Source organism: Streptococcus infantis (assembly GCF_047464715.1).
GTDB classification, from domain to species: Bacteria; Bacillota; Bacilli; order Lactobacillales; family Streptococcaceae; genus Streptococcus; species Streptococcus infantis_S.
Window position 1 is genome coordinate 115,343 of record NZ_JASHBJ010000002.1, and the last position, 56,941, is coordinate 172,283.

The following is a 56,941-nucleotide window of genomic DNA, read 5'->3' on the forward strand; positions in this document are numbered from 1 at the left end:
CGTCCACGTGAGTATGCATCTGGAAGACCAGTTACAGTGTGAGCGTGACGAGCACGACGGATGTTTGAAGTGTAAGCACGGAAGATACCATCGTTAACAGTTGTTACGTATTTAGTGAAAATTTCGTGAACAGCTGGATCTGGTTCGTATCCATTTTCTTTCAAAGTAGTTTCAGCCATACGGATACCACCTTTTGGCATGAAGTTCAATTTGAAGAGTTCATCGTTTTGGATACCATAAATCAATTCGTTTTCTTTGTCGATAAATCCAGCAGGAATATCAGCAATAGAAGTTGGACGAGTGTCCATTGGGAAACGAGTTTCTTCGTAGTGTGCTTTAGTTTCTTCTACGATTTTTTTAATGTGAAGTGAACGCTCTGTTGGTCCTGCAAGGAAGCTTTCATCTCCATCATAAGGTGTGTAGTTAGCTTGTACAAAGCGTGATACACTTGCTTTTTCTTTCCAGTCAACACCTTTAAAGCCTTCCCAGGCTTTGTCAAAAATGTCCTGTGCTTCAACAACTGTTTTAACAACCATGTTAATGTCCTCTTTTATCTTTCTAGTAACAGTCATCTGTTACATTCATGTATTCAGTATACCACACAGTAAACGATTTCAACAAGTGAAATCACCTTTTTTTAACACTTTCTTTTATAATACAGTTGTTGTTTTCGCGATAACTGTATTATAGTTTTGAAAAAGATTTACTTATTTTCTATTTTTTCTGAAAAAGGTTATAATATAGCTAGTAATTCTATCAAAGAAAGGTCATTACATGCTCATATTTCCACTGATGAATGATTTATCTCGTAAAATTATCCATATTGACATGGATGCCTTTTTTGCTGCGGTAGAAATTCGAGACAATCCTAAACTAAAAGGGAAACCCGTTGTTATTGGTAGCGACCCAAGAAAAACAGGAGGTCGCGGAGTTGTTTCGACTTGTAGTTATGAAGCGAGAACCTTTGGCATCCACTCAGCTATGACTTCCAAAGAGGCCTATGAACGTTGTCCACAAGCCGTTTTCATTTCCGGAAACTACGAAAAATATACTGCTGTTGGTCAACAGATTCGAGCTATTTTTAAACGTTATACGGATAGGATTGAACCTATGAGTATCGACGAAGCCTATCTAGATGTGACTGAAAATAAGCTCGGTATCAAGTCTGCTGTCAAGATTGCTCGCTTAATTCAGCAGGATATTTGGCAAGAACTCCATCTGACCGCTTCTGCCGGTGTATCATACAATAAATTTTTGGCTAAAATGGCCAGTGACTTTCAAAAGCCTCGTGGTTTGACAGTCATTCTTCCTGATGAAGCTGAAAATTTCCTCAAGCAAATGGATGTCGCTAAATTCCACGGTGTGGGTAAGAAAACAGTTGAAAAACTTCATCAAATGAGTGTATTTACGGGAGCTGATCTCCTAGAAATCTCTGAAATTACTCTTATTGATCGTTTCGGTCGCCTCGGCTTTGACCTATACCGTAAAGCTCGTGGCATCGATAATTCTCCAGTCAAAGTAAATCGTATCCGTAAGTCCATCGGTAAAGAAAAAACCTACAGCAAAATTCTCAATATTGAAGAAGACATCAAAAAAGAGCTAACTCTCCTTTCGGAAAAAGTCGCCCTTAATCTTCAAAAACACGAGAAATCTGGAAAGATTGTCATTTTAAAAATTCGCTACTCTGATTTTTCCACCTTGACGAAACGAAAAACTTTGGAGCAGCAAACGCAAGACCCTCAACAAATTTCTCAAAGCATTATTCAACTCTACGAAGCACTGAGTGATAAAGACAAGGGGGTTCGCTTATTGGGGGTCATTGTGACTGGATTTTAAAAACCTTGAAGGAATCTCCCCTCAAGGTTTTTTCTTATACAAACAATCGAACGAAGCTATAAAGTAGTAAGACACTACCAAGGACGATACGGTATTTACCAAACACTGTAAAGTCGTGTTTTTTGACATAGCTGGTTAAGAAACGAATAGCAACCATGCTGACTGCAAAAGCTACTACCATGGCTACCAAGAGTAAGAAGAATTGGCCAAAAGTCAAGACTTCTCCAGCCTTGATGAATTTAAAAATCTTCAAAGCGCTGGCTCCAAACATAACTGGAATTCCTAGATAGAAGGTAAATTCTGTTACCACTGAACGACTAGTCCCGTTCAACAAACCACCGACGATAGTTGCCCCGGAACGGCTAGTCCCTGGTAGAAGGGCCAAGACTTGGAAAAGACCGATATACAATGCTGTTTTATAAGGTAATTTATCTAACTCAGTAACTGTTGGCTCAATCGCTTGCGCTTTGTTACGTTTTTCAAGATAGATAAAGGCAACCCCATAAACAATCAGCATAATGGCTACTGAAACCATATTATGGAAGTGAGTATCAAACCAATCATCAAACTTAAAGACTAGTAGAAGAGGTAAGGTCGCAACAAAAACTTTGGACCATAATTGCCATGTTCTACGAACTTGAACTTTATCCTTACCTGGTTTGAAGGGATTAAGCTTGTTAAAGTAGATAACCATTACGGCTAGGATCGCACCCAGTTGAATGACTACGTTAAACATAGACATGAAGGCTTCATTTTGATCTTTATACTGGATAAACTCTTCTGCTAAAATCAAGTGACCAGTACTTGAAATCGGCAACCATTCCGTAATTCCTTCAACAATACCAAAAAAGATTGATTTTAAAATTTCAAAAAAATACATAGATTACTCCTTTTTCTATCCTCCATTATATCATACTTTTAAAAGCTGTGTTGAGTTTTCTTTAGAAAGCCCCAACACTTCCACCACCGCCACCGCCTGAGAAACCACCACCAGAGCTACCGCTTCCGGATGATACAGAAAAGGTACTTGCTGTATTTGCGACTGAGGTGTATAGATTGATTTGAGTAGCAGATGTGTGAAATTGTCTATCCCACCCACAAGATACATAAAGATTCATAGCAACATTTTCAAGTTGAATATTGTGAAGTTTCATGATTTTATTCACCTTTTTAGCGTATCCATAGAGAGTTGCATAGACCAAAAGGCGATTCCAAACAACAATGCTCTCTAGTTCAGCCTTATCTAAATGGGCAATATCCCGAAGCATATTTTCAAAACTTGTCCAGAGATAAACAACTTCTGCCCCTTCTTCATTTAAGACTCCGTCACGAGAAGGCCCTCGAGTTACAAAATGAATCAAAGCACTCGCTAGTAAACCAATTAAACTTAAGGAAAGTAACAGAAGTGAGAAATAACCATGTGTTTGTAAGCTATAGTAGAAGATGAGAAGGCCGAGAATACCCGTTACAGCCGAACAGACTTTCATTTTTTTCACAAGATTATTTTCTTTTTCCGTCAAAGGACGATAATAACTTGGAATTCGTAAAATGTTCACCTTGTCTCGAACACAACTTTGCATACGTTCAAGTCGTCTCTCGAAAGAACGCTTGAGGTGTAAGCCGAATTCTCGAATATGCTTCTCATCAGCTTCCTTAGCTCCATGGAACAAAACTGAAGAAACTTGATACTCAGGGAAAAGATCTGAAAGAGCCAGTTCTTTATTTGTAGAGAGAGTCATCCGTAGGCATTCCTTCTCAAAATTAGACAAACCTTTTTCACTGTTAATTTTGATCCATGGCTCTTCTTCACCTTGAAAAATGGATAAATGTCTGCGATCGACTAAATCTAACAAAGTTGCCTGGATTAGTTGTTCAAAGCTGAACTTACCAAACTTCTGCTTATTTAGAGGGCTAACTTCCTCTAAGGATGTTGAATAGATTGCTTCTGCCAAAACCATTGGAGGCAGGTCCATTGGGGGTTCGTAGAGACGATGATTCTTTGGATATACCTTTTTAAGAGTCGTATGCTGACGAAATTCTCTATAATAGTGGATTGTTACTAGCAACAGAGCCGTAAAGAAGATTGGAAAAATCCATTTTATCATGACATTGGCCTGGACTTTTTCAGCCTTTATTTCTACCTCAACTCTTTTAAAGTTACTTAGATTATCTTCGTCCAGTCCTTGGCTTGGAGCACTTGAGAAAGCTTCTCTCGGCCAATAGGCATGTAGCTCAACTTGATGGTTTCTAGGAAGATTTTTCATCTTCACTCGATAAATATCGTTTACTTTTTCGACACTACCCTCATTGAGGAGTTTACCAGTATGGAAAAAGAGTTTCTCGGCTGGTTTGTCCGATGTTACTCGAAATTCTAAATCTTTAATATCCCCTGAACTATCTGTCAGTGGTTGCCAATTCAGCTCAGCAATATCCTGATATAAGAAAAGAAGATTTTTCAATTGCCAAGTAACAGTTACCCGAACAGTATCTCCTGCATTTCCCGGATTAAAAATGGTGACCTTGTAGCCTTCCTCTTCTTCCTTAGTATATGAGAGGACATCTTGAACAAGTTGGCCATTTTTGGATACTAAGACAGTTGGTTCATCGTCAATTTCAAATCCGTTGGGCATTTTCCCTGCTTTTCCGAGTCCAATCAATTGACCATTAAAGTCATCTTTAAATTTGTAGGTGATTGTTTGTTGGAAAACTGCTGTATTATCTGCATGAATATTCAAATCACCCTTATAGGATAGAATGTCGAAGTCTACTGCAAAAACAAGGCTCGGGATAAATAGTAAAAAAGTAAATACCAGGGCAAGTAACCATCTCTTTTTCATCTTACATTCCCTTTCACGTTTTTTCACTATTATATCATTTTTTAGAACTTAAGGTTTACTTGTATTGAAAATCTCATCATTTTTAGATACAATAGAGGGAGCCATTTTTAGACTAGAAATAGGAGAAAACATGAAAAAATTATGCTTAACTATCCTTGCTAGCCTAGCCCTGACCCTAGGACTAGTTAGCCAGGTCCAAGCCGATGAATATTTACGCATCGGGATGGAAGCAGCTTATGCACCCTTCAACTGGACTCAAGACGACGATAGCAACGGTGCTGTCAAGATTGACGGGACCAACCAGTACGCCAATGGTTATGATGTTCAAATTGCAAAAAAAATCGCTAAAGACCTCGGTAAAGAACCCCTCATTGTTAAGACAAAATGGGAAGGACTTGTTCCAGCTCTGACTTCCGGTAAAATCGATATGATTATCGCTGGTATGAGCCCAACCGCTGAACGCAAGCAAGAAATTGCCTTCTCAAGTAGTTACTACACTAGTGAGCCTGTTCTCGTAGTGAAGAAAGACTCGAGCTACGCTAATGCTACTAGCTTAAATGACTTTGAAGGTGCTAAAATCACTTCTCAACAAGGTGTTTACCTTTATGATTTGATTTCTCAAATTCCAGGCGCTCAGAAGGAAACTGCCATGGGAGATTTCGCTCAAATGCGTCAAGCCCTTGAAGCTGGTGTCATTGATGCCTATGTTTCTGAACGTCCAGAAGCCTTAACTGCTGAATCAGCAAATGCTAAGTTCAAAATGATTCAACCTGAACCTGGTTTTAAAACTGGAGAAGAAGATACATCTATCGCTATCGGTCTACGTAAAGATGACGACCGTATCAGTCAAATCAACGCTAGCATTGAAACCATTTCTAAAGATGAGCAAGTTGCGCTCATGGACCGTATGATAAAGGAGCAACCTGCCGAATCTACAACGACAGAAGAAAACAGTAGTAATTTCTTTAGCCAAGTTGCTAAAATTCTAACTGAAAACTGGCAACAACTCTTGCGTGGTGCTGGTATTACCCTTCTCATTTCAATTATCGGTACCATCGTTGGTCTCGTTATTGGTCTGGCTATCGGTGTCTTCCGTACGGCACCTCTATCTGAAAATCAATTTATTTTCGGTATTCAAAAACTAATCGGTTGGATTCTCAATATCTATATTGAAATTTTCCGTGGAACTCCTATGATTGTACAATCTATGGTAATCTACTATGGAACCGCCCAAGCATTCGGAATCAACCTAGATCGTACTCTCGCTGCTATCTTTATCGTTTCGATCAATACCGGTGCCTACATGACCGAAATCGTTCGTGGTGGTATTTTGGCTGTCGACAAGGGACAATTTGAAGCGGCAACTGCACTTGGTATGACTCACAATCAAACCATGCGTAAGATTGTTTTACCTCAGGTAGTTCGAAACATTTTACCTGCGACTGGTAATGAGTTCGTCATCAACATCAAGGATACTTCTGTATTGAATGTTATCTCTGTTGTAGAACTTTACTTCTCAGGAAATACAGTAGCAACACAAACCTACCAATACTTCCAAACCTTTACTATTATCGCAGTTATCTACTTTGTCCTCACCTTTACAGTAACACGTATCCTACGCTATATCGAAAAACGAATGGATATGGATACCTACACAACAGGAGCTAACCAAATGCAAACGGAGGATTTGAAATAATGAATCAACCCATTCTTGAAATCAAACACCTCAAAAAATCCTATGGACAAAACGAGGTCCTAAAAGACATCTCTCTTACTATCCATAAAGGAGAAGTTATTTCTATCATCGGTAGTTCTGGTAGTGGTAAATCAACCTTCCTACGTTCAATCAACTTACTTGAAACACCCACTGAAGGTAAAATCCTTTATCACGGTGAAAACGTCCTCGAAAAAGGCTATAACCTCACTCACTATCGAGAAAAACTAGGAATGGTCTTCCAGTCCTTCAACCTCTTTGAAAATCTCAACGTTCTTGAAAATACGATTGTTGCACAGACTACTGTCCTCAAACGTGAACGATCAGAAGCAGAGAAAGTTGCTAAAGAGAATCTTGAAAAAGTCGGCATGGGAGAACGTTACTGGCAAGCAAAACCTAAACAACTTTCTGGTGGTCAAAAGCAACGTGTTGCCATTGCTCGTGCACTTTCTATGAATCCTGATGCCATTCTCTTTGATGAGCCTACATCAGCTCTTGACCCTGAAATGGTCGGTGAAGTTCTCAAAATCATGCAAGATTTGGCCCAAGAAGGCTTGACCATGATTGTCGTAACCCATGAAATGGAATTCGCTCGCGATGTATCAAACCGCGTCATCTTTATGGATAAAGGTGTCATTGCAGAAGAAGGCAAACCAGAAGATCTATTTACTAATCCCAAAGAAGAACGTACAAGAGAATTTTTACAACGCTATCTTCGATAAGAAAAAAGACTGCAATGGCAGTCTTTTTTTATTTCCAAAAATGAAAAGGCAGATTCTTTTCGAACCTGCCTATATCCAAAGACTAATCTTCAAATTTTTCATGATTTTTATTGTAGAAATCAATTAAGCCGAGGGCTGTTTCAAAGGAAATGTTTTTAACTTTTGCACGTCCTTGAGCCAAAGCAATGATAGACATCTCACGGGCATTCGTTTCCTTAGAAATACGATACCCTGTGATCTTCTTATCACGAACCCAGCTAACAACTGCTTCTACTTTTTCAAAGTTAGACTTAGCCATGTTATTCTCCTATTTTTTTCTTTACGCAACTTCATTCTATATGTTTTTATAATATTTGTCAATTAAAACACATATATTAACTAGATTATTGCGTTAAGATTGTAATTATTTAGCTTTCAAAGCTGATAATATATGGGTTCGAATATCTTCAACTCCATTAGGATTTGCTGGCAAGAATATTGTATTATTTCCTTGTTTATCTGCAAAATTATTCAATGTATCCAAATACTGATTGGTTAATAGGATTGACATAATTTGTTCTTCAGTTAATTCGACATTAGCTCCTTTTAACTCTTTAATAGAATCAGCAAGTCCATCAACAATTGCTTTCCGCTGCTCTGCGATCCCCACACCATGGAGGCGATCTTTTTCTGCCTCAGCTTCTGCCGCTGTAACGATCTTAATTTTATCTGCTTCAGCCAATTCTTGAGCTGCCACTCTCTTACGTTGGGCAGCATTAATCTCGTTCATTGATTGTTTGACTTCTGCATCCGGCTCAACTTTGGTAATGAGCGTCTTAACGATAATATACCCATACGTTGACATTTCTTCCGCTACTTGCTTTTGAACTTCTAATGCAATTTCATCTTTTTTCTCAAACAATTCATCCAAAGTTAACTTAGGAACAGATGAGCGCAATGCATCTTCAATATAAGATTTGATTTGAGCTTCAGGTCTCATCAATTTATAGTAAGCGTCTGTAACGTTTAACTCATTTACACGATACTGAGTTGCGACATTCATAGTCACAAAAACGTTATCTTGGGTTTTGGTTTCAACCACGATCTCACTTTGTAAAAGGCGTAGCTGCACACGAGCTGCAATTTTGTCAATGCCAAATGGTGCCCGTAGATGAATACCACTATTACTTAACTTTTGATACTTACCAAATCGTTCGATAATTGCAACAGATTGTTGACGAACGACATAAACAGAGCTCACTAACACAGCTCCTACAATAAGCATTAGAATCACTAGAACAAGTAAAACTTGTAAAACCATGGGAATCTCCCCCTTTCTTCACTTACATTATAGCACTCATATATAGGTTAGGCAAATGATATGATAAAAATTTTATAGGATATTAAACAAGCATATTATATAGAGTTTCATTCCCATTCAAGTTAATATAAGACGGATCAAATTTCTCCATTCGGTGAATCAAGCCCGCATAATCATGCTTGTTAGCAAGAGCAATCCCGATTAAGACAGGTCCTGTTCCCTTGCTGGCACGTTTAATATACTCAAAACGAGTGATATCATCATTTGGCCCCAAGATATCATTTACAAATTCTCGAAGAGCCCCTGGACGTTGTGGGAAGTTGACTACAAAGTAATGCTTGATACCATCGTAAATCAAGGCACGCTCTTCCATCTCTGGCATACGGTTGATATCGTTATTTCCTCCAGAGATAATGCAACAAATGGTCTTTCCTTTTATATAGTCTGACAGTACTTCCAGAGCCGCCACACTAGCAGCACCAGCAGGCTCAGCTACAATTCCTTGTTTAGAATAAAGATCAATCAAGGTCTCAGAGATTAAGCCTTCGTCCACTCCGATAAGCGTTTCAACATTTTTACGGGTTGCTTCATAGGTCAATTGTCCAACCTTCTGCACAGCGATCCCGTCTGCAAACTTATCAATTTCTTTGAGTTTAACGGGACCTCCAGCCTCAAATGCCGCCTTCATGGAACGAGCTCCGTTAGCTTCTACACCAAGAACTTCAATAGCAGGATTCGTTTCCTTTATATAAGTAGAAACTCCTGCAATGAGTCCTCCACCTCCTACAGGCACCAAGACAGTATCAAAATCAATGGATTCTTTTCGCGCTTCTTCTAAAATTTCATAGGCTACCGTACCCTGACCAGCTTGAACATAAGGATCATCAAAAGGATCAATAAAGGTACGATTTTCAGCGACTGTAAACTCTTGAGCAGCCTTGGCAGATGCATCAAAGGTATCTCCTACCAATTTGATAGTTACAAAATCTCCACCAAAAAAACGAACCTGACCAATTTTCTGTTGAGGCGTTGTAATTGGCATAAAGATTGTTGCAGGAATCTTCATCTCATTACAAGTGTAGGCAACACCTTGAGCGTGATTTCCCGCTGACGCACAGACAACTCCACGCTCACGTTCTTCCTTAGTCAATTGTGAGATGGCATAATAAGCTCCTCGAATCTTAAACGATCGAACTCGTTGAGCATTTTCTTTTTTGAGATAAATTTTAGCTCCGTATTTTTCTGATAAGTAATGATCATATTCTAGTGGTGTATTGACTACTACACCACTCAGAACCTTGTGGGCCTTCACCACATCTTTTGCACTAAGCATAATCTTCTCCTTGATTCTTTTTCAAGATAAAAAGCGGGTTAGGTACCCCCCAACTCGCCTTCTATTTTTATTCTCAAAAATTAGTTGTAGATTTTGAATGCGTCATCGTCGTTTTTACCAACAAATGGCATTGCTTTACGCAATTCTGCACCAACCTTTTCAATTTCAAGGTTAGCTGCTTGTTCACGGTAAGCAGTCAATTTTGGACGTCCAGCTTTGTAGTCGTTGACAAAGTCGTTAGCAAATGTACCATTTTGGATATCAGCAAGAACTGCTTTCATATTTTCTTTCACTTGTTCAGTAATCACACGTGGACCTGACACGTAGTCACCGTATTCAGCTGTGTTAGAAATTGATTGACGCATTTTCTTGAATCCACCCTCGTAGATCAAGTCAACGATGAGTTTCATTTCGTGAAGCACTTCAAAGTAAGCCAATTCTGGAGCATATCCAGCTTCAGTCAAGACTTCAAAACCAGCTTCAATAAGGGCAGTCAAACCACCACAAAGAACTGCTTGTTCACCAAACAAATCTTCTTCGGTTTCTTCTTTGTAAGTTGTTTCCAAAAGACCAACGCGTGCTGCACCAACACCTTTACACCAGTCCATAGCGATGTTTTTAGCATTTCCTGTTGCATCTTGGTAGACAGCGTAAAGAGCTGGAACACCAAATCCTTCTTCGTAAGTACGACGTACCAAGTGTCCTGGTCCTTTAGGAGCACACATGAAGACATCTACATCTGCAGGAACTTTGATGAATTCGAAGTGGATATTGAAACCATGCGCAAATCCAACTGCATTCCCAGCTTCCAAGTTTGGAGCAATTTCTGCTTCGTACAATTCTTGTTGGATTTCGTCTGGTGCCAAAATCATGATAACATCAGCCAATTTAGTTGCTTCTGCTACTGTATAAGTATCAAAACCATCTTCTTTTGCTTTATCAAAAGATTTACCTGGACGAACACCGATAATCACATCGTGACCTGAATCACGCAAGTTTTGAGCGTGAGCATGACCTTGTGAACCATAACCGATAACAGCGATTTTTTTACCATCAAGTGCTGCTACTTTTACATCTTTTTCGTATTCCATTTGAACTGCCATAGTTTTTCTCTCTTTTCTATATTTATTGCCTTTTAGGCTGGTTTAACAAATTTAAGTTATTTTTTACTCAATGAAAATCAAAGAGCAAATTAGGAAGCTAGGCGCAGGCTGTACTTGAGTACGGCAAGGCAAAGCTGACGTGATTTGAATTTGATTTTCGAAGAGTATTAATCGCGGGTAAAACCAGTTGCACCCGTACGAGCGATATTCTTGATACCGTATGGTCGAATAACCCGAATCAAAGCTTCACTCTTTTCTGCATTCCCAGTCATCTGAACGGTAATAGAGCTCGGAGCCACATCGACCACAGTTGCACGGAAAGGCTGGATAATAGCTAAAATTTCTGCTCGCTTCTCAGCTGGTGCTGCAACCTTTACCAAAATAACTTCGCGCTCGAGGTGCGGTTTATCTGTGATATCACGGACACGAATCACGTCGACCTGACGGTTGAGTTGTTTGATGATTTGCTCCACTTCATCGTGAGATGCAACATCAATGATAATGGTAATCCGTGACACATTAGGATTTTCTGTCGCCCCTACCGAGATACTCTCAATATTGACTTGGCGTCTAGACAAGACACCGGTAAAACGATTGAGAACTCCTGACCGGTTTTGAAGTTTGGCTGTTAACATTCTACGCATTAAACTTCACCCCCAACATCTCATGATTACTCTTACCAGCTGGTACCATCGGTAAAACATGCTCTTTACGAGAAATATCTACCTCGATAAACATTGGTACATCTTCCAAGATGACTTCCAAATCCTTTTCTAAGGTTTCAGGATTATCAAATTTATAATTTTTAATCCCGTAAGCCTGCGCCATTAATTGGAAATCAGGGAGGCTATCGAAGACCGACTCTGATGTTCGTCCTTCATAGAAGGCTTCTTGCCATTGACGAACCATCCCAAGCGAGTGGTTATTGAGCATGATGACCTTGATTGGAATCTTATAGATATTCAGGATTGCCAATTCCTGATTGGTCATTTGGAAACCACCATCACCGACAAAGAGCACGACCTCCTTATCTGGATTGGCAATTTTTGCTCCAATGGCTGCAGGAACTCCGAATCCCATGGTTCCTAGACCACCTGAAGTTACGAGTTGACGCTCGTTTTGGTATGGATAGTATTGAGCTGTCCACATTTGGTGTTGGCCGACGTCAGTTACGACAATAGCATCACCCTTAGTCAATTCGCCTATACGTTCAATAACTGCTTGTGGTTGGACAACACGCTCCTTCTTATCATAAGAACGAACACGATTCTTATCTTTGGTAACTTTTTCAATCCATTTTTCAGTATTGTTACGAACGATTGGCTCAGCTAGCAACTGCTGCAAGGCCTTTTTCGCATCTCCAACAACTGGGATATCAACAGCGATAATCTTACCAATCTCTGCTGGATCGATATCGATATGCGCTACTTTGGCATTCTTCGCAAATGTCTTAGGATTACCAGTCAAACGATCATCAAAACGACAACCAATCGAAATCATAAAATCAGCTTCTGTCATTGCGATATTAGCTGCAAAGGAACCATGCATTCCACCCATTCCCAAAAATAGTGGATGGCTAGTTGCAATTGTACCCTGTCCCAAAAGACTGGTAACAACAGGAATTTGATAGCGCTCTGCAAATTCATTTAACTCCGCAGCAGCTTCAGCATAACTAATACCACCACCAGCTAACAAAACAGGTTTTTTAGCCTTAGAGAGTTGCTTCAAGATCTTCTTGATTTGCATCTCATTAGGCTCAAGAGTTGGTTGATAACTTGGTAAATCTATTTCTGATGAATAGACAAAGTCCGTTTCAAGAGCCGAAACATCTTTTGGCAAGTCAATAACAACTGGACCTGGACGACCCGTAGTCGCAATGTGAACAGCTTCTGTAATTACACGTGGAATATCCGCTGTCTCACGAACCTGATAGTTGTACTTGGTAATCGGCATGGTAATTCCAACAATATCTGCCTCCTGGAAAGCATCCTTACCGATTCCCGCTCTTGCCACCTGACCAGTGAAGACCAAAAGGGGAACACTGTCACTCATAGCATCTGCAATACCAGTAATGGCATTGGTAGCTCCTGGTCCACTTGTGACGACTGCGACACCAAGTTTCCCTGTTGACTTAGCATAACCTTCTGCTTCATGAAGACAACCTTGTTCATGCCGACCTAGAATATGGCGAATGCCTTTAAAATTATAAATAGCATCATATAAAGGCAATACAGCCCCGCCTGGATAACCAAAAATCGTATCGATTCCTAGGTCACGGAGCGTTTCCAAAACAAGTTCTGATCCCGACTTTGGTGAATCTAAAATGATTTTCTCCATTGTTCCCCTTTCTGTTCTCTTAAAATGACTTGTTTCTATAATACCATTTTTTCAAAAATTTTCAAGACAAAAGAAGAAATTTTCTGAATTTTCTATCTAGATACTTTACAATATCAAATTGATTCGAAAAATTATACGTATTTTTAGTTTTTAATAGAAAAAGGTTGAGACATTTTGTCTCAACCTTTCGATTATTTACTGATTAAAGTGAGTTAACGTCAACCTTGATACCAACACCTTGAGTAGTTGTGATTGTCAAGCTTGTTACGTAAGTTCCTTTTGCTGTAGCTGGTTTAGATTTTTGGATTGTTTCGTTGAATGCTTTGAAGTTTTCAACTAACTTGTCAGCTTCAAATGAAACTTTACCGATGATAGCTTGTACGATACCAGCACGGTCAGCACGGTAAGTGATTTTACCACCTTTAGACTCTTCAACTGCTTTAGCAACATCCATTGTTACAGTACCAGTTTTAGGGTTTGGCATCAAGTTACGTGGTCCAAGGACACGTCCAAGACGTCCAACAAGAGCCATCATGTCAGGTGTAGCGATAACTACGTCAAAGTCCAACCAACCGTCGTTGATTTTAGCAACAAGGTCGTCTTCACCAACAAAGTCTGCACCAGCAGCTTTTGCTTCTTCAGCTTTTGCACCACGTGCAAATACAAGAACGCGAGCTGTTTTACCAGTACCGTTTGGCAATACCATTGCTCCACGGATTTGTTGATCAGCTTTTTTCACGTCGATGTTCAAGTTGTATGCAACTTCTACAGTTGCGTCAAATTTTGCAAAGTTAGTTTCTTTTGCAAGAGCTACAGCTTCTTCTACGCTGTATGCTTTTGTGCTGTCGATTTTCTCAAGAGCAGCACGAAGTTGTTTGCTTTTTTTAGCCATTTTCTATTCTCCTTGTAAGTGGTTCAATCGATTTTCATCTCCCACGTCACTTCTCGAAATGATGAAGTCTTGCGGGTTATATAGGGAAGTTATTGATTAGTCAACAACAGTGAATCCCATAGAACGAGCAGTACCTTCGATCATACGCATTGCAGACTCAATGTTTGCAGCGTTCAAATCTGGCATCTTAGTTTCTGCAATTTCTTGTACTTGTGCACGAGTAACTGTAGCAACTTTAGTTTTGTTAGGTGTACCTGATCCTTTTTCAACACCTGCAGCTTTTTTCAAAAGAACAGCAGCTGGTGGTGTTTTAGTAACGAAAGTAAATGATTTATCTTCGTATACTGAGATAACAACTGGAATGATCATACCAGCTTGATCAGCTGTACGAGCGTTGAACTCTTTTGTGAATCCCATGATGTTGATACCAGCTTGACCAAGAGCAGGTCCAACCGGTGGAGCTGGTGTAGCTTTACCAGCAGGGATTTGCAATTTTACAAGTTTTTCGACTTTTTTAGCCATTTTTAAATCCTCCTTTGTGGTTTTGGCGGTAATTTAGAGATTTTTACCTCCCACAAGTATGTTTTACACATACCCTACTATTATACACTAATCTATCTCAAATGCAAGAGAAAAATCCTATTTTTAGAGAAATTTTATTACTGAATTTGGCTATTATTTCTTTCGTGAAAGAGTTCTGAACTACAAACAAAAAACCGCTCTGTTTTGAGCGATTTTTAAAAATAATTCAGCCTAGTTAGCGTCCAGTTTTAAGAGAAAGCCAACCCCACTTTTAGTCCTTCTACTTTCCACAAATCCAAGAGACTCAAAACATCTTCTAGAGATAGGATTAAAAGTATAGATTTCTTGAACTTTCATTTCTGTCCATCCCCTTTGACGAGCTAGATCAATCAAAGCCTTCAAAACTTTGCGTCCAAGTCCTTGATGCTGATAAGTTGGATTGCCAATCACAATAGGAAGATTCTCCTGAGATAAGGTGACATCACCAATTGGAAACCACTCCCCCTTTTCTCGAAACTCAATCCAGAACAAATCCCCGTTACTTTCTAAATAGGAATACATGGTATTTAATTTTTCCAAACTATAGGGTATTCTAATACCGTCTACAAGTTCTACCAAATCCACATCTTGATACCAAGCTAAAGCTGCATCACGATGATCTGCTAAAAAATAGGGAACTAGACGTAAGGAATCATCTATCTGAATAATTTTTGTCATCATTTTCTACTCCTAATACTAGCTCCGCTGCTTGATTAAAACCATCACACCAGTTATACCATTTTGCTTCATACTCATCTTGAGGTAAGATATGATGTTTTAAATCCAGAATAGAGTATATCTTTCTTTCCTCACAAGCTTTTGCATAAAGATGATAGATTTCATCGCCACCATCTTTATCCCACTCAGCAGAAATCGTATCTTGGCCCATTAACAAAGCCTGATAAGCCCTGTGATGCCCATCTGTAATCAACAAGCAATTTCCAAATGCAAGAATACTAATTGGATCAACATTGATTAGTTTTACCGACTGATAAAGCATCTGAATATCTTGCAACTTCTTTTCTGATAAGTATAGTTGAGTCGGATGAAGATCTCTTATATTGACTTTCATTTCTTTCTCCTCAAGAGAATTTGATGCCTACTTCTGCATTCCCTTAAACCGCCATTGGAAACGGAGTTTGTCATAAAATGGAAATTCGATAAATAGAACCCCTAGGCCTACACAAAGACTAGCAAGAACATCTGACGGATAATGAACCCCCAGATAGACTCTGGATATCAATACACTGACTAAGTAAAGCCCGAGTAAGATTTGGACGATTCTTTTCCAAAGTTGATCTTTAATCCTTTGGCTGAAAATCACAATCAAAGTTCCAACCATAATCGTTACTGCCAGAGAATGTCCGCTTGGAAAAGAAAAACCTTTTTCTTCTACCAAGTGTAGAATTTCTGGCCGTGGTCTTTGGTAGATATTCTTAAAAGTTACGATTAAGATTCCAGCTAAAGTCAGATTCCCCAACATGAGATAGCTTTCCAGTTTCCATTGCTTACGGTAAAAAATAAATGCTACAATGAGAACCCAGGTGATAATAACTGGGATATCAATCAAATGCGTGATTGTTCTAAAAAGTATCGTTAAGAAGTCTGGTAAGTCACCTCGAATAGCAGTCTGGATTGGTTGATCAAATCCAATGAGCATATTAGGGTAAAACTTGACAATATAACCTAAAATCACAAAAAGCAAAAGGGCAAAAGAGCCCTTTGTTAAATATGTTTGTTTATCTTTCATAACGTTTTAAAGTTACCTTTAGGAAGACATAAATCAACCAAAATGCTAGTGCAAAGATAATACCTTCAATTAAGTTAAAAGGTAAAACCATTGTCAACAGATAGTTGCTTAGTCCTAGAATTTTCTCAATATCAAAATTAGCAAATTTAGAATATAATGGAACTGCATACACATAGTTAAGAACTAGCATAGCCAAGGTCAAACCAATTGTACCAGCTAGGGAAGCTAAAGCGAAACGAATTGGTGTTCGATCTTTTTTCCAAATCAAACCAAATGCAAGAACAAAAACTCCTAAAGCCACAATATTCATCGGCAAACCGATATAGGTGCTGACTCCTTGATTATTTAAAATCAACTTAAGCAAGGAACGAAGTAAAATTATCACAAAAGCTGCGGGTAAATCAAGCACAATCAAACCTACTAAAACTGGTAAGATACTGAACTCAACTCTTAAAAAGGACGCCGCAGGCAAGAGTGGAAAGTCAAAGTACATCAACACAAATGAAAGTGCTGATAAAATTGCAATGGTCGAAAGTCGACGTGTGTTTGTCATAACAGGTTCCTCCAATTTTCTATAAAATCAGAAGAAGTTGGAAAGTCCCACTCTATCTATCAACTCAACTATATCAAAAACAATCTATTGGTCAAAAACACCAAAAGAACTTCCTATATATTTAAGTGGAATAGATAAAATTATTCTTTCGTCTTCTCCCATCCAGACTATACTGTCGGTTGTGGAATCTCACCACATCAGCTTGCGCTCGCGGACTTCTTTTAGAGTATGGAAATGAAGATTTTTCTTTTAGACGAAACGACAAGCTGTAGGCATAACTTCTAGTTAGGCAAAGCTTGGCAACAAAGTATAAAAGGAAAAGAACATTTCCTAGTAAAAGTCACCGCCGGTCGGGAATTTCACCCAGCCCTGAAGACCCCTTAATGATAACAAAAAAAGCTTGCAAGCGCAAGCCTCAAGTATTCGTTTTCATGTTTATTTCAACTTATCCGTTTCGTAAGTATGAACCAAATCGAGACCCGCAAAGTTTTGTTGTCGGAGAGCCTCATAGACAATCATACAGACTGTATTGGATACATTTAGACTACGGACGTGTTCGTCATTCATGGGGATGCGAAGAGCTTTTTCAGGATGTTTACGCATAAATTCCTCAGGCAAGCCCTTATCTTCGCGACCAAAAAGAAAATAATGATTTCCTTCTATAGTAAAATCAGCATCTGAATAGACCTTTTCTGCAAATTTGGAAATCAAGTAGAGTTGGCCATTCATTTTGCCCATAAATTCATCTAGACTATCATAGAAATAAATATCAAGTTTGTCCCAATAGTCAAGCCCAGCTCGCTTCATTTTACGGTCGTCAATAGGAAAGCCCATAGGCTTGATAATATGAAGGGGCGCATTCGTCGCTGCACAGGTACGTGCAATATTTCCCGTATTTTGTGGAATTTGTGGTTCAAACAGTACAATATGATTAGCCATGCCTTGCTTCCTCTCACTAGTGCAAAAAAATAGCCACACTGCCCGGAGTCAAGCTCAGCAAACAGCGTGGTTAAGGCGTCGTTAACTTACCTCACAACAGGTTTGAAGTAAATCAGCGAAACTACTTTTTTAGTATATCACTTTCAGCCTGATTGTCAATAGAAATGACTTGATTTTTTCATTTTTTTTACAAACATATTTACAAAAGTTCTACAAGCTCCACTGAGCCACTTTTATCCTGGATTTAGCTTGTGTTAAAAATTTAGTCAATATGTACTCTTCCCTAATAGAATATTGATTTAACTTTGGATGTTAATCCGATTCCTCATAAGAGGAAAGTAATCGTTTGTTTAGTGCAATTTTTACAAAAAAAAGGTATGATAGATACATAATGAAAAAGTAGGTTAACTAACTATGAAGATTATTCTTGTCGGAGGGGGAAAAGTCGGTTCTGCTCTCTGTCGCTCGCTAGTTGCTGACAACCATGATGTTGTCTTAATTGAACAGAACGAAACTGTTCTAAAATACTTGACCAGCCGTTTTGATATTATGGGAATCGCAGGTAATGGAGCTGACTTTGCTATGTTAGAAGCAGCCAATGTCCAAGATTGTGATATTTTCATTGCCATGACTCAATACGACGAAGTCAACATGGTTTCGGCTGTTCTTGCTAAAAAAATGGGTGCCAAGGAGACCATTGTTCGTGTCCGTAATCCTGAGTATTCCAACCCTTACTTTAAAGAAAAAAATATTCTCGGATTTTCACTCATTGTCAATCCAGAACTTCTAGCTGCTCGTGCTATCGCCAACATTATAGATTTCCCTAATGCTCTTTCTGTTGAGCGTTTTGCAGGTGGATTAGTCAGCTTAATGGAATTCAAGGTACGAAATGACAGTAATATTTGTCTGATGTCTATTGCTGATTTCCGTAAAAAGTTTGGCAATGTAATCGTCTGTGCCATCGAACGCGATCACAAACTCATGATTCCTAGCGGAGATATGATTTTAGAGGATAAAGACCGCATCTTTGTAACAGGACATCGTGTCGATATGATGCTCTTCCACAATTATCTCAAATCTAGAGTCGTTAAGAGCTTGCTCATCATTGGAGCTGGTAAGATTGCATACTACCTACTAGGTATTTTAAAAGACAGTCGAATTGATACAAAAGTGATTGAAGTCAACCCAGAACGCGCTGCCTTTTTCAGCGAAAAATTCCCTAAACTCTATATAGTCCAAGGTGATGGAACAACTAAGGACACCCTCTTAGAAGAAAGTGCCCAAAACTACGATGCTGTTGCCACTTTGACAGGAGTCGACGAAGAAAATATCATTACCTCTATGTTCTTGGATAATGTAGGCGTTCAAAAGAATATTACTAAGGTAAACCGAACAAGCCTATTAGAAATCATTCATGCGACAGATTTCTCAAGTATTATCACGCCTAAGACAATCGCTGTTGATACCATCATGCACTTTATCCACGGTCGTGTAAATGCCCAATATTCCGACCTTCAAGCTATGCACCACCTTGCAAACGGACAGGTAGAAACTCTTCAGTTCTTAATTAAGGAAGCCAATAAAATGACTGGCAAACCTTTGTCTCAACTGAAGCTCAAAAAGGATGTCTTGATCGCTGCTATTATCCGCAATGGAAAAACAATCTTCCCAACTGGAGAAGACATACTCCAAGTCGGTGATAAGCTTGTGGTTATCACTTTGCTATCAAACATCACCAAGATTTATGATTTGTTAGAGAGGTAAGCTATGAATAGAAGTATGGTACGCTTTCTTCTTGCAAAGCTACTCTTGATTGAAGCTGTTCTACTCTTGGTACCAGTTAGTGTCGCTTTTTACTATCAAGAATCCAATCAAGTATTTACAGCTCTTTTCTCTACCATTGGAATCCTTGTTGTTCTAGGTCTTCTCGGAATCATCAAAAAGCCTAAAAAACAACGTATCTACGCAAAAGAAGGGGTCTTGATTGTTGCTCTTTGTTGGATTCTCTGGTCTTTCTTTGGCTCCCTTCCCTTTGTCTTTTCAGGTCAAATCCCCAATTTTATCGATGCCTTCTTCGAAACTAGTTCCGGCTTTACTACTACGGGAGCAACTATCTTAAATGACGTTTCTGTACTAAGTCGTTCGCTTCTATTTTGGCGGAGCTTTACCCACCTCATTGGAGGGATGGGGGTGCTAGTTTTTGCCCTAGCTATTATGGACAATGCAAAAAACAGCCACTTAGAGGTTATGAAGGCCGAGGTCCCTGGACCAGTATTTGGTAAGGTTGTGTCTAAGCTAAAACATACAGCACAAATCCTCTACATCCTGTATCTGGCAATGTTCGCCCTCTTTGTAGTTATTTATTACATTGCAGGGATGCCACTCTACGATAGCTTTGTTATCGCAATGGGAACTGCTGGTACTGGGGGATTCACTGTTTATAATGATGGTATTGCCCACTATCATAGTTCTCTCATCACTTATTTGACAAGTATTGGGGTTTTGATGTTCGGTGTCAATTTCAACCTCTACTACTATCTCATGCTTCGTCGAGTTAAGGAATTCTTTTTCGATGAGGAACTTCGAGCTTATCTCTTAATCGTGGCTATATCTACTGGCTTAATCACACTCAACACACTGCACCTTTATAGTGGTGTTTCACAAAGCTTTGAGATGGCCTTCTTCCAAGTTTCTAATATCATTACCACTACTGGTTTTGGTTATGGTGACATCACGAACTGGCCTTTGTTTTCTCAATACATCTTACTGATGTTAATGGCAATTGGTGGTTCTGCTGGTTCTACTGCTGGTGGTCTCAAAGTGATGCGTGGAGTTATTCTAGCTAAAATTGCTAAAAATCAATTTTTGTCTACCATATCCCCTCACCGTGTTTTAACTCTCCATGTTAACCAAACGGTAATTGATAAGGACACCCAACACAAGATTCTCAAGTACTTTGTAGTTTACATTATGATTCTACTCAGTTTAATCTTCATTATCACTTTAGATGCTAACAATTTAATGATTGTTACGAGTGCCGTTTTCAGTTGCTTTAACAATATCGGTCCAATTTTAGGAACGACTTCAAGTTTCTCAATTTTTAGTCCATTTTCAAAACTCCTCCTATCCTTTGCAATGATTGCAGGACGTCTAGAAATTTATCCAATCATATTACTCTTTATGAAACGAACCTGGTCTAAACGTTAGAATTTTATGATCAAATAGCACATCCTTCAAAAATCGAGGGATGTGTTTTTTTGCTGGCTCAGATTAAAAAAAGACAGTTGAGAGACAAAAACCAACACTTGGGAAAAAGTAGTTTTTTTGTGAAGCCTTTTCGTTATAATGTTAAAAAAACGTAGGGGTTTATTTATGAAAAAAATTAGAAAATCAATCCAGCTTCTCTTATTAATTTCCTTGGTCTACTTAGGGTTCTGTAGTTGCTTATTTTGGACCGATATCACTTTAACTCTCAAGCAATCCTACTTTTACTTTTTATTCCTTCTACTGATATTATCTAGTATTTGTACATTTATCCACTATATTTCAGTTCATAATCATGTGAGTAGTCATTTGCGCAATACTAGCCGCTCTTTCTTTTTATTGTATAGTAGTATGGTTATCATTAACCTTACCGGAGTAAGTCTTATCTTATTTGAAAACATAAGCACTGACACTCTACTACAAAAGGAAATCGTTGACTTGTTACTCATCTCTTTCTTTTTCCTTTTCGGACTTGATATTGCTACCTTTCTGCCGTTAAACAAATGGAGAAAATTACCAACTCATAAAAAGACAGGCAGGCTAACAACCCTTATCTTTCTTAGTTTATTTTTTCTGCACAATCCTTTAACAATACTTTCTGTCGGCTTTTATATCCTCTTGGGAGCTAGCCTTCTCAATTTTTTATTTCCTAAAACCTTAAGACAAGATTTATCCTTCTATAGTCATTTAATTCGAAACATCTTACTTATTTTATCTACACTTCTGTTCTGGTAATTAATAGAATTCCTATCCAAAGTGTGCTATAATGAGATAAATTTTTTAGGAGATATATGAATGAATTTTTTTAAAGATTATCGTAAACGATTGATTTGGCTAGGAATCTTTCTTGTCGCTATGTGCCTATCGCAAGTTCCTATCGTAACTTTAATGTTACTTCAAAAAACTCAACTTGGATCTATCTGGTCATCTCTAATAGTGGGGCTTGTATCTACTGCTATTGTTACACTCTTTTTATATGGTGCTCACAAAAGTAAGTTATTAAACCTAAAATCGAAACTCTTTACTATTAATGACGCCCCTCGAATCGCTCTTAGTTATGTAGCCGTTGTCGCTGGAAATATGATTGGTGCGATTTGGTTGCAACTTCTGAAGCAAACAACTACTTCGAATCAAGAGGTTATCAATAGCATCATGTCAGAAAGCTCTCTAATTTCCAGCATTTTCGTGGTTGCAATAGTGGCACCTATTTGTGAGGAAGTTATCTGTCGAGGTATCATCCCAACTAAACTCTTCGAAGGATACGAGAAAATTGGATATATTTTCGGTTGGTTTCTCTTCACTATAGCCCATATACCAAATAATCTTCCTTCTTTCTTGATCTATGGCTGGATGTCTGCTGTCCTAACTTGGACTGCTTATCGCACCAAACGACTAGAGATGTCTATCTTCCTCCATTTAGTAATTAATGGAGTCAGCATTCTATTGCTTATCCTCCTTACATTCCTTATCAAGGTTGTTGGTATAGATGCTTTTCAATAAATAGAAGTTCCACTACTAATAAAAAGACTAGAAATCTATTTAATTTCTAGTCTTTTTTGTCTATTTAAGAACGAAACACGAATTAGGTGCGAGAAGTTACAATACGGAGATAGTGACAGTAAGCTAATCCACTCCTAAATGTTACGATGGCAAAACCCACGAATCAATACTATTCGTGGGTTTTGCCTAGTGAATCGTTTAGGTAAACTGCCATAGTGGTTGCCGTTTATTAGATTACGACACTGAGTTTTATAAATCGATTCCATTTGTAAAACTCAGTTAGTGAGGCAGTTAGGCCACTTTTTTACCCATCACGACGTAAAGTTTTACGAATCGATAATATTCGTAAAACTTTACTAGTGGAGCGCCTAGCCAAGTTCCATAGAAACTTGGCGTTAGTCACTTAGATTGTCACACAATCAAGTAACTTTGGCGATCTACATTTTTTCTTCCAACTCCACATCTGGATACTTGTCCGCAAACCAACGGAGGGCAAAGTCATTTTCGAAAAGAAATACTGGTTGATCAAAACGGTCTTTGGCCAGGATGTTTCGACTTGAAGACATACGTTCATCTAAATCTTCTGGTTTAATCCAACGAACTGTCTTTTTACCCATTGGAGTCATGACAACTTCAGCGTTATACTCGCCTTCCATACGGTGTTTAAAGACTTCGAACTGGAGTTGTCCAACAGCACCTAGCATATACTCACCTGTTTGGTAATTCTTATAAAGCTGGATGGCTCCTTCTTGTACCAACTGTTCCATTCCCTTGTGGAAGGATTTTTGTTTCATAACGTTCTTAGGTGAAACCTTCATGAAAATCTCAGGCGTGAAGGTTGGTAGTGGTTCAAACTCAAACTTGTTCTTTCCAACAGTTAGCGTATCTCCAACCTGGTAGGTCCCTGTATCATAAACTCCGATGATATCTCCAGCTACGGCATTGGTCACATTTTCACGACTTTCGGCCATAAATTGGGTGACATTAGAAAGTTTAGCTCCCTTACCAGTACGAGGCAGATTGATACTCATACCACGCTCAAATTCGCCCGATACAATTCGGACAAAGGCGATACGGTCACGGTGACGAGGATCCATGTTGGCTTGGATTTTAAAGACAAAACCTGAGAAGTCCTTGTCATACGGATCGACAATTTCGCCGTCGGTTTTCTTGTGTCCATGAGGTTCTGGAGCAAACTTGAGGAAGGTTTCAAGGAAGGTCTGCACCCCAAAGTTAGTGAGGGCTGAGCCAAAGAAGACTGGTGTCAAGTCTCCAGCAAGAATGGCTTCCTCTGAGAATTCATTCCCTGCTTCATTCAGGAGTTCGATATCTTCTTTTACTTGTTCGTAGAAGGGGTTGCTAGCAAAGAGCTTATCGCCATCTTCTAGACTGGCAAAGCGTTCGTCCCCTTTATAAAGTTCCAAACGTTGGTTATAAAGGTCATAAAGTCCTTCAAAGGCTTTCCCCATCCCGATCGGCCAGTTCATCGGGTAACTCGCAATTCCCAAGACTTCTTCCAATTCTTGCAAGAGATCTAGTGGTTCACGACCGTCACGGTCCAGCTTGTTCATAAAGGTAAAGACGGGAATCCCGCGGTGTTTTACAACCTCAAACAATTTCTTAGTTTGAGCCTCAATACCCTTGGCAGAGTCAACTACCATGACCGCAGCATCCACCGCCATCAAGGTACGATAGGTATCTTCTGAGAAGTCCTCGTGCCCTGGTGTGTCAAGGATATTCACGCGCTTACCATCGTAGTCAAACTGCATAACAGATGAAGTGACTGAAATCCCACGTTGTTTCTCGATATCCATCCAGTCTGACTTGGCAAAGTTTCCTGTTTTCTTCCCTTTTACAGTACCTGCCTCACGGATCTCTCCCCCAAAGTAGAGCAATTGCTCTGTAATAGTCGTTTTACCAGCATCCGGGTGAGAGATGATGGCAAAGGTCCGGCGTTTCTTAATTTCTTCTTGAATGTTCATAAGTTCTCTTTCTTTGATTATAGGATAATAGTGAATGTTTGTATGTATTTCTTATTTCTACATTGGACTCTAACATTCCTTTCAACACTCCATTATATCGGATTTTATAGAGTTTTTCAATCGCTTATAAAAGAAAAAGCAGGCCAAAATGGTAGACCCGCTCATAAGATTCTTTTATTGACTATTTATATTTATCACCCTTAATATCTCTTTACAAATTAATTGTTTCTAGAGCCATTTTCTTTTCCCAACGTTTCTTAAACAAGATATCAAAGAGAACTAAAGCCGAAGAAAGAATGATTGAAACTAGAAGATACTTTATCCATATAGGAGCATCTGGGATAAAAGGCGTAGTATTCAAAAGCCCATAATTTCCACCTGTCACTTGATTGACTCCAACTAGAAAAAGATTAAGAACAAAAGTATAAGCGATGATTCGATACTTTTTCAGCAAGGTCTTATCGTAGTGATTCATGAGATAGACCAGGGAATTGACCAAGAGAGCATAATGACCAATGAGAAAAGAAAAACTGGTAATATGCGGGAAGTCATAGGGGTCAAAAACAGGGTAGCCCAAGGCAAATACTGCTCCACTGGCTCCCATAAGGGCAAAATACTGCTTGGTTTTCCATTTATCTGGTAAGAAAACAACCGCAAACATGGCCAAACGACAATGGTAAAGAGGTAGGCTGTTCGAAAATGGAATGCTAAAACCTATATACCAAGTGTAAAGAGCTAGCAGTTGCGCAATTTGAATCCACTTAAACAATCGAACAAATTTGGGATTTTTGTAGTAAGTAAGGGACCCATATATAGATAGTGCAAGAAGGCCTATCATGACTCCATACCAAAAAATGGGAATAGGAGGTGGTGTGGTTTGGGTTCTTGTAATAAAATGATGCATAAAATCTCCTTAAGGTAACGAATTCAGTTGTACATTAACTATTCTTATGTTTATATTTAACGAGTTGATTGATAAGGATGAGAATACCTGTCATCAAACTAGTTACTATCAAATAATTAACCAAAGCACCATGATCCCCAATCACAGGTGGCTTACTCATAAAGCCATAATTTCCTCCTGTCAAGAGGTTGGCTAGAAAAATAATGGCATTGATCCCAAAAGTCATCTGGCATATTTTCCAAGTATCCCCTTTTTCAACTTTATAATATCTAACAAGATAAATCAAGCAGTTAGCCAAGAGGGCCCAGTGTCCGAAAACATTGTTCACAGACGAAACATGAGGGAAAGGAAAAGGATAAAAGACTGGATAAACTAAAGCCATGATAGAACCAAAAACTCCCACTAAGGCAAAATATTGCTTGAAAAAGGTCTTATCCGGAGCAAATAGAATAATCCACATAGCCATGCGACTATGGTAAAAAGGGAGAGCTTCAGATAGGGGCAGACGTGCAGCAATATACCAAGCGTTGATGATGAGCAACTGAATCAATTGTCCCCAATACCAAAATTCTCGGTAACGTTTAGAGCTTGCATAGCGCATCGATAAAACAGCTATGATTACCAAAGAAGTAGGTAATAAAAAGTAAAATGCTCCTAAATGAGGAGGGACTGTCTTTTTACTGGTAAAAAGTAACTCCCAAAGCGTCATGTGTCATCCTTAACGTCTTCTAGTTGGGTTAATGATACATCCTTTTTACCAACTAAAAACGACTGTTATTCTTTCTTCTAATTTCAACCATTATATCGAAATAAAAAGTATTTTTCAATTTCTGTTTCTTTTTAGCTTGACTTGCCTTATTTATAGGAAAATATGGTAAAATAGAACAGATAAAGAATCATCATTTCACGAAAGGATATCCGATGAAAATTACGCAAGAAGAGGTAACTCACGTTGCCAATCTTTCAAAATTAAAATTCTCAGAAGAAGAAACTGCTTCATTTGCGACAACACTCTCAAAAATTGTTGATATGGTTGAATTGCTCAGTGAAGTTGACACAACTGGTGTTGAACCAACGACTACCATGGCTGATCGTAAGACCGTATTGCGACCGGATGTTGCTGAAAAAGGAACTGACCGTGACCGCTTGTTTAAAAATGTACCTGAAAAAGAAAACTACTATATCAAGGTACCAGCTATCCTGGATGACGGAGGAGATGCCTAATGACTTTTAACAATAAAACGATTGAAGATTTGCACAACCTCCTTGTTTCTAAGGAAATTTCAGCAACAGAACTTACCCAAGCGACACTTGACGATATCAAGGCGCGTGAAGAGGCTATCAATGCCTTTGTCACTATCGCTGAAGATCAAGCTCTTGCTCAAGCTAAAGCTATTGATGAAGCTGGAATCGATGCTGACAATGTTCTTTCAGGGATTCCCCTAGCTGTTAAGGATAACATTTCTACAGATGGTCTCTTAACAACAGCAGCCTCAAAAATGCTCTATAACTACGAGCCTATCTTTGATGCCACAGCTGTTGCCAATGCAAAATCTAAGGGTATGATCGTTGTTGGAAAAACCAACATGGACGAGTTTGCCATGGGTGGATCTGGTGAGACTTCTTACTATGGACCAACCAAGAATGCTTGGGACCACAGCAAGGTTCCTGGTGGATCATCAAGTGGTTCAGCTGCAGCTGTAGCTTCTGGACAAGTCCGTTTATCACTTGGTTCTGATACTGGTGGTTCTATCCGCCAACCTGCTGCCTTCAACGGGATTGTTGGTCTCAAACCAACTTACGGAACAGTTTCACGTTTCGGTCTTATTGCCTTTGGTAGCTCATTAGACCAGATTGGACCTTTCGCACCAACCGTTAAAGAAAATGCGCTCTTACTCAATGCTATTGCTAGCGAAGATGCCAAGGATTCAACTTCTGCACCCGTTCGTATAGCAGACTTTACTTCTAAGATTGGTCAAGACATCAAGAGTATGAAAATTGCCCTTCCTAAGGAATACCTTGGTGAAGGTATTGATCCAGAAGTTAAAGAAACCATCCTCAACGCAGCCAAACACTTTGAAAAACTAGGTGCAGTTGTAGAAGAAGTTAGCCTTCCACATTCTAAATACGGGGTTGCCGTATACTACATCATCGCATCATCTGAAGCTTCTTCAAACTTGCAACGATTTGACGGTATCCGCTATGGTTTCCGTGCTGAAGATGCTAAGAACTTGGATGATATTTACGTTAACACTCGTAGCCACGGATTTGGTGATGAGGTCAAACGTCGTATCATGCTTGGTACTTTCAGTCTTTCATCAGGTTACTACGATGCCTACTACAAAAAAGCTGGTCAAGTTCGTACCCTTATTATCCAAGATTTCGAAAAAGTATTTGCAGATTACGACCTCATCCTTGGTCCAACAGCTCCAAGCGTGGCCTTTGACTTGGATTCGCTCAACCACGATCCAGTTGCTATGTACTTGGCGGATCTCTTGACAATCCCAGTTAACTTGGCTGGTCTACCAGGAATTTCGATTCCTGCAGGATTTGCTCAAGGTCTACCAGTAGGTTTGCAATTGATTGGTCCTAAATACTCAGAAGAGACTATTTATCAAGTTGCTGCTGCTTTTGAAGCAACAACAGACTACTACAAACAACAACCCGTGATTTTTGGAGGTGATAACTAATGAACTTTGAAACAGTCATTGGACTTGAAGTCCACGTAGAGCTCAACACCAATTCAAAAATCTTCTCACCTACTTCTGCCCACTTTGGAAATGACCAAAATGCCAACACCAACGTGATTGACTGGTCTTTCCCTGGGGTACTACCTGTTCTCAATAAAGGTGTTGTTGATGCCGGTATCAAGGCCGCTCTCGCCCTCAACATGGACATCCACAAGAAGATGCACTTTGACCGCAAGAACTACTTCTACCCTGATAATCCTAAAGCCTACCAAATCTCTCAGTTTGATGAGCCAATCGGTTACAACGGTTGGATTGAAGTAGAACTTGAAGATGGTACGACTAAGAAAATTGGTATTGAACGTGCCCACTTAGAAGAAGACGCTGGTAAAAATACCCACGGTACAGATGGTTACTCTTATGTTGACCTCAACCGTCAAGGAGTGCCGTTGATTGAGATTGTGTCCGAAGCAGACATGCGTTCACCAGAAGAAGCTTATGCTTATCTAACAGCCCTCAAGGAAGTTATCCAATACGCTGGTATTTCCGACGTTAAGATGGAAGAAGGTTCCATGCGTGTGGATGCCAACATCTCTCTTCGTCCCTATGGTCAAGAGAAATTCGGTACCAAAACTGAGTTGAAGAACCTCAACTCCTTCTCAAACGTCCGTAAGGGTCTTGAATACGAAGTGCAACGGCAGGCTGAAATCCTTCGCTCAGGTGGTCAAATTCGCCAAGAAACACGTCGTTACGATGAAGCGAACAAAGCAACCATCCTCATGCGTGTTAAAGAAGGTGCTGCAGACTACCGCTACTTCCCAGAACCAGATTTACCACTCTTTGAAATCTCAGATGAATGGATTGAGGAAATGCGCACTGAGTTGCCAGAATTTCCAAAAGAACGCCGTGCTCGCTACGTATCTCAACTTGGTCTATCAGACTACGATGCTAGCCAGTTGACTGCCAACAAAGCCACTTCTGACTTCTTTGAAAAAGCTGTCGCTCTTGGTGGTGATGCTAAACAAGTCTCTAACTGGTTACAAGGTGAAGTCGCTCAATTCTTGAACGCGGAAGGTAAAACACTGGAACAAATCGAATTGACACCAGAAAACTTGGTGGAAATGATTGACATCATCGAAGATGGAACTATTTCATCTAAGATCGCTAAGAAAGTTTTCGTTCACCTTGCTAAAAATGGCGGTGGCGCTCGTGAATATGTGGAAAAAGCTGGTTTGGTTCAAATATCAGACCCTAATGTTTTGATTCCAATCATCCATCAAGTCTTTGCGGATAATGAAGCCGCTGTTGCCGACTTCAAGTCAGGAAAACGTAACGCTGACAAGGCCTTCACAGGATTCCTCATGAAAGCAACCAAGGGCCAAGCCAATCCACAAGTTGCTCTTAAACTACTTTCCCAAGAATTGGCTAAGTTGAAAGAGAACGAGTAAATATACTTTCGTTAATAGCCTTTTCTACTAAAAAATAGAATAAGGAGAATAAATGAACAAATTTTTACGAGTACTATTTATTTTAGTTATTATCGCAATGTTGGGTGCTTCTATTCTACAAATCTTTCTCCCATCCTATATGGGAGAGCATTCTGGTTACGGTATTTCTGCAGGATGGCAAAGAGAAATTGGAATTTGGAATCTAGCTGTCTTAATTATTATTCTTGCTGTTAATATTAAGTACGATTGGTTTTACCTGAGAATTGCCCTTCTTGCCCTTATTATTGGTGGTATAGGAATAGGAACAAATCATTTGTTAAATTTTATTGAATATCATTCTCCTGTTAATGCGATTGGTGCTATCGAGAATTATATACTCGTATTTGGTTGGATTATAGGGTGGTTTATTGAAAATAAAACTATAAAACTCCAAAACTCTTTATAGACATAAAATTTAGCAAAAACTATTTTTGTACTCACATAGTTAGGAGACATATGAAAAAGTTATATACTCTTATCGCTACTTTCTTGCTTCTTCTCTTTGTGACACCCCTGCAATCAATCGATGCAGGTGTTGGACATTCTCGAAGTGGTAGCTCTAGCCACAGTAGCTCACGAAGCAGTAGCAGTTCTCGAAGTAGTAGTTCTAGCCGAAGTCGTTCAAGTGGTAGTTCTTCTTCTAGAAGCAGCTATCGTTCTGGCGATAGTTACTCAAGTTTAGATGGTTCTCTAGGGACAGGAATGAGCATTCTTATCATGTTTGGTGTTGGAGCTTTCTTACTCTTCATGCTCATTAAATATTTGAGTGACCAGAATTCATCATCTGGTAAATCTTATGGAAGCTCTCCTGGCTATACTGTTGAACCAACACTTCACCGTCGAGTAGAAAACAACAATTTAGCTATCGATCGTGTTCGATATGATGATCCAAACTTTGATGCCTCTGCTTTCACTTCATGGGTTAAAGAAGTCTACATCCAGTTACAGGCAGCCTGGACTAAAAAGGATTGGAATCTGGTTCGTTCTCTTGAAAGCGCCAGTCTCTATTCTCAACACAGTTCTCAACTAGAAGAACATATCCAATCCCAAACAACCAATGTCTTAGAACGAGTTTGTGTTGAAAATGTTCGAATCAAAGATTTCAATAGTAATCCAGATGGAAACGATACTTTAGTGGTTATCCTTTCATCTACCTTGAGAGATTACGTCATCGAAGACAAGACTCGTAAGGTTATTGAGGGAGACCCTCAAAAAGATCTATTTACAGTTTATCAAATGAACTTCATCCGCAAACATGGCAGTCAAACTGAAAGTTCTGTTCAAGATGAAGCCGTTAGCGACCGCTGTCCAAACTGTGGCGCTCCACTGAAAATATCAGCAATCAGCAAATGTGACTATTGCGGATCTGATATCACCCGTAGTCCAAACCAATGGGTTCTTGACACCTATGACGTTGTGGATGAAGACGAACTTTATAATTAGGAGGAAATTATGGGATTTATTCGTGCTGCCCTTTCAGCTGGGCTAAATAGTTTTAATGATAGCAAATTCAAGGAAGCCGTTGTACTTCCAGACCACGTCTCTTCAGACGTCATGGCCATCAAGGGACAATTGCTTACAAAAGATCCTGACGGTGGTTCAAGACAAAGCAACCAAAATACTGGTCTTTTAACAGACGGTTCTGTTGTTATTGTCCCTCAAGGATATGTTGCTGTTCTTGTCAATAACGGTACCTTCCTAGGGGATGTACTTGAAGCCGGAAGCCATGAATGGCGTGCAGGTGATAACGCTTGGCTCCTTGAAAAAGGTGGAATCAAGGGTACTTGGGAAAACTTCAAAAACCGCTTCTCTTTTGGTGGACAAGTTATTACTCGACAAGAAATCATCTTTATCCGTATGCAACCAATTGCAGGGAATAAATTTGGTACCCAAAATGCTGTAGAGTATTTCAGTGAACGTTACCAACAATTACTCAACATTCGTTTTTACGGATTATTTGATATCAAGGTTGCTGATCCTGTACTTTTCTATGTCAGCTCTATCAGCCAACAAATTGAAGATCATAAACCATTTACCATCCAAGATATTGCTCAAGGAACACTTCGACAAAATATCTCTCCTAAAATCGCAATTGCTATCGCTAAGTATACCAACGAAAACGGTGTTGACATTTACAGCTTAAATGCCAATCAAGACACATTCAATGAAGTAGCTAAACAAGAAGTTAACAAGGTTTGGACAGGACTTTATGGTATCGAAGCAACCAATATCTTGCTTGAAGACCTCAGTTACGACCAAGAAAGTCTAGAAATTGTTCGTAAACTTGATAGCGAACTCGTTGCTATGAAATACAATACCATCGAGATTGAAGAACGTCGTGCTCGTAATGAAGCTCTAATTGCGGCAGCCAATAATGAAGGTAATGGCAATGGTATGAACATGATTATGGGTATGAACCTAGGACAAACACTTGGTGGTCAATTAAACCAACAAGCTCAACCTGTTAGTCCAAATCAAACTGTTCCCCCAGTACAACCTGCTGATCCAAACCAAGCATTTACTCCGGCCCAAACTGCAAGTCCTGAGCAAGTTGCTAGCCCAGTAGAAACTGTTATCCCTGAACAACCCGCTAACTCAGTAGAAACTACTAATCCAGAAGTAACAACTCCTGCAGAAGAAACTACTAGTCAAGAAAAATCAACTAATAAAAACTTCTACATTGAAGTTGATGGCAAGTACGTATTAGTAACTAAAGATGAAGAAGGAAACATCGTTCCTGTCAACTAATCTCACTTCCCTGATATTTGAGAAATCTCACGACTTATGATACAATAAAGAGTAAATTATTTTATTAAAGAGGTAAAAACATGATTGAAGCAAGTAAATTAAAGGCTGGTATGACCTTTGAAACAGCTGACGGAAAATTGATCCGCGTTTTGGAAGCTAGCCACCACAAACCAGGTAAAGGAAACACTATCATGCGTATGAAATTGCGTGATGTCCGTACTGGTTCAACATTTGAAACTAGCTACCGTCCAGAGGAAAAGTTTGAACAAGCGATTATCGAAACTGTACCAGCACAATACTTGTACAAAATGGATGAAACAGCTTATTTCATGAACACTGAAACTTACGACCAATACGAAATTCCTGTTGTAAATGTTGAAAATGAATTGCTTTACATCCTTGAAAATTCTGAAGTTAAAATTCAATTTTATGGAACTGAAGTCATCGGTGTAACAGTACCTACAACTGTTGAATTGACAGTTGCTGAAACACAACCTTCTATTAAAGGGGCTACTGTTACCGGTTCTGGTAAACCAGCTACAATGGAAACTGGACTTGTCGTTAACGTTCCAGACTTCATCGAAGCAGGACAAAAACTCGTTATCAACACTGCAGAAGGAACTTACGTTTCTCGTGCCTAATCTCTAGAAAGAGGTCATTCTATGGGAATTGAAGAACAATTAGGCGAAATCGTTATCGCCCCACGTGTACTTGAAAAAATCATTGCAATTGCTACAGCTAAAGTTGATGGTGTCCACTCTTTTTCAAACAAATCAGTGTCTGACACCCTTTCAAAACTTTCACTCGGCCGTGGTGTCTATCTAAAAGAATCTGAAGAAGAGCTAACAGCTGATATCTATCTCTATCTTGAGTATGGTGTCAAGGTTCCTAAGGTTGCAATGGCTATTCAAAAAGCTGTAAAAGATGCCGTTCGTAATATGGCTGATGTTGAACTCAATGCTGTGAATATTCACGTTGCTGGTATTGCACCAGATAAGACACCAAAACCAGCATTAAAAGATTTGTTTGATGAGGACTTCCTCAATGACTAGTCCATTATTAGAATCTAGACGCGAACTACGAAAATGTGCCTTCCAGGCACTGATGAGTCTTGAATATGGTTCTGATATTGAAACAGCTTGTCGCTTCGCTTATACTCATGATCGAGAAGACGACGAGGTAAAACTCCCTAGCTTCCTAATCGATCTTGTATCTGGTGTTCAAGCTCAAAAAGAGGAACTAGACAAACAAATCACTCAGCATTTAAAGTCTGGTTGGACGATTGAACGTTTAACCTTAGTTGAAAAGAATTTATTGCGTTTGGGAGTTTTCGAAATCACTTCATTTGATACTCCTCAACTCGTAGCTGTGAATGAAGCTATTGAACTTGCAAAAAGCTTTTCAGATCAAAAATCAGCCCGTTTCATCAACGGACTGCTCAGCCAGTTTGTAACTGAAGAAAACTAACTATAGAAAAAGTGTTTGACTATTATCAAACACTTTTTTACTACACTTCCATCGAAACTTGGAGTCCAGGTTAACAAAAAAGCTAGAACTTATAATAGTTCTGGCTTTTTTATGTTTTTAATATTTTCTAAAGCGTTGGTAACGATCTTCAATGAGTTGATCTAGTGGCAGTTTACCAAGTTCATCAAGTTCTGCTCGGAGTTGTTCTTTGACTTGCTTGATCAGATCTTTACTTGATAGGCCCACCTCAGAAATAACCTTATCTACAATCTTCATATCTAGCAATTCGAAAGAAGTAATTTTCATCAACTCTGCAGCTTCCATGGCACGACTGCCATCCTTCCAAAGAATAGAAGCAAAGCCTTCAGGACTGAGAACTGCATAGATCGAGTTTTCTAACATCCAAACACGGTCTGCTACTGCTAGAGCTAAAGCCCCTCCTGAGCCACCTTCACCGATAATAATGGCAATAATCGGCACCTTGAGGTCGCTCATCTCCATAAGGTTACGAGCAATAGCTTCACCTTGACCACGCTCCTCTGCTCCAACACCAGGATAGGCACCAGCCGTGTTGATAAAGGTTACAACAGGACGGCCAAATTTTTCAGCCTGCTTCATCAAGCGAAGGGCTTTTCGATAACCTTCAGGATGAGGTTGTCCAAAGTTACGGTTAAGATTATCCTGTAAGCTTTTACCTTTTTGAATTCCAACAACAGTTACTGCCTGGTCTCCCAACCAACCGATACCACCAATAACAGCACCATCATCTCGGAAAGAGCGATCACCATGTAGCTCTACAAAGTCATCAAATATTCCTGTTGCGAAGTCCAAGGCAGTTAAGCGGGTTTGTTCACGTGCTTCTCTGACGATTTTTGCAATATTCATCAACAATCCCCCTTATGTAACCTTACTAATCGAGCAATCATATCTGGCAATTCTCTCCGTTTAACAATCGCATCCACAAAGCCATGTTCTAACAAAAACTCTGCCTTCTGGAAATCCTCTGGCAAATCTTCCCTTACGGTATTTTCAATGACACGGCGTCCAGCAAATCCTACTAAACTTTGAGGCTCTGCCAAGATAATATCACCTTCCATGGCAAAGGAAGCTGTAACACCTCCGGTTGTTGGATCTGTTAGGATAGTCAGATAAAAGAGACCTGCATTGGAATGACGTTTAACTGCTGCAGAGATTTTAGCCATCTGCATCAAACTCATGATTCCTTCTTGCATACGTGCTCCACCAGATGCTGTAAACAAGACGACTGGTAATTTTTCAGCTGTCGCGTATTCAAACAAACGAGTGATTTTTTCACCAACTACTGTTCCCATAGATGCCATGATAAAATTAGAATCCATGATTCCGAGAGCAACTTTTTCACCCTTAATCAAAGCAGTTCCTGTGACAACAGCCTCATCAAGACCTGTTTTTTCACGCATAGAGGCTAATTTTTTCTGGTAACCTGGAAATTCCAATGGATCTTGCGTCTCAATTCCTGTGAACATCTCTAGGAAGCTTCCCATATCAATGGTTAAAGCAAGGCGCTCTTGAGCTGAAATACGGAAGGTATAGCCACAGTGAGGACAAATACGTTCACTCCCCAAATCCTTTTGGTAAATCGTATATTTGCAACCTGGACATTGGGAGAAGAGCTCATCTGGAACCTCTGGCTTAATCTGAGGTTGATTTACAGTCGAACGATTGGGATTGATTCGAATATATTTATCTTTTTTACTAAATAGAGCCATACATCCCCCTTTTCAGTCTTATACTTTTTTATACTCAATGAAAATCAAAGAGCAAACTAGGAAGCCAGCTGCAGATTGCTCAAAGCACTGCTTTGAGGTTGTAGATAAGACTGACGAAGTCAGTCACATATATAATCCAACGCGAAGCTGACGCGGTTTGAATTTGATTTTCGAAGAGTATTACATTATTCTTTTTCTTGATAGTGTGGTAAGAAAGTTTCCATCAAGAATGAAGTATCGTAGTCTCCTGCTATCACGCGACGATCTGAAATCAAATCGAGTTGGAAATCAGCATTAGTGACAACCCCTTCAATTTCGAGCTCATAAAGAGCTCGTTGCATTTTCATGAGTGCATCAAAACGATTTTCACCATGAACAATAATTTTAGCAATCATACTATCATAGTATGGTGGAATGGTATACCCTGGATAAACTGCAGAGTCAACACGCAAGCCGACACCACCACTTGGTAGATACAGATTGGTAATCTTACCTGGACTTGGTGCAAAATTAAAGGCTGGGTTTTCTGCGTTGATACGGCACTCAATAGCATGTCCTTTTAGAACAATGTCTTCTTGTTTCAAGGTCAAAGGTTGACCTGCTGCAATACGGATTTGTTCCTTAACAATATCTACACCTGAAACAAATTCAGTTACCGGGTGTTCTACTTGGACACGCGTATTCATCTCCATAAAGTAGAATTTGCCAGTTGCTTCATCTAGTAGGAATTCAATAGTACCAGCATTCTCATAACCAACGGACTCCGCTGCACGGACTGCTGCAGCACCAATTTCATTACGCAGTGTTTTCCCAATGGCAATCGAAGGACTTTCTTCTAAAACCTTTTGGTTATTCCGCTGAAGCGAACAGTCACGCTCTCCTAGGTGAATAACATGTCCCATCTGGTCAGCAAGTATCTGTACTTCAATATGGCGAGCAGGATAAATCACACGCTCAAGATACATAGCCCCATTACCAAAGTTGGCTTTAGCTTCACTAGAGGCTGTTTCAAAGGCTGACACAAGATCCTCTGCCTTTTCAACCTTACGAATCCCTTTACCACCACCTCCAGCTGAAGCTTTCAGCATAACTGGATAACCAATTTTTTCAGCAATAGCAAGAGCCTCTTCTGCAGTATGGACTTCGCCATCTGATCCTGGAATGACAGGTACATTAGCCTTAATCATTTGAGCACGGGCGTTAATTTTATCTCCCATGACATCCATGACACGAGCTGATGGTCCGATAAATTTGATACCAACTTCTTCACACATGGTTGCAAACTTGGAATTTTCACTTAAAAAACCAAATCCAGGGTGAATAGCTTCAGCTTCAGTCAAGACCGCAGCTGAAAGGATGGCATTGATGTTTAGATAAGATTCTGTAGCCTTCCCAGGGCCGATACAGATAGCCTCATCAGCCAAAAGCGTGTGGAGAGCTTCCTTGTCAGCAGTCGAATAGACAGCGACTGTTGCAATTCCTAACTCTCGTGCCGCACGAATAATACGAACAGCAATTTCACCACGATTGGCAATTAAAATCTTACGAAACATGGAAAACCTCCCTAGTTTCCAATAGCAAAGGTCAGAGTACCGCTTGCTGCAAGCTTACCATCTACTTCTGCCTTCGCTTCTACTACGGCGATTGTGCCACGACGTTTGACAAAAGTTGCTGTCATGACAAGCTGATCACCAGGAATAACTTGTTTCTTAAATTTCACTTTGTCCATACCAGCATAGAAGACAAGTTTCCCTTTGTTTTCAGGTTTAGACAATTCCAAAACACCTGCTGTCTGAGCCAAGGCTTCCATAATGAGGACTCCAGGCATAACTGGGTATTGAGGAAAATGACCATTGAAGAAAGGTTCGTTAATCGTCACATTTTTAATGGCAACAATGGTGTCTTCGCTAACTTCCAAGACACGATCTACTAAGAGCATGGGATAACGGTGTGGCAAAGCTTCTTTAATTCCTTGAATATCAATCATTTGATACGTACCAAGCCTTTCCCAAACTCAACCATTTCTTCATTTTCAACAAGAATTTCTGTTACGACACCGTCTTTAGGTGCTGGAATTTCGTTCATAACCTTCATAGCTTCAATGATGACCAAGGTTTGGCCTTTTTTGACAGTATCACCGACTGAAACAAAATTAGGTTTGTCTGGTCCGGCAGCCAAGTAAGCAACTCCGACAAGTGGACTTTCTACGAGGTCCCCTTCAGCTACAGATTCAGTAGCATTTGATTCTGAAACTGTTTCTTTAACTGATGTTGTAGTTGGAGCTTGTGGTGCAACTGTAGGTGCAGGTGCTGGAACCACAGGTTGAGGTGCTGGACTTGTTTCTGCCAAAAGTTTCGCTTCATTCTTACTGAAGACCAACTCGTCCGTTCCATTTTTATAAGAAAATTCTTTCAAGCTTGACTGGTCAAATTGTGCCATCAAGTCTTTGATTTCATTTAAATTCATCTTTACTTATTCTCCCAACGTTTGAAAGCAAGAACTGCATTATGCCCACCAAATCCAAAAGTATTTGAGATAGCATAAGGAATTTCACGTTCCACACCTTGTCCATAAATAACGTTTGCTTCAATGTAGTCTGACAATTCTGTCGTTCCAGCTGTCATTGGAACATAGTTGTTACGGATTGCTTCAATTGTTGCAATGGCTTCAACTGCACCTGCTGCACCGAGCAAGTGTCCTGTAAATGACTTGGTTGAAGATACAGGTACTTCTTTACCGAGAACCGCTACAATCGCTCCGCTTTCTCCCTTTTCATTAGCAGGAGTTGATGTACCGTGTGCATTAACGTAGGCTACTTGGTCTGGTGTAATTTCAGCTTCCTCCAAGGCAAGTTTGATAGTTTTAATAGCCCCTTGACCTTCTGGATGTGGTGAAGTCATATGGTAGGCATCACAAGTGTTGCCATAACCAACAACTTCGGCTAGGATCGTTGCTCCGCGTTTTTCCGCATGCTCTAAACTTTCAAGAACCAACATACCTGATCCTTCACCCATAACAAATCCATTACGATCCTTATCAAATGGAATAGAAGCACGAGTTGGATCCTCTGTTGTTGAAAGAGCTGTTAAGGCTTGGAAACCTGCAATCGCAAATGGAGTAATAGAAGATTCTGAACCACCAACAAGCATGATATCTTGGAAACCAAATTTGATAGAACGGAAGGCATCTCCGATAGCATCATTTGATGAAGCGCAAGCTGTGTTGATAGATTTACAGATACCATTGGCACCAAAGCGCATAGCTACATTTCCTGCAGCCATATTTGGCAAAGCTTTTGGAAGTGTTAATGGTTTAACACGTTTAGGCCCTTTTTCGTGAAGTCGAAGGACTTGGTCTTCGATTTCTCTGATTCCACCGATACCTGATGCAACGATGACACCAAAGCGGTCTTTATCAAGCGCTTCTACATCAAGATTAGCATGGTAAACTGCTTCTTGAGCAGCATACAAGGCATACAAAGAATAGTCATCGAAACGATTGGTATCTTTTTTTACAAAATATTTGTCAAAAGGAAAATCATTAATCTCTGCTGCATTATGGACGTCAAAAGCACTGTGATCAAACTTGGTGATTTCACCAATCCCAATCTTTCCATTCTTTAAACTGTTCCAAAATTCTTCTGGCGTATTCCCAATTGGAGATGTTAGTCCATAACCTGTTACTACTACACGATTTAGTTTCATTTTCATACCTCTATTTTAACTCTTATTGCATGGTAAGTCCACCATCAATTGCAATGACTTGTCCCGTTAGATAATCTTGGCTTGCAAGAAAGGCTGTCACCTCTGCGACCTGCTCAGCTTGGCCAAATTGTTTCATCGGAATTTGTGCCAACATGGCATCTTTTACCTTATCAGATAGGACTGCAGTCATATCTGATTCGATCATTCCTGGTGCAATGGCATTGACACGCACATTACGATTGGCTACCTCACGTGCTACTGATTTGGTAAATCCAATTAGACCAGCCTTAGAAGCAGCGTAGTTCGCTTGACCGATATTTCCCATCAAACCAACGACACTGGACATATTGATAATGGCCCCTTCACGAGCTTTTATCATCTGCTTCAAGACTGCTTGCGTCATGTTGAAGGCTCCCGTTAGATTGACTTTCAAGACCTTCTCAAAATCTTCTTCTGTCATCTTCAGCATGAGAGTGTCTTGAGTAATCCCAGCGTTATTCACTAGGACATCAACTGAACCTAGCTCTTCAATGGCTTGGTCTACCATGCGTTTTGCATCCGCAAAGTCTGAAACATCCCCAGAAATAGCAAGTACCTTCACACCATATGGTTTAAACTCGTCTAGAAGCTCCTCGGAGATTTCACCACGACTATTCAAGACAACGTTGGCTCCCAAGCTAGCAAATTTATGAGCAATGGCAAGACCAATTCCTCGACTTGAGCCTGTAATAAAGACATTTTTCTGTTCTAGTTTCATTTTTCTCCTTTCAGAACTTCTACCATTTTGGTCTAATTTTCTAAGAGTGCTTGTAGACTTGCTTGATCTTCAACATTTGCAAGTTGAGCAGTTTTATCAATCTTTTTGACGAATCCTGACAAGACTTTTCCAGGGCCAATCTCGATAAAACGAGTTGCACCAGCTTCTTGCATGACTGCAATGCTTTCATAAAAACGAACAGGTTCCTTAACTTGACGAGTCAAGAGTTCTGCAATTCGTTCTTTTTCCATGACCTTTGCTTCTGTATTACCAACAAGTGGACAAGCAAAGTCATTAAACTCAACATCTTCTAGGACTTGAGCTAATTTTTGACTAGCAGATTCCAATAAAGCTGTATGGAAAGGTCCAGAAACATTTAGCGGAATTAAGCGTTTTGCTCCTGCTTCTTGCAAGAGTTCAACTGCACGATCCACAGCAACCACCTCACCACCAATAACAATTTGACTTGGGGTATTGTAGTTAGCTGGAGTCACAACACCAAGTTGAGAAGCTTCTTTACAAGCTTGTTCAACAACTTCAACTGGAGTATTGAGAACGGCTACCATTTTACCAGACCCAGCAGGTGCCGCTTCTTCCATATAAGATCCACGCTTAGCAACTAGAGCCACCGCATCCTCAAAATCCAAAGCACCACTAGCTACGAGGGCAGAATATTCACCAAGAGACAGACCTGCCACCATATCTGGTTGGTAACCCTTCTCCTTTAGTAGTCGGTAAATGGAAACGGATGTAGCCAAAATAGCTGGTTGTGTGTAACGAGTCTGATTTAGCTTCGTTTCATCGTTATCAATCAAGTCACGAAGATCATAACCCAAGACCTGGCTAGCTTGGTCGATTGTTTCCTTGACGATAGCATATTGGTCATATAGTTCACGTCCCATTCCAAGGTACTGGGCTCCTTGACCTGCAAATAGAAAGGCTGTTTTAGTCATTTCTTGTAACTCCTGCCCATCGAGCGGCTTCTTTTTGAATTTTCTCAGCTGCACCATAGTAGATATCTTTTAAGATTTCTTCAACTGTTTCTTCTTTAGATACCAAACCTGCAATCTGGCCGGCCATTACTGAACCGCCATCCACATCACCATGGACAACAGCCTTAGCTAAGGCTCCAGCACCCATTTGCTCAAAGATTTCCAAATCTGGATTTTCTTGTTTAAAGGCATCTTTTTCAGCTTGCTCGAAATCACGAGTCAATTGGTTTTTGATGGCACGAACTGCGTGTCCAAAATGTTGTGCTGAAATCGTTGTATCAATATCACGGGCTTTTAAAACCTTAGCTTTATAGTTTGGATGAGCATTAGATTCTTTAGCAACTACAAAACGAGTTCCTACTTGAACAGCTTCTGCACCAAGCATAAATCCAGCTGCAGCTCCCTCGCCGTCTGCAATACCACCTGCAGCGATTACAGGAATTGAAACAGCCGCTGCAACTTGGCGAACCAAGGTCATAGTTGTTAATTTACCAATATGTCCGCCGGCTTCCATACCTTCAGCAATGACGGCATCTGCACCGATTTTTTCCATGCGTTTAGCCAAAGCTACACTTGGGACTACAGGAATAACGGTAATCCCCGCTTCGTGGAATCGCTCCATGTATTTGCTTGGATTTCCTGCACCAGTTGTGACTACCTTAACCCCTTCTTCAATAACGAGGTCAACAATATCATCAACAAATGGAGACAAGAGCATAATATTGACACCAAAAGGCTTGTCTGTTAAAGATTTAATCTTATCGATGTTGGCTTTAACCACTTCTTTAGGTGCGTTTCCTCCACCAATGATACCGAGACCACCAGCTTTTGAAACAGCTCCAGCCAAATCGCCATCTGCCACCCAGGCCATTCCACCTTGGAAGATAGGATATTTAATATTTAATAGTTCAGTGATACGTGTTTTCATATTGCCTCCATAAGTCTTGCTTACGTAATAGTTCGACTTTATTATAATTTGACGGTCAAACTATTACCTAAACAAGAGGGAGCGGGTCTCCCCTACTCCTTCTTCATTTATTCTAATTATTTAGTTTGCTCTTCAACGTAAGCAACCAAGTCGCCAACTGTTTTCAAGTTGTCTTCAGCTTCGATTTGGATATCAAAAGCGTCTTCGATTTCTGAGATTACTTGGAACAAGTCCAATGAATCTGCATCCAAATCATCAAAAGTAGATTCAAGTGTTACTTCTGATGCATCTTTTCCAAGTTCTTCAACGATAATTTCTTGTACTTTTTCAAATACTGCCATGATAGACTCCTTTAAAATAAATAGTTTTTTATAACAATGTGATCACCACATGATTACCTAAATTGTAACAATAAGTGTGCCCCATGTCAAACCTCCACCGAAACCTGACAAGAGAATTTTTTGGCTACCATCCAAATGGATGAGCCCTTCTTCTACACACTCAGAAAGTAAAATCGGAATACTTGCCGCACTGGTATTTCCATACTTCATCATATTAGCAGGAAGTTTGTCACGATCGACACCGATCTTTCTAGCCATCTTATCTAAAATTCGAATATTAGCTTGATGAAGCAAGAGATAATCGAGTTCATCTGCTGATATTGGACTTTTTTCGATGGTCTGTTTAATAGATTTAGCCACGTCTCGAATTGCAAAGTCAAAAACTGCTCTCCCATCCATTTTCAAGAAAACATCTGGTTCTTCTTGAATCGAAAATGGTGAAATCAATCCTGTCTGTCCATATGTGAGACACTCACCACGAGAACCATCGCTATTGAGACTTTCAGCTAAGAAATGTTCTTGGTCACTCGCCTCTAGTAGTACACCACCAGCTCCATCTCCAAACAAGACAGCTGTTGAGCGGTCAGACCAATCCAAAGATTTTGACATGGTCTCACTACCGATAACCAGACCCTTCCGATATGTTCCTGAAGAAATGAACTTTTCTGCAGTTGATAGGGCAAAGACAAATCCACTACAAGCAGCTGTTAAATCATAAGCAAAAGCCTTATGAGCGCCAATTCTTGCCTGAACACGAGCTGCTGTAGAAGGCATCATCGAGTCAGGTGTCATAGTAGCCAGAATAATAAAATCTAACTCTTCAGCAGAAATCCCTGCCTTGTCCAGAAGTTGTCTTGCAACCTCTGTAGCCAAATCTCCTGTTGATTCTGTTTTAGAAATATGACGTTCTTTAATCCCTGTCCGACTTGAGATCCATTCATCACTCGTATCCATGACCTGAGCCAAGTCTTCGTTAGTGATAATCTGCTCTGGAGCATAATGAGCGACCTGGCTTATTTTTGCAAAAGCCATTACTTCAAATCCTCCAAAAAGTGATAAAGATTAGTCAACCCTTTACCCATAACTTCCATCTCTTCAGGACTCATGCCTTCGATAATTCTTTCGACCATGGCCTTATGGAAACGTTTATGAAGACGGTGAACGAGACGACCTTTCTTTGTCAAATGCAGATGTACTACACGACGATCTTGATCTGAACGGATACGTTCGATGTATCCTTTTCTCTCCAAATTGTTTAAACTCGTTGTCACAGTCCCTAGAGTTACCATCAACTCTTTGGAAACTTGGCTCGGAGTCACTTCTGGATACTTACCGATAACATCAATCGTGTGCATTTCTTTGATAGAGATGTCTTTGAAACGACTACCTCGCAAACTTACTTCCTCGATCACTAGGACGTTGTTAAAAATTGATGTTAAATAGTCATTGACTTGTTGGTAGTCCATTTCTCTTCCCTCCTTTATCAAAAAAAAGTTTAATAATCAAAACATTTGACAAAAAAAGTATATCAAACTTCAAAGAATAGTGCAAGTATTTTTTATTTCCCGATAAATTTTGGACGTCTTCTTTCAGAATGTGCACGAACACCTTCTTTAAAATCTTCCGTATAGGATAGTGATTTTTGTAGTTCCAATTCAAGTTGAGCATATTCATGCCATTGCTTGAACTCACTTTCCCAAACAAGTTTCTTAATCGCAGCATAGGAATTTGAAGAGCCACGTCTCAACTTCTTCAACAATTGTTCTCTTGTTTTTTCTAATTGTTCACTAGTACATAGACGATATAGAGCTCCTGCCTCCATTGCCTTTTCAGCGGTAAAAGCTTCTCCAGTCATAGCTAATTGAGTTGCTCTAGTTGCACCGAGCGATCTTGTCAGCAAGAATAAGCCACCCGCGTCAGGAGCCAATCCTACACCTACAAAAGCCTGGATAAATTTAGACTTGTCAGATGCGATACAGAAATCAACTGCCAAGGCCGTATTGGCTGCAGCTCCAGCAACTGCTCCATCCACCTCCATGATAACAGGCTTAGGAATCTGTTTAATCTTATAAGAAATAGTATTGACCAATTCAGCAATTCGAGTTAAGGAAGCAATATCATCCTCATCGACAGCACGTTTCATTTCAACTAAATCGCCACCAACAGAAAACACCTTACCAGCAGCATTGATGAGAATAAATGAAACAGAATCGTCTTTTTCAGCTAATTCCAGTGCTTCTAAAATCTCTTCACACATAGGAATATGGAAACCATTTGCCACCTCGGGACGATTTAATGTAATCACCGCTAAATCGTCTTGAATTTGAAAGATAATATGATTCATAGCCACTCCTTTGATTTAAAAAGCTGATTAAATTATTTTATTTTCAAAGTATATCTTTTTCTTTTTATTTATACAAGCAAAAATCGATTAAAAGTGTATCGGCCGATTTCGAAAGAAAAGTTTCTAACCTTATGGATACAGCTCTCTTATAAGATAACCCATTCGTATTCCAGATTGAAAAAAGCCCTTCTTTCTGCTATAATCGTATAAAATACTAACTGAGGAGTTTTTATGAAGGTTGTAAAATTTGGAGGAAGTTCACTCGCCTCTGCAAGCCAATTGAAAAAGGTTTTAAACATTGTAAAAAGTGACCCTGAACGTCGTTTTGTAGTTGTATCTGCACCAGGAAAGCGCGATGCTAAAGATACCAAGGTTACGGATGCTTTGATTAAATATTATCGTGATTATGTAGCAGGAAATGATATCAGTGCTAGTCAAAATTGGATTATCGATCGTTACGCTGCAATGGTTAGCGAACTAGGACTTAAACCAGCTGTTTTAGAACGAATCTCTAAAAGCATCCGAACTCTCGCTACCCTTCCAATTGAAAACAATGAATTTCTTTACGATACCTTCCTTGCTGCAGGGGAAAATAACAACGCTAAACTCATTGCAGCTTACTTTAACCAAAATGGATTAGAAGCTCGCTATGTTCATCCACGAGAGGCTGGTATTGTTGTTACAAGCGAACCTGGAAATGCTCGCATCATTCCTTCAAGTTATGATAAAATCGAAGAGCTCAATAATGGAACGGAAGTTCTGGTTATTCCGGGATTCTTCGGTGTGACTAAAGAGAATCAAATCTGTACCTTCTCACGTGGTGGATCTGATATTACTGGTTCAATTATCGCAGCTGGAGTTAAAGCTGACCTTTATGAAAACTTTACTGATGTTGACGGAATTTTTGCTGCCCACCCTGGTATCATTCACAAGCCACACTCAATCCCTGAATTGACTTACCGTGAAATGCGGGAATTGGCCTATGCAGGTTTCTCTGTACTGCATGACGAAGCACTCCTTCCAGCCTACCGTGGTAAAATTCCTCTCGTTATCAAAAATACCAATAACCCTGACCATCCAGGTACTCGTATCGTTCTGAAACACAGTAGTGATGAATTCCCAGTAGTGGGGATTGCTGGTGATTCTGGTTTTGTCAGCATCAATATGTCTAAATACCTGATGAACCGCGAAGTTGGTTTTGGTCGTAAAGTACTTCAAATTCTAGAAGACCTGAATATTGGTTGGGAACATATGCCAACTGGTATCGATGACCTATCTATCATTCTACGTTCACGAGAATTAACTCCTATTAAAGAAGAAGAAATCCTTCGTCAATTAGTTCAAAAAGCTGAAGTTGACCATGCTGAAATCGAACATGACCTGTCTATCATAATGATTGTTGGAGAAAAAATGAAGCGCCATATCGGGGTAACTGCTACAGCCACTCGCGCCCTATCTGAAAACAAGATCAACATTCAAATGATGTCACAAGGTTCTAGTGAAGTTTCTATCATGTTCGTTGTCCACAAAGACCAAGAAAAAGCGGCTCTTAAGGCTCTCTACCAAGCATTTTTCGGTGAAAGTAAGGAAGACTAAACATGGCACAATCCCTCAACAAAGTCATTGACCTACAAACTACCGGAACTTCCTATCTTTCCATTTCAGGAAAGGTTGGAAAGTTCCTTGTTGGAGATCAAGCACTAGAATTTTACGCAGACCGAAATGTCGAGGATTATATTCAAATCCCATGGTCTAGCGTTAATCAAATCGGAGCCAATGTTTCGGGTCGTAAGGTTAGTCGTCATTTTGAAGTTTTTACAGACCAAGGAAAATTCCTCTTTGCCTCAAAAGACTCCGGAAAAATTCTTAAAATTGCTCGGGAAAAAATCGGAAATGAAAAGGTTGTGAAGCTTCCAACCTTACTCCAAATCATCGGTCGTAAAATCAAAAATCTATTTGCAAAAAAATAGAAAGTTTAGTATAATCATAGAAACGGATAAGTAGGTTATCCTCTTCTTCCAGAAAGTCTGCGGGTGCTGCGAGCAGATAGGAGAGATAGGTGAAATTCTACCGTTGTTTTAAATCAAATACAGAATCAAGTGCACACCTGTGAAGTTGGATGGAACCGTGGCTCTGCCACTCCAACGCTTTGTCAGGTGTGCTTTTTTCATAAAGGAGTTTATATGTTAGATATCAAACGTATTCGTACAGACTTTGATGCTGTCGCAGAAAAATTGGCTACACGTGGTGTAGATGCTGCTATCTTGAACGAGATGAAAGAAATCGATGCTAAACGTCGTGACATCTTGGTTAAGGTTGAAACCCTCAAGGCAGAGCGTAACACAGTTTCTGCTGAGATTGCTCAAGCTAAGCGCAACAAGGAAAATGCCGATGACAAGATTGCTGCCATGCAAACTCTCTCTGCAGAGGTCAAAGCACTCGATGCTGAGTTGGCAGAAATTGACGCTAAATTAACAGAATTTACCACTACTCTTCCAAACATCCCCGCTGACAGCGTGCCTATCGGTGCAGACGAAGATGATAACGTAGAAGTTCGCCGTTGGGGAACTCCTCGCGAGTTCGACTTTGAACCAAAAGCTCACTGGGATCTAGGTGAAGACCTCGGTATTCTTGACTGGGAACGTGGTGGAAAAGTAACTGGAGCGCGCTTCCTCTTCTATAAAGGCCTTGGAGCTCGTTTGGAACGTGCTATTTACAACTTTATGCTAGATGAGCATGGTAAGGAAGGCTATACAGAAGTCATCACACCTTACATGGTTAACCATGATTCTATGTTTGGTACTGGTCAATATCCAAAATTCAAGGAAGATACTTTTGAGCTCAGTGATACCAACTATGTCCTCATTCCTACAGCTGAAGTACCTTTGACTAACTACTATCGTGATGAAATTCTTGACGGAAAAGACTTGCCAATCTACTTTACTGCTATGAGTCCATCATTCCGTTCTGAAGCTGGTTCAGCTGGTCGCGATACTCGTGGATTGATCCGTTTGCACCAATTCCACAAGGTTGAAATGGTGAAATTTGCTAAACCTGAAGAATCATACGAAGAATTGGAAAAGATGACAGCCAACGCTGAAAACATCCTTCAAAAACTCAACCTTCCATACCGCGTAGTTGCTCTTTCTACAGGAGACATGGGCTTCTCAGCTGCTAAGACTTACGACTTGGAAGTTTGGATTCCAGCACAAAATACTTACCGTGAAATCTCAAGCTGTTCAAACACAGAAGATTTCCAAGCTCGTCGTGCCCAAATCCGTTACCGTGATGAAGCCGATGGTAAGGTTAAACTTCTCCACACCTTGAATGGTTCTGGACTTGCTGTTGGACGTACCGTCGCTGCTATTCTTGAAAACTATCAAAACGAAGATGGTTCTGTTACTATTCCTGAAGTCCTTCGTCCATATATGGGTGGAGCTGAAGTTATCAAACCATAAAATAAACAAGAGGAAGCATAACTTCCTCTTTTGCATTTCATGTAAAAAAACAGGTAGAAAATCTTTCATCTCTACCTGTTATTTTTATATTCTCTAGTAACCACCCATCATTGATGGATCCATAGCTGGAGCTGGTGCTACAGGTTCTGGTTTATTAGCCACAACTGCTTCTGTTGTCAAGATAAGACTTGCTACTGATGCTGCGTTTTGAAGGGCTGAACGGCTAACCTTAACAGGATCGATAATTCCTGCTTCAATCATGTTGACCCATTCACCTGTTGCAGCGTTGAAGCCTGTACCAGCTTCTGCATTTTTCAAACGATCAATAACGATTGAACCTTCATAGCCTGCGTTGTAGGCAATTTGACGAACTGGCTCTTCTAAGGCACGAAGAACAATATTGCGACCTGTTGCTTCATCGCCTTCTAATTCCAAGGCAGCGACAGCTGAGATAACATTAACAAGGGCAGTACCACCACCTGCAACGATACCTTCTTCAACAGCTGCACGTGTCGCGTTAAGAGCATCTTCAATACGGAGTTTCATTTCTTTCAACTCAGTTTCAGTTGCAGCACCAACCTTGATAACTGCTACGCCACCTGACAATTTGGCCAAACGTTCTTGGAGTTTTTCACGGTCAAATTCTGATGTTGTTGTTTCAATTTGAGACTTGATGACAGCGACACGGTTAGCAATTGCTTCAGGATTTCCCGCACCTTCTACAATAACAGTACTATCTTTATCTACAGTCACTCTCGCTGCTTGACCAAGCGCTTCAATAGTAGCATCTTTCAATTCAAGACCAAGATCTTCTGTGATAACAGTTCCGCCTGTCAAGATAGCGATATCTTCCAACATAGCCTTACGACGGTCCCCAAAGCCAGGAGCCTTAACAGCAACGACGTTGAAGGTTCCACGAATCTTGTTCAAAACAAGAGTTGGAAGAGCTTCACCGTCAACATCATCTGCAATAATCAAGAGTGGACGGCTACTTTGAAGAATACTTTCTAGAAGTGGTAAAATTTCTTGGATATTTGAGATTTTCTTATCAGTGATTAAAATGTATGGATTTTCAAGGTCTGCAACCATTTTTTCATTGTCAGTGACCATGTACTGTGATAGATAACCACGATCGAATTGCATTCCTTCTACAACCTCAAGCTCTGTTTCCATACCACGTGATTCTTCAATAGTGATAACTCCATCTTTACCAACTTTTTCCATGGCTTCAGAGATGTATTCACCCACTTTTTCAGAGCGAGAGGATACGGCAGCGACTTGTGCGATTGCTTCCTTGCTTGATACTGGAATGGCATTGTTCTTCAAGGCTTCTACAGCAGTTGCAACTGCTGCTTCAATCCCACGACGGATACCGATTGGGTTTGCTCCTGCTGTAACGTTCTTGATTCCTTCACGAACGATGGCTTGGGTCAAGACAGTTGCAGTGGTTGTCCCGTCACCAGCAATATCGTTGGTTTTAGAAGCTACTTCTGATACCAATTTGGCACCCATATTTTCAAAATGGTCTTCTAGTTCAATTTCTTTAGCGATTGTCACCCCATCATTGGTAATCAATGGTGAACCAAATGATTTTTCAAGAACAACGTTACGGCCTTTAGGTCCCAAGGTCACTTTAACAGTATCAGCTAGGATATCAACGCCACGGACCATTGCTGAGCGTGCATCAGATGAAAATTTAATCTCTTTTGACATACTTATTTCCTCCTATTATTCTTCCACAATTGCTAAGATGTTAGCCTCACCAACGATGACATATTTTTCATCACCATCTTTGACTTCAATACCCGCATGAGCTTCGACTAAAACTTGATCTCCAACTTTTACACTTGGAGCAACTAGTTCACCGCTCAAGGTACGAACACCTTGTCCAATAGCTACTACTTTAGCTGTTTTTGTTTTTTCTTGGGCTGATCCTGCAAGGACAAAGCCACCAACTGTTTGTTCTTTTTCTTCAATTTTCAAGACCACGCGGTCTCCTAATGGTTTCAACATCTGCTTTCCTCCATAAGATAATCATATTATTAGCACTCTTTGCATACGAGTGCTAAACCATAGTTCTATTGTATCACTTAGTCAGAAATAGTCAAGAAAAAAACACCTCAAAAATGAAAGAGATGTTCCTTTAATATTAATTGAGAATCGTCAACTTTTGATTGAAATCATCGATAACCTTTTGGAGATTGATCCGCCCGCGGTAGATACCATATCCAAAAACCACCATTCCTAATATTCCAATCAAGGCAAGTAAAATTCCGAAAATTAAGAGTGGGAGGAAGGTTTTATGAAAAAGATAAATCAATACCACACCAATACTAGCAGTGATAAAGAGCAAACTGAACCAACGACCCAAATTTTCAAGCATGTGGCGTTGATACTTAATTTCTGTTTCATATCCATTAACAAGTTCTTGTTTTGTAACCATGAAAATCCTCCTGATAAAAATTGAGAATGAAGTGTAAGAGAAGGAGATTAGTCTACTTCATTCTCAAAATTTTTACTAGTAAATATTGGGTTCTCTTGACCTTAGTAATTAAGATGTGGGTCAAAGATACCTAGAGCAACACCAATTAAGGCAACAACAACTAGAATTAACATGACTTTGTTTGGTGAAACTTTTTTCTTAGACATCAACCACCAGCAAATAGTGATGAAGGTTGCTGTCAAGAGACCTGGATAAACACCATCAATCTTTTCTTGAATTTTAAGGAAGGCTTCTCCGTTAGCATTTTTGAATTCGAGTGCTGTTGTAACAGAGACCCAAGTCGCTGCTACGGCACCAATAACCATACCACCAACAACGCTGATCGCTTTACGAAGAGCTTGTCCTTTTGGTCCTACAAGAAATTCAACGGCTTTATCCCCTAATTGATACCCTTTAAAGAAGGCAAAGCGCATACCAAAGTAGACTAGGAAATTCCACACGACGATGTAGAAGATAGCACCAGCGACGTTACCACCTTTTGAAAGACCAAGTGCAATCCCCAAAAGAACTGGAATCAAGGTACCAACTATCAAAGAGTCACCAATACCAGCGATTGGTCCCATCAAACCGGCACGCATCCCATTGATGGTTTCACCATCTACTGCATCTCCATTTGCACGCGCTTCTTCCAAACCAGCTGTAATCCCTACAACAAGGGATCCAAGTTGCGGTTCAGTATTGAAAAAGGCGGTATAGGTTTGCATGGCATCTTTTTGTTCTTCTTTTGTATCATACATCTCTTCTACAATTGGAAGCATTGAAGTTAAGTACCCGAAGGTTTGCATGTGTTCTTGAGAGAAACAAGTCAAATGGCCATAATACCAATGATGAAATGCTTTTGCTAATGTTTTCTTTGAAATTTTCTTTCTATCAGCCATCTTAAATATCCTCCTCATCATCGTCTACGTACACCACTCCAGCCGGAGCTACTTTCATAGATTTAATCACTTCAAGTTCATAGTAGATTACTGCAAAGATTAATGAAACAACAGCACTAGCTACCAAGTTCAATCCTAGAGATTTAGCCAAAGTAAATCCAACAAAGAATGGAATGAAGTCAGTTGCTTTTGTAACAATTTGTTTCAACAAGATAGCAATACCGACACATGGGAGAAGGGCTCCAACTGTAAAGAGGGCTTTCATCCAGAAACCATCCATAGGAAGGTAAAGTTTCATCAAATCAACCATGTTTTCACCATATTTGGTGATAATCATAGTTGGAAGGAAAGAGAAGAGGAAGTGAGAAATCCAAGGATAAACCCAGTCAACTGCGTAGAGTTTTTTGAAGTTTCCTTCTTCAACGGCTTTCCAACCAATATGTTGCCAAAGCAAGTTCATTGTAGCTGTACCGTAGAAAAGAACAGTACCGATTGTCCCAACGGCTGCACCGATTGGAGCTGCAGCTGCTGCAATTCCAGCTTCGTCTGTGATGTGATTTGCATGCACAAACAAGATAGCAAGAGGAACACCGATATAAGAGATTGCACGAACGTCGGCAGATACGGTTCCACCAGGTGTTACCAAGGCGATATAAACGACTTGAAGGGCAACCCCGACCATAATACCGGTTGTCACATCTCCAAGAATTAAACCTGAGATCAACCCACCAATCAAGGGACGACCGAGTGTATAGTTCCCGATACTGGAACCACCCATACCAGGCATTGAAGACAAGCTGGCGAAAACTGCAAGCAAGATTGCTTGAATCCATGAAATTGTCATAACAAACGCTCCTTTTTGTTTGTAAATTTATTTACCTAACTAATAAAACTGTTAGGTTTAAAAACCAAATTTAGATTTGAAATCGTCCCAGTAACCAATCGAAACATCAGGCAACAATTGGAATTTAACCTTGTAACCTGTTGCCTGGATAGCCTGAAAGGCTTCTGCTTCTTCCTGTGTGATAGATTGGTTATTACCCAATTTCACTGCACCAGGTCGATCATTTGCAGGGCCAACGATGATTTCTTTAACATCTCCTGGGACAAAACCTTGATCCACCAAAATTTCCTTCATATCGATTGGGTTTTTGGTAATCAAGAAGTACCGACTGTCAGATTCCGTTACTTTTGCTGACTTTTCTTTAAAGGCTTCTTTTGTCCATACAAAGGTTTTCTTGTCTGATGCTCCTTTGTAAGCTTGGATCAAAACCTTGTTTGATGCTGCTGCATCGTTTACAGCAATCAAACCATCACATGGTTTTTCTTTTGCCCAGCGTGTGACTGTTTGACCGTGAATCATGCGATCATCAATCCGTACAAATGTTACTACCATAAGGTACCTCCTATTAAATATCATCATCTTCTTCAACACTAGTGGCTGAAACTTCAAAAGGTTGTAGTGCAGATTGTGCTTCCGATAAGATAGTTGCTGACAAATCGTCTCCATCCAACACATCCTTCATCACAACTGCTGTCAAGGCCATGGTGAGGTTCATCCCACCAAGGATCAAAGCTCCATCTAGCTTTCCAGCTTCTTCTAGGACAGTGGTTGCTGTAGTTAATGGACTACCACCTACAATATCTGCCAAGACCAGCACAGAATCATCTGCTGTCAATTCTAAAATGCTCTCTCTAAAATCAACTGCAAAGTCATCAACGGATTTTCCTTCTTTAAGTCCAACTGCGATGACCTGATTCATCTTGTCACCAGCAAACATAGCTAGCGATGTTTTTAGCCCTTCTGCCAATCCACCATGACTGACTAAAATGAGGTATTTCATTTTGCTACGCCTCCTTTATTTGACTCTATTGTAGATTATTTGGAAGCGCTTTTACATTGTCAAATGTCACATTATAAACATGACATTTAGCAACAAAAAAATGACATCTGTCACTTGACACGATGTCATCTTATTTTCTTTAAACTCCTACCTGAAGACTACTTTCAATCTCCCTTTGAATTTGTGGCAGGCGATTCTCAACATCCTGATTGCGTAAAGCATTGCTAATCAAATAGTCCAGCTTTTCTAACACTTCTTTGGATACATTTTTGGGACTACTCTCAACAGCTTGTTCCATGATACGATTCAAGGTCTGATTGGTTAAGGAGTCCGTGCCAAAATCATCTACCTGTAGAAGGTCTTTACTAGACTGACTTTGGACCACCTGTGGCATAACGGAAATCCCTTGAGATTGAGCAAAGAGGAGTTGTTGAATTTCTGGATCTTCTGTCAACACTCGCATCAATTCCCAAGCCAACTTTGAATGAGGAGTCCGTGCCGACATGGCAAAAGAAGTAGTCGTAACCAAAGTCGCCTTGGTGGTTTTTGACTTAGCAGGCATAGGAATACAGGTCCAGGTGAAGTTTGAATATTTGGAAACATGATAGGGATAAGGTTTATAAGTCCTATATTGAGCCAAAGTCATGGGGTAAAACGCTACTTTCCCCTGGTCAAAATCTTTGGAACTCACCTTATAGTTCTTATTCAGCTCTTCCAATTTTTGTAAAAAAGTCAAAGATTCTTTGACTTCTGGAGCCGTAAGTTTGAGCATCCCACCTTGAAAGAGACTACCCCCATTTGCTGCCAAAGCTTCTTTCCAGGTATATTCTGTACTCCCAAACTGATCCAATTGACCATCTCCATTGGTATCTTTGGTTAGTTTTTTACAAATTGTATAGAACTCTTCCAAGCTCCAACCTTCTTTGGGAACCTCAATGCCTTCTTTATCCAGCAAATCTTTATTGACACACATCAAAATAGGATTACTCTCATATGGCAAGGCATAGGTTTGCCCCTGATAGACACCTGATTCAAATGCAACAGGATAAAAAGCAACTTGGTCTTCTTTATTCATATAGCCGTTTAACTTTTCTAAAACGCCACGTGCCGCCAATAAGGACAAATCTTTCTCAGAAACCATAAACACATCAGGGGTCTTTCCTGATACAATTTTTTCTGAGAGCCAGTTTGAATATTCCGACTGCGGAATTCCATTTTCATATTCCACACGGACATTAGGATGGGATTTTTCAAATTTTTGAATCGCAAGATCCAATGCATGGGAACGTTGACTGGTCGGTACATCCCAACTAGAGCCTGCATAAACTCCTATATGAAGAACGGTCGGTTGCTGTTTCCACCAATAAAAACCAGCACTCAAAGAGAGCATAAAAAGGAGACAAATCCCTAAACAAAGTTGCTTTCGCTTCAATTTCATTCCGTATTTCCTTTTGAAAAATCACGTCGGGTCACTCCTGTTTGGACTGACCAAATCGCTAATTGCGTTCGATCTCTTAGGTTTAATTTCGACAAAATCGTTGATAAGTAATTACGAACAGTTCCTTCTGATAAGAAGAGTTTAGCCGCAATCTCTTTATTTGACTCACCATAGCCAATCTCTTGGATAATGCGCCATTCCGTCGTACTCAAATCCTTAACGTTATCCTCATCCACAGCAATAGAGAAATTTGATTTGGCCATTTGTGAGAAAATTTGAAAGACCTTGCTTGCGATATCAGGGTTGATCATTGCTCCTCCCTGATGCACCACCTTAATAGCTTCATAAAGCTCCTCTGTCGAGGCTCCTTTTAAGAGATACCCTGAAGCACCATACTTGAGCGCACTATAGATAAATTCATCATCGTCAAAGGTTGTTAAAATAATAATTTTGATATCCGGATAGTGCTCTTTTACTTCTTTTGTAGCCAAAACCCCATCCATGCCTGGCATCCGAATATCCATTAAGATTAAATCCGGATGCGAGTGTGGAATGCTAGACAAGACATGATTCCCATCTTCCACTGTGGCTACCACTTCAATATCTGAGTAGGCCGACAAAATAATTTTCAGAGATTCTCGAATCAAGGACTGGTCATCCGCCACCATTACTTTTATCATCATCTCTTATCTCCCTTCTTTATATTTTGGTAAACTAACACGTGTGAAAAATCCATCGCGACTTTCAAATTGAAGCTGGCCTCCTAGAATTGAAATACGCTCCATCATCTGTTTGAGTCCGTAGCCATAGGTCAAGGTTTCAAACCCAACTCCATTATCCTGCAACTCAATCATGTAATCTTCTTCGTCCTCAAAAAAATGGAGGTCCATGTGGCTGGCATGACCGTGGCGAACCGCATTAGTCATAGACTCTTGTATCACACGAAAGATTGTATCTTCAATCATGACGTCCATATCGACATCGATCCATTCATAGTTGAGATTAACTTGCAAGTTTGAAAGAATTTGGTACTCGCGGATTGTCTTTTCTAAAGCATCTTTGAGAGTTCGTCCCTCAAGAGCTCCTGGACGAAGGCGATTGAGAGAGCCTCTTACATCCTGGATTCCTTCACGGACGACTTCTGATACGTTTTTTACCTGCTCTTTGGCACGACTTGGATTGATATCAATCAAGACCCCGACAGCATCTAAACCTGCTGAAATCCCTGTTAACGCGTGTCCCAAGGTATCGTGAATCTCCCGAGCAATCCGCTTACGCTCCCGATCCTCTGCAATCTTCTCAGATAAGGCCATATAGTTGTTCAACTCGGTATTAACCTTGGACACCATGGCCAGCTCTTGTTCAACTTCATGGTTTTCCGCAAGGACATTCATGATATAAAATAAAAGTGAAATAATGAAGAGTACCATATTCAAGGCGTAGAGGGAATTCTTTAAGAAAAAGGCCAAAATACGGATAGATTCAGGATAAAAATGAATATAGGTATCAAGAGAAGGAATCGGGAAGAAAAGCGAAAAGACGTCTGAATTAGTTACAAGGAGCATCAAGAAGCTCACTAGGATAAAGGCAAACCAATACTTCCGATCTCTCTTGGTATTCAACTCTTTGGAGCCATAGAAGATATCCGCAAAAACCAAGAGAATGAGCCCGTTATAAGCTATGTTCTGAACCCACATCAAAAGTAGCATCAGGAGAATCTCCAGAAGATTCCTCTTATCAAAAATAGACCATCGACTTGTTTGAGGTCTATAACGACTCATTGATATTAAGGCAATCCCAGCAAATAAGATTGCTGACAACCAAAAAGTCGTAGATGGAGCAAAAGGAATACGCTCTAGGCGCTCCAATAATAGAGAGGCTTGGCGTTGAGCGATGATATAGTTGGTTGCTTGAAGATAGATGATGCTGTTGAGCATAACAGCAATAAAATTCACGACCATAAGAATGGCCAAACTGTATCGAACACCTCTAAACTTTCTCATTACTGCCACCCATTCACATCAAACTGATCAATGTTTTCCTTTGTCATCATTTTAACTGGAATGATCACCTCTTTGGTATAGCTCTTC

61 protein-coding genes and 1 riboswitch (2 of these 62 cut by a window edge) are annotated in these 56,941 nt (G+C 40.0%); of the genes, 18 read left to right on the forward strand and 43 right to left on the reverse strand.

Annotated elements, in window-relative coordinates:
• Nucleotides 1–536: the beginning of a formate C-acetyltransferase gene (gene pflB, locus QM419_RS05305; RefSeq protein WP_178895380.1), read on the reverse strand. The gene continues 1,780 nt to the left of window position 1, outside the view; only the first 536 of its 2,316 coding nucleotides appear in the window; it begins with the start codon at nt 534–536; its stop codon lies beyond the left edge, outside the window.
• A gap of 238 nt (nt 537–774) precedes the next feature.
• Here pflB and dinB point away from each other — a divergent pair, with 238 nt between their 5' ends.
• Nucleotides 775–1,836 carry a DNA polymerase IV gene (gene dinB, locus QM419_RS05310; RefSeq protein WP_414278139.1) on the forward strand — a complete coding sequence of 354 codons (1,062 nt, stop codon included), beginning with the start codon at nt 775–777 and terminating at the stop codon, nt 1,834–1,836.
• Nucleotides 1,837–1,870: 34 nt separating this feature from the next.
• Here dinB and QM419_RS05315 read toward each other — a convergent pair whose 3' ends face one another.
• Together QM419_RS05315 and QM419_RS05320 are read right to left on the reverse strand one after the other, a co-directional pair.
• Nucleotides 1,871–2,716, reverse strand: a complete 846-nt coding sequence (locus QM419_RS05315) for an undecaprenyl-diphosphate phosphatase (protein ID WP_414272639.1) — start codon at nt 2,714–2,716, stop codon at nt 1,871–1,873.
• Nucleotides 2,717–2,777: 61 nt separating this feature from the next.
• Nucleotides 2,778–4,673 (reverse strand): DUF2207 family protein, encoded by a 1,896-nt coding sequence (locus tag QM419_RS05320; protein WP_414278140.1) that lies wholly within the window; start codon nt 4,671–4,673, stop codon nt 2,778–2,780.
• Between the two features lie 130 nt (nt 4,674–4,803).
• Here QM419_RS05320 and QM419_RS05325 point away from each other — a divergent pair, with 130 nt between their 5' ends.
• Nucleotides 4,804–6,369: an ABC transporter substrate-binding protein/permease gene (locus tag QM419_RS05325; RefSeq protein ID WP_414278141.1), complete on the forward strand. Its 1,566-nt coding sequence runs from the start codon at nt 4,804–4,806 to the stop codon at nt 6,367–6,369.
• Nucleotides 6,369–7,109: an amino acid ABC transporter ATP-binding protein gene (locus QM419_RS05330; RefSeq protein ID WP_414278142.1), complete on the forward strand. Its 741-nt coding sequence runs from the start codon at nt 6,369–6,371 to the stop codon at nt 7,107–7,109. The genes QM419_RS05325 and QM419_RS05330 overlap by 1 nt, the downstream gene beginning before the upstream one ends.
• Nucleotides 7,110–7,191: 82 nt before the next feature.
• Here the strand turns inward: QM419_RS05330 and QM419_RS05335 are convergent, their stop codons facing one another.
• The 13 genes from QM419_RS05335 to QM419_RS05395 form a co-directional block, all read right to left on the reverse strand.
• On the reverse strand, nt 7,192–7,407 hold the full coding sequence (locus QM419_RS05335) for a hypothetical protein (protein ID WP_004251963.1): 216 nt from the start codon (nt 7,405–7,407) through the stop codon (nt 7,192–7,194).
• Nucleotides 7,408–7,512: 105 nt separating this feature from the next.
• Nucleotides 7,513–8,409, reverse strand: a complete 897-nt coding sequence (locus QM419_RS05340; protein ID WP_178895385.1) for an SPFH domain-containing protein — start codon at nt 8,407–8,409, stop codon at nt 7,513–7,515.
• A gap of 82 nt (nt 8,410–8,491) precedes the next feature.
• The gene (ilvA, locus tag QM419_RS05345) at nt 8,492–9,742 is read right to left on the reverse strand and encodes a threonine ammonia-lyase IlvA (RefSeq protein ID WP_178895386.1); all 1,251 of its coding nucleotides are present in this window, start codon (nt 9,740–9,742) and stop codon (nt 8,492–8,494) included.
• An 80-nt stretch (nt 9,743–9,822) separates the two neighbouring features.
• Nucleotides 9,823–10,845 carry a ketol-acid reductoisomerase gene (ilvC, locus tag QM419_RS05350; RefSeq protein ID WP_006147961.1) on the reverse strand — a complete coding sequence of 341 codons (1,023 nt, stop codon included), beginning with the start codon at nt 10,843–10,845 and terminating at the stop codon, nt 9,823–9,825.
• A gap of 167 nt (nt 10,846–11,012) precedes the next feature.
• Entirely contained in the window at nt 11,013–11,489 is a 477-nt protein-coding gene (gene ilvN, locus QM419_RS05355) for an acetolactate synthase small subunit (protein ID WP_214262333.1), read from the reverse strand.
• Entirely contained in the window at nt 11,482–13,182 is a 1,701-nt protein-coding gene (locus QM419_RS05360) for an acetolactate synthase large subunit (protein ID WP_214262334.1), read from the reverse strand. The genes ilvN and QM419_RS05360 overlap by 8 nt, the downstream gene beginning before the upstream one ends.
• Nucleotides 13,183–13,384: 202 nt before the next feature.
• Nucleotides 13,385–14,074: a 50S ribosomal protein L1 gene (gene rplA / locus QM419_RS05365; RefSeq protein ID WP_254733615.1), complete on the reverse strand. Its 690-nt coding sequence runs from the start codon at nt 14,072–14,074 to the stop codon at nt 13,385–13,387.
• 96 nt (nt 14,075–14,170) lie between these two features.
• Nucleotides 14,171–14,596, reverse strand: coding sequence for a 50S ribosomal protein L11 (gene rplK, locus QM419_RS05370; RefSeq protein WP_001085808.1), 426 nt, complete (start codon nt 14,594–14,596; stop codon nt 14,171–14,173).
• Between the two features lie 231 nt (nt 14,597–14,827).
• On the reverse strand, nt 14,828–15,313 hold the full coding sequence (locus QM419_RS05375; protein WP_414278242.1) for a GNAT family N-acetyltransferase: 486 nt from the start codon (nt 15,311–15,313) through the stop codon (nt 14,828–14,830).
• Entirely contained in the window at nt 15,288–15,707 is a 420-nt protein-coding gene (locus QM419_RS05380; RefSeq protein WP_414278143.1) for a chromosome partitioning protein ParB, read from the reverse strand. Before QM419_RS05380 ends, QM419_RS05375 begins: the two co-directional genes overlap by 26 nt.
• Before the next feature lie 27 nt (nt 15,708–15,734).
• Nucleotides 15,735–16,385: a phosphatase PAP2 family protein gene (locus QM419_RS05385; RefSeq protein WP_414259522.1), complete on the reverse strand. Its 651-nt coding sequence runs from the start codon at nt 16,383–16,385 to the stop codon at nt 15,735–15,737.
• Complete coding sequence (locus QM419_RS05390) at nt 16,375–16,938, reverse strand: ECF transporter S component (protein ID WP_414278144.1); 564 nt, start codon at nt 16,936–16,938, stop codon at nt 16,375–16,377. Before QM419_RS05390 ends, QM419_RS05385 begins: the two co-directional genes overlap by 11 nt.
• A gap of 146 nt (nt 16,939–17,084) precedes the next feature.
• A riboswitch (FMN riboswitch) is annotated at nt 17,085–17,319 on the reverse strand.
• A 54-nt stretch (nt 17,320–17,373) separates the two neighbouring features.
• Nucleotides 17,374–17,877, reverse strand: coding sequence for a tRNA (cytidine(34)-2'-O)-methyltransferase (locus QM419_RS05395; RefSeq protein ID WP_414278145.1), 504 nt, complete (start codon nt 17,875–17,877; stop codon nt 17,374–17,376).
• A gap of 414 nt (nt 17,878–18,291) precedes the next feature.
• Between QM419_RS05395 and trkA the strand changes: the two genes are divergently transcribed.
• The 3 genes from trkA (at nt 18,292) to QM419_RS05410 (ending at nt 22,641) form a co-directional block, all read left to right on the forward strand.
• Nucleotides 18,292–19,641 (forward strand): Trk system potassium transporter TrkA, encoded by a 1,350-nt coding sequence (trkA, locus tag QM419_RS05400; RefSeq protein ID WP_414278146.1) that lies wholly within the window; start codon nt 18,292–18,294, stop codon nt 19,639–19,641.
• 3 nt (nt 19,642–19,644) lie between these two features.
• Complete coding sequence (locus tag QM419_RS05405) at nt 19,645–21,084, forward strand: TrkH family potassium uptake protein (RefSeq protein WP_414278147.1); 1,440 nt, start codon at nt 19,645–19,647, stop codon at nt 21,082–21,084.
• A gap of 852 nt (nt 21,085–21,936) precedes the next feature.
• On the forward strand, nt 21,937–22,641 hold the full coding sequence (locus QM419_RS05410; protein ID WP_414278148.1) for a lysostaphin resistance A-like protein: 705 nt from the start codon (nt 21,937–21,939) through the stop codon (nt 22,639–22,641).
• A 437-nt stretch (nt 22,642–23,078) separates the two neighbouring features.
• Here QM419_RS05410 and QM419_RS05415 read toward each other — a convergent pair whose 3' ends face one another.
• The 3 genes from QM419_RS05415 to QM419_RS05425 all read right to left on the reverse strand — a co-directional run bounded on the left by QM419_RS05415 (nt 23,079) and on the right by QM419_RS05425 (nt 26,236).
• Nucleotides 23,079–24,623, reverse strand: coding sequence for a peptide chain release factor 3 (locus QM419_RS05415; RefSeq protein ID WP_414278149.1), 1,545 nt, complete (start codon nt 24,621–24,623; stop codon nt 23,079–23,081).
• Between the two features lie 211 nt (nt 24,624–24,834).
• Nucleotides 24,835–25,527 carry a TIGR02206 family membrane protein gene (locus QM419_RS05420; RefSeq protein WP_414278150.1) on the reverse strand — a complete coding sequence of 231 codons (693 nt, stop codon included), beginning with the start codon at nt 25,525–25,527 and terminating at the stop codon, nt 24,835–24,837.
• A gap of 34 nt (nt 25,528–25,561) precedes the next feature.
• Entirely contained in the window at nt 25,562–26,236 is a 675-nt protein-coding gene (locus QM419_RS05425) for a TIGR02206 family membrane protein (protein ID WP_414278151.1), read from the reverse strand.
• 212 nt (nt 26,237–26,448) lie between these two features.
• On the opposite strand from QM419_RS05425, the gene gatC reads away from it, so the two are divergent.
• The 9 genes from gatC to nusB all read left to right on the forward strand — a co-directional run bounded on the left by gatC (nt 26,449) and on the right by nusB (nt 33,916).
• Entirely contained in the window at nt 26,449–26,751 is a 303-nt protein-coding gene (gatC, locus tag QM419_RS05430; protein ID WP_414278152.1) for an Asp-tRNA(Asn)/Glu-tRNA(Gln) amidotransferase subunit GatC, read from the forward strand.
• Nucleotides 26,751–28,217, forward strand: a complete 1,467-nt coding sequence (gene gatA, locus QM419_RS05435) for an Asp-tRNA(Asn)/Glu-tRNA(Gln) amidotransferase subunit GatA (RefSeq protein ID WP_414278153.1) — start codon at nt 26,751–26,753, stop codon at nt 28,215–28,217. The genes gatC and gatA overlap by 1 nt, the downstream gene beginning before the upstream one ends.
• Nucleotides 28,217–29,662, forward strand: coding sequence for an Asp-tRNA(Asn)/Glu-tRNA(Gln) amidotransferase subunit GatB (gene gatB, locus QM419_RS05440; RefSeq protein ID WP_414278154.1), 1,446 nt, complete (start codon nt 28,217–28,219; stop codon nt 29,660–29,662). Before gatA ends, gatB begins: the two co-directional genes overlap by 1 nt.
• A gap of 52 nt (nt 29,663–29,714) precedes the next feature.
• Nucleotides 29,715–30,107, forward strand: a complete 393-nt coding sequence (locus QM419_RS05445) for a hypothetical protein (RefSeq protein ID WP_223339387.1) — start codon at nt 29,715–29,717, stop codon at nt 30,105–30,107.
• A 50-nt stretch (nt 30,108–30,157) separates the two neighbouring features.
• Nucleotides 30,158–31,144 carry a zinc-ribbon domain-containing transport protein gene (locus tag QM419_RS05450; protein WP_414278155.1) on the forward strand — a complete coding sequence of 329 codons (987 nt, stop codon included), beginning with the start codon at nt 30,158–30,160 and terminating at the stop codon, nt 31,142–31,144.
• 9 nt (nt 31,145–31,153) lie between these two features.
• Nucleotides 31,154–32,449 carry an SPFH domain-containing protein gene (locus QM419_RS05455; protein ID WP_414278156.1) on the forward strand — a complete coding sequence of 432 codons (1,296 nt, stop codon included), beginning with the start codon at nt 31,154–31,156 and terminating at the stop codon, nt 32,447–32,449.
• Nucleotides 32,450–32,529: 80 nt separating this feature from the next.
• Nucleotides 32,530–33,090 carry an elongation factor P gene (efp, locus tag QM419_RS05460; protein WP_006150235.1) on the forward strand — a complete coding sequence of 187 codons (561 nt, stop codon included), beginning with the start codon at nt 32,530–32,532 and terminating at the stop codon, nt 33,088–33,090.
• Between the two features lie 21 nt (nt 33,091–33,111).
• On the forward strand, nt 33,112–33,501 hold the full coding sequence (locus QM419_RS05465; protein WP_006150382.1) for an Asp23/Gls24 family envelope stress response protein: 390 nt from the start codon (nt 33,112–33,114) through the stop codon (nt 33,499–33,501).
• The gene (nusB, locus tag QM419_RS05470) at nt 33,494–33,916 is read left to right on the forward strand and encodes a transcription antitermination factor NusB (protein ID WP_004251901.1); all 423 of its coding nucleotides are present in this window, start codon (nt 33,494–33,496) and stop codon (nt 33,914–33,916) included. The genes QM419_RS05465 and nusB overlap by 8 nt, the downstream gene beginning before the upstream one ends.
• Before the next feature lie 117 nt (nt 33,917–34,033).
• On the opposite strand, the gene QM419_RS05475 is transcribed toward nusB, so the two are convergent.
• The 13 genes from QM419_RS05475 to QM419_RS05535 all read right to left on the reverse strand — a co-directional run bounded on the left by QM419_RS05475 (nt 34,034) and on the right by QM419_RS05535 (nt 44,730).
• Entirely contained in the window at nt 34,034–34,801 is a 768-nt protein-coding gene (locus QM419_RS05475) for an acetyl-CoA carboxylase carboxyl transferase subunit alpha (RefSeq protein WP_414254355.1), read from the reverse strand.
• A complete protein-coding gene (gene accD / locus QM419_RS05480) occupies nt 34,801–35,664 on the reverse strand; it encodes an acetyl-CoA carboxylase, carboxyltransferase subunit beta (protein ID WP_303404166.1) in 864 nt (287 codons plus the stop codon). The genes QM419_RS05475 and accD overlap by 1 nt, the downstream gene beginning before the upstream one ends.
• 185 nt (nt 35,665–35,849) lie before the next feature.
• Entirely contained in the window at nt 35,850–37,217 is a 1,368-nt protein-coding gene (accC, locus tag QM419_RS05485; protein ID WP_049508931.1) for an acetyl-CoA carboxylase biotin carboxylase subunit, read from the reverse strand.
• 11 nt (nt 37,218–37,228) lie between these two features.
• A complete protein-coding gene (fabZ, locus tag QM419_RS05490; protein ID WP_414278157.1) occupies nt 37,229–37,651 on the reverse strand; it encodes a 3-hydroxyacyl-ACP dehydratase FabZ in 423 nt (140 codons plus the stop codon).
• Nucleotides 37,648–38,130: an acetyl-CoA carboxylase biotin carboxyl carrier protein gene (accB, locus tag QM419_RS05495; RefSeq protein ID WP_414278158.1), complete on the reverse strand. Its 483-nt coding sequence runs from the start codon at nt 38,128–38,130 to the stop codon at nt 37,648–37,650. Before accB ends, fabZ begins: the two co-directional genes overlap by 4 nt.
• Before the next feature lie 2 nt (nt 38,131–38,132).
• Nucleotides 38,133–39,368, reverse strand: a complete 1,236-nt coding sequence (gene fabF, locus QM419_RS05500) for a beta-ketoacyl-ACP synthase II (RefSeq protein ID WP_414278243.1) — start codon at nt 39,366–39,368, stop codon at nt 38,133–38,135.
• A 22-nt stretch (nt 39,369–39,390) separates the two neighbouring features.
• Nucleotides 39,391–40,125, reverse strand: coding sequence for a 3-oxoacyl-[acyl-carrier-protein] reductase (gene fabG / locus QM419_RS05505; RefSeq protein WP_263393996.1), 735 nt, complete (start codon nt 40,123–40,125; stop codon nt 39,391–39,393).
• 32 nt (nt 40,126–40,157) lie between these two features.
• Nucleotides 40,158–41,078: an ACP S-malonyltransferase gene (gene fabD / locus QM419_RS05510; protein ID WP_414278159.1), complete on the reverse strand. Its 921-nt coding sequence runs from the start codon at nt 41,076–41,078 to the stop codon at nt 40,158–40,160.
• Complete coding sequence (gene fabK, locus QM419_RS05515) at nt 41,071–42,045, reverse strand: enoyl-[acyl-carrier-protein] reductase FabK (protein ID WP_414278160.1); 975 nt, start codon at nt 42,043–42,045, stop codon at nt 41,071–41,073. Before fabK ends, fabD begins: the two co-directional genes overlap by 8 nt.
• A gap of 116 nt (nt 42,046–42,161) precedes the next feature.
• Nucleotides 42,162–42,386, reverse strand: coding sequence for an acyl carrier protein (locus tag QM419_RS05520; protein WP_000257840.1), 225 nt, complete (start codon nt 42,384–42,386; stop codon nt 42,162–42,164).
• Between the two features lie 57 nt (nt 42,387–42,443).
• Nucleotides 42,444–43,418, reverse strand: coding sequence for a beta-ketoacyl-ACP synthase III (locus QM419_RS05525; protein ID WP_414278161.1), 975 nt, complete (start codon nt 43,416–43,418; stop codon nt 42,444–42,446).
• Nucleotides 43,418–43,852 (reverse strand): MarR family winged helix-turn-helix transcriptional regulator, encoded by a 435-nt coding sequence (locus QM419_RS05530; RefSeq protein ID WP_006155246.1) that lies wholly within the window; start codon nt 43,850–43,852, stop codon nt 43,418–43,420. Before QM419_RS05530 ends, QM419_RS05525 begins: the two co-directional genes overlap by 1 nt.
• A 92-nt stretch (nt 43,853–43,944) precedes the next feature.
• The gene (locus QM419_RS05535; protein WP_414278162.1) at nt 43,945–44,730 is read right to left on the reverse strand and encodes an enoyl-CoA hydratase; all 786 of its coding nucleotides are present in this window, start codon (nt 44,728–44,730) and stop codon (nt 43,945–43,947) included.
• A 231-nt stretch (nt 44,731–44,961) separates the two neighbouring features.
• Here QM419_RS05535 and QM419_RS05540 point away from each other — a divergent pair, with 231 nt between their 5' ends.
• The 3 genes from QM419_RS05540 to serS all read left to right on the forward strand — a co-directional run bounded on the left by QM419_RS05540 (nt 44,962) and on the right by serS (nt 48,188).
• The gene (locus QM419_RS05540) at nt 44,962–46,326 is read left to right on the forward strand and encodes an aspartate kinase (protein ID WP_414278163.1); all 1,365 of its coding nucleotides are present in this window, start codon (nt 44,962–44,964) and stop codon (nt 46,324–46,326) included.
• Between the two features lie 2 nt (nt 46,327–46,328).
• Nucleotides 46,329–46,700, forward strand: a complete 372-nt coding sequence (locus tag QM419_RS05545) for a DUF956 family protein (protein WP_263394001.1) — start codon at nt 46,329–46,331, stop codon at nt 46,698–46,700.
• A 213-nt stretch (nt 46,701–46,913) separates the two neighbouring features.
• A complete protein-coding gene (gene serS / locus QM419_RS05550; protein ID WP_303404161.1) occupies nt 46,914–48,188 on the forward strand; it encodes a serine--tRNA ligase in 1,275 nt (424 codons plus the stop codon).
• 93 nt (nt 48,189–48,281) lie between these two features.
• Here serS and groL read toward each other — a convergent pair whose 3' ends face one another.
• The 11 genes from groL to QM419_RS05605 all read right to left on the reverse strand — a co-directional run.
• Nucleotides 48,282–49,901, reverse strand: coding sequence for a chaperonin GroEL (gene groL, locus QM419_RS05555; protein WP_414278164.1), 1,620 nt, complete (start codon nt 49,899–49,901; stop codon nt 48,282–48,284).
• A 15-nt stretch (nt 49,902–49,916) separates the two neighbouring features.
• Nucleotides 49,917–50,201: a co-chaperone GroES gene (gene groES / locus QM419_RS05560; protein WP_000917314.1), complete on the reverse strand. Its 285-nt coding sequence runs from the start codon at nt 50,199–50,201 to the stop codon at nt 49,917–49,919.
• Nucleotides 50,202–50,337: 136 nt separating this feature from the next.
• Nucleotides 50,338–50,631, reverse strand: a complete 294-nt coding sequence (locus tag QM419_RS05565; RefSeq protein WP_000256768.1) for a hypothetical protein — start codon at nt 50,629–50,631, stop codon at nt 50,338–50,340.
• Nucleotides 50,632–50,732: 101 nt separating this feature from the next.
• Complete coding sequence (locus QM419_RS05570) at nt 50,733–51,587, reverse strand: PTS system mannose/fructose/sorbose family transporter subunit IID (protein WP_029689583.1); 855 nt, start codon at nt 51,585–51,587, stop codon at nt 50,733–50,735.
• Complete coding sequence (locus tag QM419_RS05575) at nt 51,571–52,413, reverse strand: PTS mannose/fructose/sorbose/N-acetylgalactosamine transporter subunit IIC (RefSeq protein WP_214262371.1); 843 nt, start codon at nt 52,411–52,413, stop codon at nt 51,571–51,573. The genes QM419_RS05570 and QM419_RS05575 overlap by 17 nt, the downstream gene beginning before the upstream one ends.
• Before the next feature lie 57 nt (nt 52,414–52,470).
• Nucleotides 52,471–52,965, reverse strand: a complete 495-nt coding sequence (locus tag QM419_RS05580) for a PTS system mannose/fructose/N-acetylgalactosamine-transporter subunit IIB (protein ID WP_195183841.1) — start codon at nt 52,963–52,965, stop codon at nt 52,471–52,473.
• A 13-nt stretch (nt 52,966–52,978) separates the two neighbouring features.
• Nucleotides 52,979–53,413 carry a PTS sugar transporter subunit IIA gene (locus QM419_RS05585; protein WP_414278165.1) on the reverse strand — a complete coding sequence of 145 codons (435 nt, stop codon included), beginning with the start codon at nt 53,411–53,413 and terminating at the stop codon, nt 52,979–52,981.
• 139 nt (nt 53,414–53,552) lie between these two features.
• Nucleotides 53,553–54,851 carry an ABC transporter substrate-binding protein gene (locus QM419_RS05590; protein ID WP_414254339.1) on the reverse strand — a complete coding sequence of 433 codons (1,299 nt, stop codon included), beginning with the start codon at nt 54,849–54,851 and terminating at the stop codon, nt 53,553–53,555.
• Entirely contained in the window at nt 54,848–55,531 is a 684-nt protein-coding gene (locus tag QM419_RS05595; RefSeq protein WP_004251853.1) for a response regulator transcription factor, read from the reverse strand. The genes QM419_RS05590 and QM419_RS05595 overlap by 4 nt, the downstream gene beginning before the upstream one ends.
• Nucleotides 55,532–55,537: 6 nt before the next feature.
• A complete protein-coding gene (locus QM419_RS05600) occupies nt 55,538–56,854 on the reverse strand; it encodes a sensor histidine kinase (RefSeq protein ID WP_303404158.1) in 1,317 nt (438 codons plus the stop codon).
• A protein-coding gene (locus QM419_RS05605) for a substrate-binding domain-containing protein (protein ID WP_414259547.1) crosses the window boundary here: on the reverse strand, nt 56,854–56,941 show its final stretch. 896 nt of this gene lie beyond the right edge of the window; the window shows 88 of its 984 coding nt (coding positions 897–984); the start codon falls outside the window, past its right edge; the stop codon is at nt 56,854–56,856. Before QM419_RS05605 ends, QM419_RS05600 begins: the two co-directional genes overlap by 1 nt.

Excerpts from the sequence above, each read along its gene's own strand:
- dinB (WP_414278139.1), top strand. The coding sequence starts at position 775 with ATGCTCATATTTCCACTGATGAATGATTTATCTCGTAAAATTATCCAT.
- QM419_RS05315 (WP_414272639.1), bottom strand. The coding sequence starts at position 2,716 with ATGTATTTTTTTGAAATTTTAAAATCAATCTTTTTTGGTATTGTTGAA.
- QM419_RS05320 (WP_414278140.1), bottom strand. The coding sequence starts at position 4,673 with ATGAAAAAGAGATGGTTACTTGCCCTGGTATTTACTTTTTTACTATTT.
- QM419_RS05325 (WP_414278141.1), top strand. The coding sequence starts at position 4,804 with ATGAAAAAATTATGCTTAACTATCCTTGCTAGCCTAGCCCTGACCCTA.
- QM419_RS05330 (WP_414278142.1), top strand. The coding sequence starts at position 6,369 with ATGAATCAACCCATTCTTGAAATCAAACACCTCAAAAAATCCTATGGA.
- QM419_RS05335 (WP_004251963.1), bottom strand. The coding sequence starts at position 7,407 with ATGGCTAAGTCTAACTTTGAAAAAGTAGAAGCAGTTGTTAGCTGGGTT.
- QM419_RS05340 (WP_178895385.1), bottom strand. The coding sequence starts at position 8,409 with ATGGTTTTACAAGTTTTACTTGTTCTAGTGATTCTAATGCTTATTGTA.
- ilvA (WP_178895386.1), bottom strand. The coding sequence starts at position 9,742 with ATGCTTAGTGCAAAAGATGTGGTGAAGGCCCACAAGGTTCTGAGTGGT.
- ilvC (WP_006147961.1), bottom strand. The coding sequence starts at position 10,845 with ATGGCAGTTCAAATGGAATACGAAAAAGATGTAAAAGTAGCAGCACTT.
- ilvN (WP_214262333.1), bottom strand. The coding sequence starts at position 11,489 with ATGCGTAGAATGTTAACAGCCAAACTTCAAAACCGGTCAGGAGTTCTC.
- QM419_RS05360 (WP_214262334.1), bottom strand. The coding sequence starts at position 13,182 with ATGGAGAAAATCATTTTAGATTCACCAAAGTCGGGATCAGAACTTGTT.
- rplA (WP_254733615.1), bottom strand. The coding sequence starts at position 14,074 with ATGGCTAAAAAAAGCAAACAACTTCGTGCTGCTCTTGAGAAAATCGAC.
- rplK (WP_001085808.1), bottom strand. The coding sequence starts at position 14,596 with ATGGCTAAAAAAGTCGAAAAACTTGTAAAATTGCAAATCCCTGCTGGT.
- QM419_RS05375 (WP_414278242.1), bottom strand. The coding sequence starts at position 15,313 with ATGACAAAAATTATTCAGATAGATGATTCCTTACGTCTAGTTCCCTAT.
- QM419_RS05380 (WP_414278143.1), bottom strand. The coding sequence starts at position 15,707 with ATGAAAGTCAATATAAGAGATCTTCATCCGACTCAACTATACTTATCA.
- QM419_RS05385 (WP_414259522.1), bottom strand. The coding sequence starts at position 16,385 with ATGAAAGATAAACAAACATATTTAACAAAGGGCTCTTTTGCCCTTTTG.
- QM419_RS05390 (WP_414278144.1), bottom strand. The coding sequence starts at position 16,938 with ATGACAAACACACGTCGACTTTCGACCATTGCAATTTTATCAGCACTT.
- QM419_RS05395 (WP_414278145.1), bottom strand. The coding sequence starts at position 17,877 with ATGGCTAATCATATTGTACTGTTTGAACCACAAATTCCACAAAATACG.
- trkA (WP_414278146.1), top strand. The coding sequence starts at position 18,292 with ATGAAGATTATTCTTGTCGGAGGGGGAAAAGTCGGTTCTGCTCTCTGT.
- QM419_RS05405 (WP_414278147.1), top strand. The coding sequence starts at position 19,645 with ATGAATAGAAGTATGGTACGCTTTCTTCTTGCAAAGCTACTCTTGATT.
- QM419_RS05410 (WP_414278148.1), top strand. The coding sequence starts at position 21,937 with ATGAATTTTTTTAAAGATTATCGTAAACGATTGATTTGGCTAGGAATC.
- QM419_RS05415 (WP_414278149.1), bottom strand. The coding sequence starts at position 24,623 with ATGAACATTCAAGAAGAAATTAAGAAACGCCGGACCTTTGCCATCATC.
- QM419_RS05420 (WP_414278150.1), bottom strand. The coding sequence starts at position 25,527 with ATGCATCATTTTATTACAAGAACCCAAACCACACCACCTCCTATTCCC.
- QM419_RS05425 (WP_414278151.1), bottom strand. The coding sequence starts at position 26,236 with ATGACGCTTTGGGAGTTACTTTTTACCAGTAAAAAGACAGTCCCTCCT.
- gatC (WP_414278152.1), top strand. The coding sequence starts at position 26,449 with ATGAAAATTACGCAAGAAGAGGTAACTCACGTTGCCAATCTTTCAAAA.
- gatA (WP_414278153.1), top strand. The coding sequence starts at position 26,751 with ATGACTTTTAACAATAAAACGATTGAAGATTTGCACAACCTCCTTGTT.
- gatB (WP_414278154.1), top strand. The coding sequence starts at position 28,217 with ATGAACTTTGAAACAGTCATTGGACTTGAAGTCCACGTAGAGCTCAAC.
- QM419_RS05445 (WP_223339387.1), top strand. The coding sequence starts at position 29,715 with ATGAACAAATTTTTACGAGTACTATTTATTTTAGTTATTATCGCAATG.
- QM419_RS05450 (WP_414278155.1), top strand. The coding sequence starts at position 30,158 with ATGAAAAAGTTATATACTCTTATCGCTACTTTCTTGCTTCTTCTCTTT.
- QM419_RS05455 (WP_414278156.1), top strand. The coding sequence starts at position 31,154 with ATGGGATTTATTCGTGCTGCCCTTTCAGCTGGGCTAAATAGTTTTAAT.
- efp (WP_006150235.1), top strand. The coding sequence starts at position 32,530 with ATGATTGAAGCAAGTAAATTAAAGGCTGGTATGACCTTTGAAACAGCT.
- QM419_RS05465 (WP_006150382.1), top strand. The coding sequence starts at position 33,112 with ATGGGAATTGAAGAACAATTAGGCGAAATCGTTATCGCCCCACGTGTA.
- nusB (WP_004251901.1), top strand. The coding sequence starts at position 33,494 with ATGACTAGTCCATTATTAGAATCTAGACGCGAACTACGAAAATGTGCC.
- QM419_RS05475 (WP_414254355.1), bottom strand. The coding sequence starts at position 34,801 with ATGAATATTGCAAAAATCGTCAGAGAAGCACGTGAACAAACCCGCTTA.
- accD (WP_303404166.1), bottom strand. The coding sequence starts at position 35,664 with ATGGCTCTATTTAGTAAAAAAGATAAATATATTCGAATCAATCCCAAT.
- accC (WP_049508931.1), bottom strand. The coding sequence starts at position 37,217 with ATGTTTCGTAAGATTTTAATTGCCAATCGTGGTGAAATTGCTGTTCGT.
- fabZ (WP_414278157.1), bottom strand. The coding sequence starts at position 37,651 with ATGATTGATATTCAAGGAATTAAAGAAGCTTTGCCACACCGTTATCCC.
- accB (WP_414278158.1), bottom strand. The coding sequence starts at position 38,130 with ATGAATTTAAATGAAATCAAAGACTTGATGGCACAATTTGACCAGTCA.
- fabF (WP_414278243.1), bottom strand. The coding sequence starts at position 39,368 with ATGAAACTAAATCGTGTAGTAGTAACAGGTTATGGACTAACATCTCCA.
- fabG (WP_263393996.1), bottom strand. The coding sequence starts at position 40,125 with ATGAAACTAGAACAGAAAAATGTCTTTATTACAGGCTCAAGTCGAGGA.
- fabD (WP_414278159.1), bottom strand. The coding sequence starts at position 41,078 with ATGACTAAAACAGCCTTTCTATTTGCAGGTCAAGGAGCCCAGTACCTT.
- fabK (WP_414278160.1), bottom strand. The coding sequence starts at position 42,045 with ATGAAAACACGTATCACTGAACTATTAAATATTAAATATCCTATCTTC.
- QM419_RS05520 (WP_000257840.1), bottom strand. The coding sequence starts at position 42,386 with ATGGCAGTATTTGAAAAAGTACAAGAAATTATCGTTGAAGAACTTGGA.
- QM419_RS05525 (WP_414278161.1), bottom strand. The coding sequence starts at position 43,418 with ATGGCTTTTGCAAAAATAAGCCAGGTCGCTCATTATGCTCCAGAGCAG.
- QM419_RS05530 (WP_006155246.1), bottom strand. The coding sequence starts at position 43,852 with ATGGACTACCAACAAGTCAATGACTATTTAACATCAATTTTTAACAAC.
- QM419_RS05535 (WP_414278162.1), bottom strand. The coding sequence starts at position 44,730 with ATGAATCATATTATCTTTCAAATTCAAGACGATTTAGCGGTGATTACA.
- QM419_RS05540 (WP_414278163.1), top strand. The coding sequence starts at position 44,962 with ATGAAGGTTGTAAAATTTGGAGGAAGTTCACTCGCCTCTGCAAGCCAA.
- QM419_RS05545 (WP_263394001.1), top strand. The coding sequence starts at position 46,329 with ATGGCACAATCCCTCAACAAAGTCATTGACCTACAAACTACCGGAACT.
- serS (WP_303404161.1), top strand. The coding sequence starts at position 46,914 with ATGTTAGATATCAAACGTATTCGTACAGACTTTGATGCTGTCGCAGAA.
- groL (WP_414278164.1), bottom strand. The coding sequence starts at position 49,901 with ATGTCAAAAGAGATTAAATTTTCATCTGATGCACGCTCAGCAATGGTC.
- groES (WP_000917314.1), bottom strand. The coding sequence starts at position 50,201 with ATGTTGAAACCATTAGGAGACCGCGTGGTCTTGAAAATTGAAGAAAAA.
- QM419_RS05565 (WP_000256768.1), bottom strand. The coding sequence starts at position 50,631 with ATGGTTACAAAACAAGAACTTGTTAATGGATATGAAACAGAAATTAAG.
- QM419_RS05570 (WP_029689583.1), bottom strand. The coding sequence starts at position 51,587 with ATGAGGAGGATATTTAAGATGGCTGATAGAAAGAAAATTTCAAAGAAA.
- QM419_RS05575 (WP_214262371.1), bottom strand. The coding sequence starts at position 52,413 with ATGACAATTTCATGGATTCAAGCAATCTTGCTTGCAGTTTTCGCCAGC.
- QM419_RS05580 (WP_195183841.1), bottom strand. The coding sequence starts at position 52,965 with ATGGTAGTAACATTTGTACGGATTGATGATCGCATGATTCACGGTCAA.
- QM419_RS05585 (WP_414278165.1), bottom strand. The coding sequence starts at position 53,413 with ATGAAATACCTCATTTTAGTCAGTCATGGTGGATTGGCAGAAGGGCTA.
- QM419_RS05590 (WP_414254339.1), bottom strand. The coding sequence starts at position 54,851 with ATGAAATTGAAGCGAAAGCAACTTTGTTTAGGGATTTGTCTCCTTTTT.
- QM419_RS05595 (WP_004251853.1), bottom strand. The coding sequence starts at position 55,531 with ATGATAAAAGTAATGGTGGCGGATGACCAGTCCTTGATTCGAGAATCT.
- QM419_RS05600 (WP_303404158.1), bottom strand. The coding sequence starts at position 56,854 with ATGAGAAAGTTTAGAGGTGTTCGATACAGTTTGGCCATTCTTATGGTC.